39 protein-coding genes and 1 pseudogene (1 of these 40 running past the window's edge) are annotated in these 57,671 nt (G+C 61.3%); 21 read left to right on the forward strand and 19 right to left on the reverse strand.

Annotated elements, in window-relative coordinates; translation table 11 throughout:
- Positions 1-122: pseudogene (locus tag BM004_RS40915) on the reverse strand (IS3 family transposase); the annotation flags it as partial.
- Between the two features lie 137 nt (positions 123-259).
- Between BM004_RS40915 and BM004_RS41600 the strand changes: the two are divergent.
- Both BM004_RS41600 and BM004_RS40920 read left to right on the forward strand, forming a co-directional pair.
- Positions 260-607 (forward strand): hypothetical protein, encoded by a 348-nt coding sequence (locus BM004_RS41600; protein ID WP_177238194.1) that lies wholly within the window; start codon positions 260-262, stop codon positions 605-607.
- A gap of 111 nt (positions 608-718) precedes the next feature.
- Positions 719-943, forward strand: coding sequence for a hypothetical protein (locus tag BM004_RS40920; RefSeq protein ID WP_143072568.1), 225 nt, complete (start codon positions 719-721; stop codon positions 941-943).
- Between the two features lie 568 nt (positions 944-1,511).
- Here BM004_RS40920 and BM004_RS41605 read toward each other — a convergent pair.
- From BM004_RS41605 to BM004_RS40925, 6 genes are all read right to left on the reverse strand, one after another.
- Positions 1,512-1,655 (reverse strand): hypothetical protein, encoded by a 144-nt coding sequence (locus BM004_RS41605; RefSeq protein ID WP_177206655.1) that lies wholly within the window; start codon positions 1,653-1,655, stop codon positions 1,512-1,514.
- Between the two features lie 313 nt (positions 1,656-1,968).
- Entirely contained in the window at positions 1,969-5,469 is a 3,501-nt protein-coding gene (locus tag BM004_RS30665) for a DEAD/DEAH box helicase (protein ID WP_093219011.1), read from the reverse strand.
- Entirely contained in the window at positions 5,469-6,230 is a 762-nt protein-coding gene (locus BM004_RS30670; RefSeq protein ID WP_093219012.1) for a Hachiman antiphage defense system protein HamA, read from the reverse strand. Before BM004_RS30670 ends, BM004_RS30665 begins: the two co-directional genes overlap by 1 nt.
- Before the next feature lie 176 nt (positions 6,231-6,406).
- Positions 6,407-7,762, reverse strand: a complete 1,356-nt coding sequence (locus tag BM004_RS30675) for an AbiJ-related protein (RefSeq protein ID WP_093219014.1) — start codon at positions 7,760-7,762, stop codon at positions 6,407-6,409.
- A gap of 1,842 nt (positions 7,763-9,604) precedes the next feature.
- Positions 9,605-10,480: a hypothetical protein gene (locus BM004_RS30680; RefSeq protein ID WP_093334565.1), complete on the reverse strand. Its 876-nt coding sequence runs from the start codon at positions 10,478-10,480 to the stop codon at positions 9,605-9,607.
- Between the two features lie 84 nt (positions 10,481-10,564).
- Positions 10,565-10,963, reverse strand: coding sequence for a hypothetical protein (locus BM004_RS40925; protein WP_143072569.1), 399 nt, complete (start codon positions 10,961-10,963; stop codon positions 10,565-10,567).
- Positions 10,964-11,417: 454 nt separating this feature from the next.
- On the opposite strand from BM004_RS40925, the gene BM004_RS30685 reads away from it, so the two are divergent.
- The gene (locus BM004_RS30685) at positions 11,418-14,498 is read left to right on the forward strand and encodes a metallophosphoesterase family protein (RefSeq protein WP_093219017.1); all 3,081 of its coding nucleotides are present in this window, start codon (positions 11,418-11,420) and stop codon (positions 14,496-14,498) included.
- 659 nt (positions 14,499-15,157) lie between these two features.
- On the opposite strand, the gene BM004_RS30690 is transcribed toward BM004_RS30685, so the two are convergent.
- Positions 15,158-17,890 carry a UvrD-helicase domain-containing protein gene (locus tag BM004_RS30690; protein WP_093219019.1) on the reverse strand — a complete coding sequence of 911 codons (2,733 nt, stop codon included), beginning with the start codon at positions 17,888-17,890 and terminating at the stop codon, positions 15,158-15,160.
- A gap of 214 nt (positions 17,891-18,104) precedes the next feature.
- Between BM004_RS30690 and BM004_RS30695 the strand changes: the two genes are divergently transcribed.
- The gene (locus BM004_RS30695; RefSeq protein WP_093219020.1) at positions 18,105-18,590 is read left to right on the forward strand and encodes a hypothetical protein; all 486 of its coding nucleotides are present in this window, start codon (positions 18,105-18,107) and stop codon (positions 18,588-18,590) included.
- Between the two features lie 924 nt (positions 18,591-19,514).
- Here BM004_RS30695 and BM004_RS40930 read toward each other — a convergent pair.
- Complete coding sequence (locus BM004_RS40930) at positions 19,515-20,489, reverse strand: replication initiation protein (protein ID WP_177206656.1); 975 nt, start codon at positions 20,487-20,489, stop codon at positions 19,515-19,517.
- A gap of 2,063 nt (positions 20,490-22,552) precedes the next feature.
- On the opposite strand from BM004_RS40930, the gene BM004_RS30715 reads away from it, so the two are divergent.
- From BM004_RS30715 to BM004_RS30725, 3 genes are all read left to right on the forward strand, one after another.
- Complete coding sequence (locus BM004_RS30715; RefSeq protein ID WP_093219026.1) at positions 22,553-23,482, forward strand: TnsA endonuclease N-terminal domain-containing protein; 930 nt, start codon at positions 22,553-22,555, stop codon at positions 23,480-23,482.
- 4 nt (positions 23,483-23,486) lie between these two features.
- Entirely contained in the window at positions 23,487-25,670 is a 2,184-nt protein-coding gene (locus BM004_RS30720) for a transposase family protein (protein ID WP_143072571.1), read from the forward strand.
- A gap of 149 nt (positions 25,671-25,819) precedes the next feature.
- Positions 25,820-27,283 (forward strand): ATP-binding protein, encoded by a 1,464-nt coding sequence (locus BM004_RS30725; protein ID WP_143072572.1) that lies wholly within the window; start codon positions 25,820-25,822, stop codon positions 27,281-27,283.
- A gap of 114 nt (positions 27,284-27,397) precedes the next feature.
- On the opposite strand, the gene BM004_RS30730 is transcribed toward BM004_RS30725, so the two are convergent.
- Entirely contained in the window at positions 27,398-28,396 is a 999-nt protein-coding gene (locus BM004_RS30730) for a hypothetical protein (RefSeq protein WP_093219031.1), read from the reverse strand.
- 209 nt (positions 28,397-28,605) lie between these two features.
- On the opposite strand from BM004_RS30730, the gene BM004_RS30735 reads away from it, so the two are divergent.
- The 3 genes from BM004_RS30735 (at position 28,606) to BM004_RS30745 (ending at position 33,865) form a co-directional block, all read left to right on the forward strand.
- Entirely contained in the window at positions 28,606-29,766 is a 1,161-nt protein-coding gene (locus BM004_RS30735; protein ID WP_093219033.1) for a TniQ family protein, read from the forward strand.
- A gap of 141 nt (positions 29,767-29,907) precedes the next feature.
- The gene (locus tag BM004_RS30740; RefSeq protein ID WP_143072573.1) at positions 29,908-32,292 is read left to right on the forward strand and encodes an McrB family protein; all 2,385 of its coding nucleotides are present in this window, start codon (positions 29,908-29,910) and stop codon (positions 32,290-32,292) included.
- Positions 32,293-32,515: 223 nt separating this feature from the next.
- On the forward strand, positions 32,516-33,865 hold the full coding sequence (locus BM004_RS30745) for a DUF2357 domain-containing protein (RefSeq protein WP_218153060.1): 1,350 nt from the start codon (positions 32,516-32,518) through the stop codon (positions 33,863-33,865).
- Positions 33,866-34,396: 531 nt separating this feature from the next.
- Here BM004_RS30745 and BM004_RS30750 read toward each other — a convergent pair.
- Positions 34,397-35,269: a ComEC/Rec2 family competence protein gene (locus tag BM004_RS30750; RefSeq protein WP_093219037.1), complete on the reverse strand. Its 873-nt coding sequence runs from the start codon at positions 35,267-35,269 to the stop codon at positions 34,397-34,399.
- Between the two features lie 198 nt (positions 35,270-35,467).
- On the opposite strand from BM004_RS30750, the gene BM004_RS30755 reads away from it, so the two are divergent.
- The 7 genes from BM004_RS30755 to BM004_RS30785 all read left to right on the forward strand — a co-directional run bounded on the left by BM004_RS30755 (position 35,468) and on the right by BM004_RS30785 (position 45,594).
- Entirely contained in the window at positions 35,468-39,022 is a 3,555-nt protein-coding gene (locus tag BM004_RS30755) for a transglutaminase family protein (protein ID WP_093135493.1), read from the forward strand.
- A gap of 63 nt (positions 39,023-39,085) precedes the next feature.
- The gene (locus BM004_RS30760) at positions 39,086-41,821 is read left to right on the forward strand and encodes a circularly permuted type 2 ATP-grasp protein (protein ID WP_093219039.1); all 2,736 of its coding nucleotides are present in this window, start codon (positions 39,086-39,088) and stop codon (positions 41,819-41,821) included.
- Between the two features lie 35 nt (positions 41,822-41,856).
- The gene (locus BM004_RS30765; RefSeq protein WP_371271116.1) at positions 41,857-42,693 is read left to right on the forward strand and encodes a basic amino acid ABC transporter substrate-binding protein; all 837 of its coding nucleotides are present in this window, start codon (positions 41,857-41,859) and stop codon (positions 42,691-42,693) included.
- A gap of 50 nt (positions 42,694-42,743) precedes the next feature.
- Complete coding sequence (locus BM004_RS30770) at positions 42,744-43,745, forward strand: transglutaminase family protein (RefSeq protein WP_093135501.1); 1,002 nt, start codon at positions 42,744-42,746, stop codon at positions 43,743-43,745.
- Entirely contained in the window at positions 43,742-44,200 is a 459-nt protein-coding gene (locus BM004_RS30775) for a RidA family protein (RefSeq protein ID WP_093219040.1), read from the forward strand. Before BM004_RS30770 ends, BM004_RS30775 begins: the two co-directional genes overlap by 4 nt.
- 102 nt (positions 44,201-44,302) lie before the next feature.
- Positions 44,303-44,974, forward strand: a complete 672-nt coding sequence (locus tag BM004_RS30780) for a hypothetical protein (RefSeq protein WP_143072574.1) — start codon at positions 44,303-44,305, stop codon at positions 44,972-44,974.
- Entirely contained in the window at positions 44,971-45,594 is a 624-nt protein-coding gene (locus tag BM004_RS30785) for a nucleotidyltransferase family protein (protein ID WP_218152753.1), read from the forward strand. The genes BM004_RS30780 and BM004_RS30785 overlap by 4 nt, the downstream gene beginning before the upstream one ends.
- Here the strand turns inward: BM004_RS30785 and BM004_RS30790 are convergent.
- Together BM004_RS30790 and BM004_RS30795 are read right to left on the reverse strand one after the other, a co-directional pair.
- A complete protein-coding gene (locus tag BM004_RS30790; RefSeq protein ID WP_093219043.1) occupies positions 45,566-46,600 on the reverse strand; it encodes a hypothetical protein in 1,035 nt (344 codons plus the stop codon). The genes BM004_RS30785 and BM004_RS30790 overlap by 29 nt on opposite strands.
- On the reverse strand, positions 46,597-47,505 hold the full coding sequence (locus BM004_RS30795) for a hypothetical protein (protein WP_177206657.1): 909 nt from the start codon (positions 47,503-47,505) through the stop codon (positions 46,597-46,599). Before BM004_RS30795 ends, BM004_RS30790 begins: the two co-directional genes overlap by 4 nt.
- A gap of 153 nt (positions 47,506-47,658) precedes the next feature.
- Here BM004_RS30795 and BM004_RS30800 point away from each other — a divergent pair, with 153 nt between their 5' ends.
- Together BM004_RS30800 and BM004_RS30805 are read left to right on the forward strand one after the other, a co-directional pair.
- A complete protein-coding gene (locus BM004_RS30800; RefSeq protein WP_093219045.1) occupies positions 47,659-48,678 on the forward strand; it encodes a CbrC family protein in 1,020 nt (339 codons plus the stop codon).
- A gap of 3 nt (positions 48,679-48,681) precedes the next feature.
- Complete coding sequence (locus BM004_RS30805; protein ID WP_093219047.1) at positions 48,682-49,038, forward strand: hypothetical protein; 357 nt, start codon at positions 48,682-48,684, stop codon at positions 49,036-49,038.
- Here BM004_RS30805 and BM004_RS30810 read toward each other — a convergent pair.
- The 4 genes from BM004_RS30810 to BM004_RS30825 form a co-directional block, all read right to left on the reverse strand.
- Positions 48,984-50,399: an MFS transporter gene (locus BM004_RS30810; RefSeq protein ID WP_093219193.1), complete on the reverse strand. Its 1,416-nt coding sequence runs from the start codon at positions 50,397-50,399 to the stop codon at positions 48,984-48,986. The two genes, BM004_RS30805 and BM004_RS30810, sit on opposite strands and share 55 nt — an antisense overlap.
- A 16-nt stretch (positions 50,400-50,415) precedes the next feature.
- Complete coding sequence (locus BM004_RS30815; protein ID WP_093219049.1) at positions 50,416-51,081, reverse strand: aspartate/glutamate racemase family protein; 666 nt, start codon at positions 51,079-51,081, stop codon at positions 50,416-50,418.
- Positions 51,082-51,101: 20 nt separating this feature from the next.
- A complete protein-coding gene (locus tag BM004_RS30820) occupies positions 51,102-52,556 on the reverse strand; it encodes an MFS transporter (protein WP_093219050.1) in 1,455 nt (484 codons plus the stop codon).
- 388 nt (positions 52,557-52,944) lie between these two features.
- Complete coding sequence (locus tag BM004_RS30825; protein ID WP_093219052.1) at positions 52,945-53,418, reverse strand: Lrp/AsnC family transcriptional regulator; 474 nt, start codon at positions 53,416-53,418, stop codon at positions 52,945-52,947.
- Between the two features lie 204 nt (positions 53,419-53,622).
- Here BM004_RS30825 and BM004_RS30830 point away from each other — a divergent pair, with 204 nt between their 5' ends.
- Positions 53,623-55,023, forward strand: coding sequence for a tryptophanase (locus tag BM004_RS30830; protein ID WP_093219053.1), 1,401 nt, complete (start codon positions 53,623-53,625; stop codon positions 55,021-55,023).
- 155 nt (positions 55,024-55,178) lie between these two features.
- Here the strand turns inward: BM004_RS30830 and BM004_RS30835 are convergent, their stop codons facing one another.
- A complete protein-coding gene (locus BM004_RS30835; protein ID WP_143072575.1) occupies positions 55,179-55,760 on the reverse strand; it encodes a hypothetical protein in 582 nt (193 codons plus the stop codon).
- Between the two features lie 204 nt (positions 55,761-55,964).
- On the opposite strand from BM004_RS30835, the gene BM004_RS30840 reads away from it, so the two are divergent.
- Positions 55,965-56,564 carry a hypothetical protein gene (locus BM004_RS30840; protein WP_256220121.1) on the forward strand — a complete coding sequence of 200 codons (600 nt, stop codon included), beginning with the start codon at positions 55,965-55,967 and terminating at the stop codon, positions 56,562-56,564.
- Between the two features lie 341 nt (positions 56,565-56,905).
- Here BM004_RS30840 and ggt read toward each other — a convergent pair whose 3' ends face one another.
- On the reverse strand, positions 56,906-57,671 hold the final stretch of the coding sequence (gene ggt, locus BM004_RS30845; protein WP_093219057.1) for a gamma-glutamyltransferase. The gene runs 866 nt beyond the window's last position; 766 of the gene's 1,632 nt are visible here — the last part of the coding sequence; its start codon lies off the right edge, out of view; its stop codon occupies positions 56,906-56,908.

The following is a 57,671-nucleotide window of genomic DNA, read 5'->3' on the forward strand; positions in this document are numbered from 1 at the left end:
CCGATCTTCGGTGCAATCGATTCGATCGCCGCCCACAGCGACGGGTACTCCCCGCGGTGCTCCTGCACCATCCTCACCGCGCGCTCACGCACCTCGGGTGAGAACTTGTTCGACTTCTTCATGGCTCAATCCTCTCAGAGTGTTGAGCCTCCACAAAATCCGGGGCGATTCAGGTAGCGCTCATGCCTACCGAGCGGCGGGCTTTGTCTTGGAGTGTTTGTCTAAGGCGAGGAATCCCAAGGAAGACACGAAGGGACCGATGTCGTCAGCTTTGACTGAACTTACTTTGGCGAGGACTGCATACCAGTCCTTCCTTGACTCCGACCGAGCAAAGTCGCCGGTGCCCAAGATTGAGGACAAGGACCGTCAGGCTGTATTGACGCAGGTCAAAGCACAGCTCTCCCTTGTAGGGTTCGGAGAGCTTAGTTCCGAAGGCGCAGTCGCAAAGGCGAACATTGGTGCCATAGATGGGCTCGGGAGATTCATATCGAAGTGGCCCGACTGCGGTGGACTTGTGAAGAACCCCGTTAGCCTTATCAACCTTTTGGAGGCCAAAATTTTGCTTGAAAGAACGAGTCAACTGGCTGAGGCCGTTTGGGCAGATTGACCATCGGTTGCCTACAGGCATTGATGCGGTCGCCCGACTTATGCGCGAAGTCATCTTTGCGCATTGAGTCTTAGCGCCACGCACACCGACTTGCGCCATAAAGTACCGGCAATGATTGCCGCAGAACTGCTGCCCGAGGTCAGGCACCCATCCGAATGCCGTTCGGGAGCCGCGAGCCAATTTTTTGCATTGCGCGCAGGCGCGCTCTGGCACTCCTCTTCTGACGTCGTCGCTCGCCTTGCACTGCGCCTCTTTTCTGATGACGTGAGCATATTGACTCAGGCTCGGTCGGTGGCCATTGCTGCCGATGTAGACGAGTTCTCGATACTGCGTTGACGCTGTCGTCAAGGTGCCGGCTTCCAGCAAAAGGCATACGGCACGCTACGAACGGCGTGCGGCTGCAAGACCTCTCTGCTACCGTCCGCAATGAGCACCGCTCCCGTCGCTACCTCTCCTAGAAAGCGGTCTCGCCGCCAGACTTGCCCCCAGCAAGGACCATGACGACGTGCCGCCTTCGGCCAACTGAAAGGCGTACAGCGCCAGAGGCAAACGGGGTGACTTGCATGGCCTGAAGCTCGGAAAGTAGCGCCCTGAAGCCCCCTTCCTCCGCGGGAGATTCCGCAGCGTGGGTAACTGGTTCCGAGTCGACGGTTAGGGCTTGGTCCCATACGACCCGGCGAATAAAGAATCTCCTGCCCTCTTGGATGATGGACCAAGAGGCGGACGGCTTGAACGACGGGTACACCCACACACGCAATAGCCTCATGCACTTCCTCTAAGCGAGGGCTGGGTATGCTTCCGGCGCTTCGAGCAGGGCCAACGCACGCTCGTACTGAAGAACACTCATCTGATTTCTTGGGAACGTGGTTCGTGAAGGTCTGGTCCTGACTGCAAGGCGATGATGCTAGCCACTGCGAACACCCATGGTGCTCCGCAGCCTGCCAAGGTCCGGCGCATCGGACTCGACGAAGAAGAGGCCCTCGGTATCACCCGTGACGTTGTCGGCAATGCCGATGACGAACTCGCGGACGAATGTCGAGCTCAGCATCGCTCAGTGCCCGACAACGCACTCAACGTCTCTAAACCATCCTTCAGGCTCGCCGCCTGGGTCTACCAGTGCCAAGTTGATGCCCAGCTCCCAGTCGGGCAAGTCGTCAGGGTGGCTGCCAGACACATCTGTTTTCTGATTTACCGCAGGCGGCCTTGAAGTGACCCAGTCTGGCGCAGCGGCAAGCTCGAAAAGCCTTTCCTCGATAGGCGCGGCGACGTCCTCTAGGCCAGAGCCGTCTACATACGCATACAGGGCGTGGGCTGCATGGTCCTACCGGAAGGTCCGGTTGTGGCGGACTGTGCGCGACCTACTACAGAGCAGCCAAGTCGTTCGGACCTATGTACTCAAAGCTAATCTCATTTGTAGCTCCCGTGGCTGACGCAATGGACAGGCCAACAGCGGCCCGATTAAACGCATAGCCAATCTTGCCGACCTCCTTGAAGTCTGCGGTGTAAATCGCATCTTCCTTGCCGAGTCCGCCGCCCAATTTAAGTGGAGTGCCTGGCGGCATGGGCACACCGTGCCAAGTAACAGGACCCGTGTATATGGTCGCCGACCAAGGCATCGTGTATCCGCTACCGTGGGGCGCGGTGAAGTCGACCCACAACTCATGTGATTCCACCGTAGGCCAACTAGGGTTATCACGTTGCGCCTTTACTTCTGGGGATGCAAGCCAAGCCCTCATCCCAGCCGGTGAATCGAAATCGGCTGCCGTGATGGCGACTGCGTGGATAGCGCCTAGCCGAGACGCAAAACCGGCTTTGATGAGAGTGGATGCAGCTCCCGATAGAGTTCCCGTTTCTATCGCTGCCACCGCACGCGCATTTCCATAGTTGGCGACGGTAACATCGTCTGAGAACAGGTCTTGATGCACCTCTGCCCGCACCCGTACAGCCTCCATGGCCCACGGAAGATTATAGATAAAGGCGCCTTCAATCAAGGAGACCGAATCATCCGGACCATCGCCGCCGATGTATGGCACTGGCACCCCTCGAAGCCATAACTCCAAAATATGTTTCCAGTTCCCAGGGAGCTTTTTCGGGCTGAAGGGCGGGATTTCGAAGACGATATCTGCAAATCCGATGATGGCCTGAATTGCGATTTCGACCTCTCCTTCGTCCGCGGCCAAATTCGCTTGCAATAGTAAATACTCAAGTTCTTCCGCTTTGCTATCGAGTGCTTGGCCGGAAGCCAGGCCTACGCCCGCGAGGAAATAACCGCGACGTTGCAAGGCGGTAGAATTGGACCATATAAATTTCACCCGCGCCTTCAATCCGCCAATCAAGAGACTTTGCATTAGGCCGTCTTGACGCGTAATTCGCCGCATGAAAAGCGAGGATGCCAGCACTTTGTCCAGCGTCGCCTCAATGTCTTCGTCTGCGACTTGGGCGTCACCGAGCAGGCTAAAGATAGTCGTATCTAGACTCGTCAGGTGGCGCGGCCACTCCGCAGCCGACTCGTCTGCTCGCCATCCGGTCTCGGAGCGAAGGAACGGAAAATCCCATCCCCCTTGGCCGGCAACGTAGTCAAGCACGGCGCTCACGTCAGAAGCATCCAGTTTTCTCGCTATTCGCACGAGTAGTGACTGGAGTAGTTGCAGAATGCCGCTTTCCATCTCTCGGCCCTTCTTACTCGCGATAAGACTTGACCATGCGGTGCGACGTTTCTCCTGATTATCGAACATGGGATATAGCACCAACCCCTCAATGTCGATGTATGCACGCCCAGCGCGACCCACGACGTTCCGGAACTCAGAGACGTCAATCGTGGCGCCCTTTCGCGCGTGACCGTGAAACACCAAACTCGTTGCAGCAAGGTTCAATCCTTGTGCAAGGGTCGGAGAAGAAACCGTAAGCTTCAACACTCCGTCTCGTAGCAGACGCTCTATCTCTTTTCTGAATGAGGTCGGTAGTTCTCCGTGATGCACCGCAACTCCCATGCGCAGGCACTTGAGAATCTCGTGGTCCGGTCCGAACCACTCGACACCAACTGCGAGGGCGGAGGTCAGGTCTTCTGCAGGCGGGGCCAGCATTGGCACGATGAGACCTTGTTGAATCATCTCGAGAATGCGTCGAGCGAAGGGTACAACCGACACCCGGAGCGGACAGAAGACCAAGACTGACTGGCCCTCCTCAATCAATCTCCAGGCACTGAGAATACACAAGTCAGTCTGAGATGCTGGGTAGACCTTTGCATTTTTATTGGCGGTCAAGGTCTTACCGACAACAAATTTCGAGACGAAAGGGTGCTCATCCCCGACCACGATTTTGAGCTGGGCGAGGTTACTGACTGGATTCCAGTCAACCTCCCCAAATCGCAGGCGAGTAGGACGCCAGTCGTTCTTAATGAGCCCATCTTTACGGTCGGACGTGAGCCATGCAGTGAAATCTACTAGCTGGTCGCCGTCTGGCAAAATAGCCGAGAGGCAAACAATCCGCCTGCTGGCAGCATCAGCACGCCGCAGAAGACGTTGAATCTGCGCCTCATACCTGACCTCACGTTCACCAAGACCAATCATATGGCCCTCGTCTAAGACAACCAGTCCGATGTCATCCAGCAGCTCGGGGTCGCTTCGAAGTGCGAAGTCCAACTTCTCGGGCGTAGAAACCACAATGTCCTGGGACTTGAGCGCATCCACATCGCTCGAGCTTGCGCCGATACTGCCGTACAGGCTTGACACAGTCTTACCCAGCGGTCCGAAAGTCCGCCGTAGCGACCCTTCGGTCTGCGCCGACAACGCCCGAAGCGGGGTCACAAAGACCACTCTCTTTCCACGTGCAAGACAGGCCAAGATGCACAACTCCGCAATGCGTGTCTTTCCTGCGCTAGTCGGCAATGAAAGCACCAGATTGGCATCAAATTCGAGCACGCGCTTCGCCGCATCTATCTGTGAAGGCCAGAGTTCAATCTCTGCTCGACGACGACGCATGAGCGACGCGATGAGCAGCTTGCGCAGGTGCACCCATTCGCCCACATCTGCGCCGGCTGGCCCCTGAATTGGTAGGAGCACATGGAAGCTACTTGCCCAAAGCCCGTCAACAATATGAACTGCCAGCCGGTGAGTCCACCATTGACTGACTAGGTTCAACTCTCCTGCAACGGACAGGCCTTCTCGCAAACGTGCCTGGGCTTGCAATATCAGAGACTGCTCCCCTCGCTCCAAGGCGAGCAGCGTCTGGGACATTGCAGATAGGAAGTTTCCCTCTAATGCCAGCGTCATGGCCTCGACTACACCGCCCTCTCTGTCGTTTTGCTCGTCGACTTCTGCGTCGATACTTATGCTCAATGCCGCGATGAGGCTGCTGTCCGAGCCTACGCCGGATTCGAACCAGTTCGACACCGCAGCATTTACTCCTTCAAGGTCTCGCAACATGAGTTGGGCCAAGCAGCGCTCGACAACGGACAAGTTCGACTGCCCCAGCCCTTCAAACAGCATCGAGTAGGCGCGTGCCGAGTAGCGGCCAAGGTGATAAGCGCCGCCTGCTATCAGACGGTGAAAGTCGCGATTTTCGTCAACCTCGCCACGTGATACCACTGCCTCAATGGACTCGGCGGCTACCTCAAACGCCACTCTCGCGAGTGAGAAATTGCCTCCTAGGTCTACGTATCTCAGCCCATGCAGCAGCAGCGAATACCCAAAAGACAGTAGGTCCTCGGATAGTTCCGGGCTGAAGTGTGGAGCGTCGATGGGCAGTAGCCCAGCTCGCCAAATCATTCCGCGGGCCTGGCCTCGCGCGAGCAGCTTCTGCCGAAACCCCGGCGTGACGGCGGCCTCAATGTTCGCCTGCAGCTCTTCGAGTGTGGTTGCCATTAGACCTCCACAGCCGCGAACACAGAGGTGATGAAGGCCTGATGGTCTTCGACACGAATGCCAACATAGTGCTGTGCCGACCCGCCCGAATAACCTGCAAGGTTTGTGGTCAGCGTCATAGTTGCATCGTTGCCAGAGAACGTGAAGAGCATGTGAGTGACATGCGCGGCTTTTAGGCCCCGCTTCATCTGAGCATCATCCAACGCATCTCGGAGAGGTTTGTCCACCGCCGCTTCAAGCCTGTCAGCCACAAAACTCATAGCATGGGGCGAAGGAAGCTCGCCAAACGCCGATAGTGCTTCACGAGCCTTGTCGACCACGCCGGCTTGCACTTTGACGCCGCTTTTGGCTTCAGCCTTAAGAACCTTGAGCCCGGTCGCGCCCTCCCCGAGGTCGAACGCCAACACATCGTCCCCGCGCATGGACATATTGCGATGGTCCTTCCAACGAAGGCGCTTGATGCCAAGCTTAAAAGAAGTGTTCTCATGGATGAAAGTCGTGCACAGGATTTCCCCCAGGTCGCCCGACTTAATTTGTTTGGAGGTCGGCAGCTTCTCTGCCACGTATGTTGCGACTTTTTCGCGCCCTAAGCGTGTGAGAAGGTCAGCTAGGCGACCAGGCATCAGATAGTGGTCCGGGACAACCTCAGCGACGATGTCCACAGCTGCTCCCAGCTTCGCTGCGTCAGCCGTCAAAATCTGCAATTTATGGTGCGCAGCAGGTATATCAGCTTGTGTGCACCACTCGGCGAATCGAGTCATACGGGACCTCCTCTTTTCCCCTAGTATCTACTAGCGTCTGATACGGTGCGGGAAATGCAGCAGTTCCGATTTAAGTCGGTCCCTCTCAACGCTCTAAAATCCATGTGCCTACGAGCACCACGTAGGGCCAACTTTCAGTTGACTCACGCCAAGTTGTGCCTTTGTTTTTATGGAAGTCAGGTGAGGGAAATTCCGTGTCGTTGAAACAGCGCACGGAAAAAGTCAGCAGCGAGCAGAGAAGGTTCGGGTCCTTGCAACTCCGCTCCACCGAACCGATACACCTCGTACCCGGCGAGCCTTAGCTCGCGGTCTCCCTTAGCCATTCGCGCATATGTTTTAGGGGCAGCCCGACCTAAGTCGTCAGCGTAATGTTGTGCGCCATCTACTTCGAGCACAACCCTTGCTCCCCCAGGCAAGAGCATGAGAAAGTCCATGCGGTGAGTCAACAGCGCAGCGGCTCCTCGACTAACCACCGTCTTCGGGTCCCAATGGAGCCAAACTTCTGGCAGCAGTGCAGGCAGTCGAGGAACGGACTCGCCAAACGTTTTGAAAAACGTCCTGAAGAGCAGCCGCTGTGGCGGCGACGAGACCGGCAGGCACTGCTGTAGTCGACGAAGCAAGGTTTGCCGAGCCTTCTGGACATTCGTTTCGCCGGTGGTCTCACTCCACCAGCGCTGAAGCTCGCTCCACCGCAGACCGTCTGCTCCTAGAGGACGGTCATAAACCAAGACCGCGTCTGGGTTCGACGCAATCTCGATTTCATTGTCGATTGCGTCACTGAGTCGAATATCAGGTTTTGTCGATGATGCAAAAATAAGGTTCTTCGGCCGCCCCCTCGGCGACCTGAGGGACACAACGGTGAAAATCGGGTACCCACCGTCGGTCGAGGTTTGCCTGAGCTCAGCTCCTGCGGCCTGCAACATAGGATTCACAACCTTAACGAAGCGTTCCTGGGCGTTTGCGTCAACCTGCACGTCCGCTGATGCGAACTTTTCCAGCAGCATGACAAATCTTCTATTCGGCAGGTCGAAGGCCCGCAGCTTCTCGAACAGAAGTTCGACGTCGGCGTCTTCCGGATTTCGCACAAAGTGACGGTGTGCGAACTCCAGCACATCATCACTGTGACCAGAAAACCTGTACTCCTGAAGGATGAAAACGTCTTTTAAGGCTTGCGAAAAGTGCTCCCAGTGCGCGAATAGCTCTATTTGGGTCAGCGAACGCGCAATGTCTCGACGGCTTCGCTTTGGTATATCTATGAGTGGCAGGTGAGCCCAAAGAGCATCTTGCACATGGTTGCGCAACTCACCGCGGACGCTGCGTTGGTCGACTAATCTCTGAGCAAAGGCAGGTATGTCAGAGTCAGGAAGAGCATCGAACGCGGCATGCAGCCGACCACGCTTGTCGCCCCCCTCGGGCGGCACGGGTAAGCCCATCGCAGCGCATAGGTCCGGCATCGTGCTATTGGTGCAAGCATCCTTCATATCTCCCACCACCGGACGTAGAAGCCGCCTCAAGTTCTCCGAGGTATTCATTCGACAGGATGATGCCTTACTTGGACCGCGAGCGAGGGAACCATTATCCGCGGGGTTGGGTTTGCTGATAGGAACCTCTTGGCACATTGGTTGCAGCAGAACGGGCGCCTGCGGCTTTTGCCATTCTTCCTTGATGGGAAATATCTGGGCTCCACCCAAGCGACAGCGGTGTCCTCGAACCAAGGTTTTGGAAATGACGATAAAACACGGAAGTTTTTTCTCCGTCCGTCAACAACATCATGTTCCAAAACACCTCAACCATCTAGCTTGACAGCACGCGGAGCTGCCGGGAAAAATGAACACTCTCGCTCTTATAAGTAAGCGCGAGACCTCTATTTTCTCACTCAGAGGAGCGGGCACGTCTATCTTAGGCATCGGGTCGGTAGCTGGCTTTGAGCGGGAAGTGCGGCCCAAAGAGCAAGAACTAGCACTGGCACTGGCACTGGCACTGCGACTACGTTTGACATCTAAAGCAGAGCGAGGTGCAGGTGGGACTCTGTATTGCGGGCATCGTAGGAAATGTCTGCATCTGGCCAACCGTCAGTGGACATCGAGCGTCGGCGGCGCAGTGTTAGCGAGGTTCTTCCTAGGGATGTCAGCGTTGAACTCGGCAGGGTAAACGAAACGATTTAGCGACTTTGCATGTTCCAGGTAGCTGTGCTAGAAGCGCCGCATCTTGTTCGGTATCTCTTAAGAAAACTTCATTTGCAGCGCGACCATTTTTGCCACGTCCCGCTTGACCCAAAAGTCTTTGCCAACGGAGACTCCATGCCTTCGAGGGATGCCCGCTTCGCATCGTCCCGTTGCCCGATGGCGTCCAGCACGTAGCAATCGAGAAGCCTCAAGAGGGGGTTGTTGACGTAGCGGGCGACCGCTGCTCCTAGAAAATCTGACCGCTTTCTGACTTTAGATGCGGTAGCAAGAAATCAGCTACCCGTCTGCCAGCAGCACCTTCTTTGGTACTCAGATGCGCGCCGCGCGCCTCGCCTGCCGAGAATCGCACGATGTGTTTACAGTCTAGCGGGACTTGCCAAACATCTACCTGCCGCATTGCCACCAGCATAGAGTGGCCGTCCCGAGCTTGTGGCACAAGCGCACCTACGCATTCACGCGCCAGCGCGCAGGACCGCAACCTCGCTAAGTACTTGCCTGGCACGTCTAGGCGGACTGAGTGGTAGGGAAGCATCTCAATGGCGCAGATATTCTTCGCCAGAAACTTTCGGACTTGTGCGTGCGAGTGACCTGAACGCTCGCATAGCTGAAGAAGTAGATGTTTAAGCTTGCGCTCCCAAAACGCGTTTCCAGAGTGCCAAGCGCAGCGCGGGTCCAAGGGAAAGAACGGATATTCCGTCTGTGCGAAGTCCTGCCGAAGGTTGGATAGCAGCCTCTGTCGAAATCCATCCGCCTCGTACTCGGCGTAGTAATCGGTTGCCGACAGCCCAGGGTTTAGTAGCAGAAAGTAGACTTTGGCGCGACGAACGTCACCAACAAACGGCAAAGGCACGAGCCCAGTGTGAATAGGCGCGCGCTTGTCCCAAGGGTCGAACTGCTCCTGGCAGTCTCGCCAACCGCCCCAGCGCACCACGCGTTGAGCTCCGGCAAGCTCGCTTAGGAGCGTTCGGTCCTCTGGCAGGCTCTGGTCCGGGCTGGCCGCACCAACGGTCTCAGCCCAGTCTTTCCAAGTGCGAAGAAATACGTCCATCCGGTCTCCTTGCAGGCGGCAATACGTGCTAAATCAGATTGTGCTTAGTTGAAAGCGCTCAATTCAAACGACCGCCATTGACGAATCCGCAAGTTTCGAAAGAGCGCAATGCTCGCCGCCAACGTTCTTGAGCGGCCGATTCAAGGCATCTCAACTGCCAAGATGCGGTGAGGAGCCTCCGGTCGCGGATGAAGCGCCCCAAGAAGTTGCACAAACTCGCCCCCCAATGCCTTTAACTCGGCTTCGTGGTTCTTGGCGGAAGACAACTGGCTCCAGAACTTTCCCGAGTTCCAGCCCAGGATTCGTTCATCCCCTCCACCAGTCTGCGTGAAGAAGCCCCAAAACCAGAGGTCGTCCCACGTGAGCATCTGCTCGGCCGAGTACTCACGTCGCATTCCACGGTTAACGTTGTCGATGCGGGGGCAGGCATGCCCGAGTTCTCGAAGGATGCACAGGATGACGCGGTCCACGGGCAAGAAGGGCTTGCTTTCAAGGAAAGGGGCAAGCGCTGGCGTGGCGTCAGGCCAGAAGTGCAATGCCATGCGGCCCCGGTGAAGTTTGATGGTCGCCTTCACGAAGAGTGCAGTCGTCTTAATCCCCCAGCCCGGATGCGCATTTAGGGCCCTAAACAACGCTTCCCACTTTCCGCTAACGGGCCGCCGCCGCGCCAGGGCCTCTCCCTTCCTCCTAGCCACCTCCTCTGCTTGTTGAGTTAAGTACTCGGTGAATGAACTCATGGAGGAGGTTTGCTCCGCGGTGGCGCGATGAAGTGCCTCCCAAAATGGTTTGAGTTCGTCCATATCGGGGCCCGATTGCGTGTTGACATTCAAATGCAGGAAGCGGACCAGCCTGTCGTGGCCCGAGACGCAGCCCGCGAGGCAGCGCATGTACTCACGCTCTTGGAACTCCTTGTTCCACTCTTTGTTTCGGTCGAGGAAGGCGAAGAGCGCCTCCACGCGCATGTGCTTCCAGTCGAAACTGTCTTTCTTGCGCTCTATTTTTGGCTTTTTGGTCATGAGGCGGTACAAAAGGCATTGCCGTCGATGACGTGTTCCAACCAACCGCCACCAACTCTTGGCATCACTCCAGTGATTTAATCATTAGACCTTGAATGTAATTTCTCGAACTCCAATCCAAAAAGTCAAACCAACGAGCCAACAACCCAGGCCAAGAATTATATAAGAAAATTGCGCTTGCGCCACGCCTCCGAAGTAATTCATAAGCCACAAACCGAATGCAAGGCCTGCAATCCAATATAACTTTCCGGTAATAAAAATCAATACGGCGTAAAAAAGAAAACGCACTTTTGCTCGATACTTATTACCAGCCCGCAAGCATCGATGGCTTACTGCCAGCACGATTAGAAGAGCGAGCGCAGGCAAAACGAACTTGGTTGAAGCCAAAATTGTTATTGGCTTTGAAAGCCAAAAAGGGACCTCACTCATTTCGCTAATTAGGCCCATTTTGGAAAGACCAATCGCAATGAGCGCCAACAACACCAATGCCGACGCGTGCACAATCAATCTAAGAACATGTTTTTATTTTTGCTAGCCATAGACCCTCTGATGGAAACTGAAATTATGCCAGCAGTTGACGCATCGGCGCCGTCTCTCACTTGAGAGAAGCAATAACTGGCAGGAACGACAAAATGGTTTGAAGACTGGTAGGGCCGGGCTCGTACGATACGCACGCTAAACAATTGAGGTCACAGCGGTGAACTTAGGTGTTGGGTCAGCCCTGAAGAATCAAGGGAAAACCCCAATATTAAGCCTAGACATCTAGCCAAATGTGCCCCCGACGTGATGCGCACACGCAACGAATGTCGCCGCGAGCCAGCACTCCCACATATCTCTTCTAAAATATGCGTAACGCGTGCAGGCGAATAATAATCACCATTGCAGTTACTGCTGCAATGGTGATTAAATAAATTCCATTTGAAGAGGGAGAAATTTAGTGGCCGCAGTGATACTTCATTTAAGCGACATTCACATCCGGTCTGAAAGAGATTGGATTTTAGGAAAGGCTGATGAAATTGGTGCCTGCCTCTTTGCATACCTTCCCTCTGCATCAGCCATCTTCATAGTTGTCTCCGGCGATATCGCTTGGAGCGGCACGAAAACAGAATATGACGCAGCTGAGGTGCTCTTTCGCGCTCTCGAGAACGTCATAAAGATGGAGCGCAACATTCCGATTCACTTCGTCGTTGCCCCAGGCAATCACGACTGTGACTTCTCCATGAATAACAAAACTCGTCAGTTGGTGCTGCAGGGGATTCGCAGCGCCCCGAGCGAAATCGATGACAGCATCATCGATACTGCGTGCGCTATTCAATCTTCGTTTCGTGAATTTTCCGAGCGACTGGAATCGCTTGGCGAAACGCGAGTGGGCGACAAGCTTTGGGTTGCTCATCGCTTTACGGTCGAGAATAAAGAAATCGTTTTCGACGTTCTAAACGTTTCTTGGTGCTCTCAGTTGCGTGAGGAGCCGGGAAGTCTAGTGTTCCCACACGGACGCTATGTCAAGTATCTCGACGAGCACGTTGACCTGCGCGTCAATGTGATTCATCACCCGCTCAACTGGTTCAGCCAAGGCGTTTACCACGAGTTCAAGCAGTTGCTGCGCAGCCTCTCAAACATCGCGTTGTCAGGGCATGAGCATGTCGGAGGCGTCGGGGAAGACACGGGCTCCTCCACCGGACATAGCGCCTATGTTGAAGGTTGCGTACTCCAAGATGAGAAACGGCCGACGACGTCATCCTTCAATGTCGTTGAGCTGAATCTCGACGACGGAACCTACCGGTCGACGCGGTATCTCTGGGACATTCCGAACGATAGCTACACCAGTACCGAAGAAGGCTCATGGGCTGACTTTCGCAGTATCCCGAAGAAGACGCAGAGCCGCTTTCCGCTGACTAACACTTTTCGACAGCTTATTACGGACCCGGGGGCAGCCTTCCAAACGGCGAAGGGCTCGGCAATCAAGCTCGCAGACTTGTACATCTATCCGGACATGCAGGAGCTTCTCGAGAAGACGGAAATCAAGCGCATCTTAAGTACCTCCTTGCTCCAGGATTTCACACGGTCCGAGAACGGGGTTCTGCTATCAGGCGAGGAGAAGGTCGGAGCGACCAGCCTGTTGTACATGCTTCAGGCTCGCTTTCACGACCAAGGGCTCCTACCTGTCTATGTTCGAGGCGCCGACATCAAGGGCACCAGCGATAAAGACTTCGAGAACGCCGTTCGCAGGGCAGTTACCGAGCAATACGGTGAAGGATTGCTTCAAAAGTTCTTGCAGACGCCCAACACCAAGAAAATTCTTCTGCTGGACGACCTTGACGATAGCCCGGTACGCGCTGCAGCCTACCGTGCAAAGCTACTGCTTACGGCGAAAGCCCATTTCAAATATTTTCTCGTCACGGTTAGCGAACTGTTTGACTTCAAGGCATCTGTGGCGCCACATGCCGACGGCGCATTGGCGGACGTTCGCGAGTACCGAATCATGCCTTTCGGTTACACCTTAAGGGCGCATTTGATTCGGCAATGGGTTCACCGAACATCCAATGACGGTTCCTTGGACGAGGCAAAAATGCTTGCCAAATGCGACCAAGCCGAACGCTTACTGGATTCGGTAATGTCGCGAAACATTGTGCCATCTTTGCCTCTGTATCTCTTGACCCTACTGCAAAGCATCGACACCGGTGTCTCAGGGGGGTTCGAAGAAAGTGGCCTCGGTGAGTACTACGACTTCCTCATCAAAGAAGGCTTGAAATCGTCCGGAGTGGCAAAGCGTGACTGGGGCAAGGTCATCGAATACTGTACGCATCTAGCATGGGTGATGCATGCCACGGAGCACAAGGAATTGTCGTTCGAGGAGATGCGCACATTCAACAAGCGCTATTCCGATGAAGAAGTGCGCGTGGAGCTGGAGCCGCGGCTTCGAGCCTTAGTGCAAGCCCGAATTCTCTCCGAGAGTGGAGGATACTATCGCTTCCGATATCACTATATTTACTACTTCCTCAAGGGCAAGTACTTATCCGGCCGTCTCGACGACCTGGCCATTCTTGCGCACATCAAAGAGTGCTGCGCGCATCTGTATGTCCGTGAGAATGCGAACACTGTGCTCTTCCTCGCGCATCATGCCTTTGATGACCCAGTCTTCCTCGGCTGCGTCCTAGAGGCGGTGAACAGTCCGTTCAGGGCAGTCTCTCCAATTGAGTTTCGCAACGGCGACACCGCAGCAATTGGAGAGTTCGTACGTGACCTACCGGCACTGAAGTACACCGGCGAGCAACCTGAAGAGGTGCGTAAGCGAGTGAATCAGCAGCGCGATGAAATGGATGACAGCTCTGACGGACTCGCCGACTGCAAGCAAGACGACGCGGACCGCGATTTCATCCCCCAGATGGTTGCACTTCTAAAAACGGTTGAAATTTTGGGACAGATTCTCAAAAACCAGATTGCTAGCGTCGGCAGGGCAAAGCGCGTTGAGCTTCTCCAGATGCTATTGAAAGGGCCGCTGCGGGCCGTTCGAGCGTACTTCGCGACCTTCATGGCGGACCGTGAGCAAGCGCAACGTGAGCTTATGGAGCTCATCCGCCAAAGAAAGGGAGACCAAGACCCTGAGAAAATGAAAAAGGATGCCGCTCAACTACTAGCTCAACTCATGCAGATGTCTTCCTTCGGTTTTATTGCTAAGGCCGTAACATCAATCAGCTCCGATGACCTACTCGAAGACATCGATGCAGCGGCAAAGGCAATCAACACCCCCGCTGCCAAGCTGATAGCAGTAGGCGTGCGCCTGGATTCGCCTCGAGACCTTCCCCGCAATGAGATGCGAACATTGCTAGTAGATGTAGAGAAAGACTTCATCGCGATGCGCGTGCTTCAGATGCTTACCCTTAGACGTCTCTACATGTTCCGGACTACAGAGCAGGACAAGCAGTGGTTAGACAGTCAGAAAGTACTGGGCTTAAAGATGCAGCATGCGGTCGATTTGAGATATCGTGAGAAAAAGAAGTTGCCTTCCACTAGGTAGGATGGCTTCCACTCCGCGGCCAAACAACCAACCAATCAACCAAGAAAATCTACGCACCCAATGTCGTCCCTTACGCGCCTTCTAAGCATCGCAACTCTCGCCTCTAGCTCTCGTACGTCGACACTTGGTGAGCTCGCTGACAAGGTAGAACAGGACCAGCTCGATTCTGTTGCCCCTCCGGAGTTTCTCGCCGCCGATGGAGAGAAGAACGACAGTGAAGTTGAGGGCGTCAACGACCATCCGACTTGACCTAGCCGCCCCGCGAGGCGAACAACTTGAGGCCGTATTGCCCTCGGCGTCAAGGCGACTCCGCGTGAGGTACTTGCGTCTCCTGGAGTGCAGACAGAGCGGTGCCGCTGCATTTGATTTCCGCCCTCATCGTGCCTCTCAACGGATATGAGTTTGGGCTGAACTCGAGCATACATTCACCTACATCCGAAGCGATTTTCTTCCCTGGCGGATGTGTGAAGGTCGGGCGATGGACTGCCATTGGCGCGCGAATCCACCGATTCGGCGAGAAGCGCTTGGGTCAAGTGTTGGCAGCAGTTTGCGAGCCTTATTCCGTGCATATTCGAATGGCTAGTCTCTTGGTGAGGCGAGGATTGACTTCAGGACTAGAAACCCGACCGGGGCAAAGCTCCAACGCTTGTCTGCGACCGCTACGCGCGCTGGCTGCCGAAGCGCTTTCGAGTGAAACTGCATCGCGGAAAGGTGCTGCATCCCAGAAACTGTCCGTAAGGGCCCCTGCGGGCGACGAGGAATCCGCTGCCACACGTCGGACAAACCTCGGCGTCGTCCGCCGAGCCATCTGCATTGGCAATTTCGAGCTTTTGGTCCCTCACAAGCTCAGTGATGAAGGCTGACTCCTTGTGAGCAATGGTGATTAGCGTCGCAGTCGAACGTGCCCGCGTCAGGGCAACGTAGAAAAGCCGGCGCTCTTCGGCGTACTCGTAGGAATCCTCGCCGGGCATCGCCAGTTGTAGCACTGGGTCGTCAGCAACTCGACTCGGAAAGCCGAGCGTCTCGGACGTCATGCGTGGAATGATGATGTGGTCCGCCTCTAGCCCCTTCGATGAGTGGACCGTGATGAACTCCACATCCACCCACTGTCGACTACGAATCGCCAGCACGTGCTCCGAGTCTTTGCGGTAACGACCAAGAACGTAGACCTTTTCCCGGCTTCCGTTTTGCTCAGCCCCGTGCGAGATTTCGCCGATGCGTTTCTCGATAGCGGAGCGGATGTGGTGCTCGCTCTTGACCCGGATGATGCGGACCGGCTTATCGATGTCCGGTTTCGGCGAGCGAACGGCTTTCGAAATTTGGCGGGGGTTTTTACGCACGAAGGTGCTGCTGATTTCGCAAAGCGAAGGTGGGCAGCGGAACGTTGTCTCCAGCCGCAAAGTGGTCGCCTTGCCGAATCGCTGCTCAAAGTCCGTCATGACGCCGAGGTCCGCACCTGCGAATCGATTGATGCTCTGCCAGTCGTCCCCAACGGCGAACAGGTACTTGTCTTGGCCGCGCATGAGACCTGCCATCAAGCGAGCTCGCGCTTGGCTTGCATCCTGAAACTCGTCGACCATCACCAGTTCGAATGGGCTGGTCCAGCGACCGCTCTCAATGCAGTCGGTTGCGAGATTGAGCATGTCCTCAAAGTCGATGCTCTGCGTAGCCTGGAGCTTTTCCTCCCAAGCGGCCGATAGCTTCTCAAACAGGCGAAGAAACATCTCGTGCCGGAAGCGAAAGCTACCAGCCGTTCCGGCTTGCAAGCGACCTCTCAAATCCGACGCGGATAGGCGATTGCTCTTCGCATGGGTTAGGAACGACCGGAACGTACGGACCAGTCTGGGATTCTCGATGGGCTTGCGACCGGCGACTTCTCTGTCTGGATTCGGGTCGAGACTGATACCGCGCTTTGTGAGCTCCGAACAGAGATACGCGAATGCCTTGCCTGACCACAGGTCTGCCATCGTGGTCTCGAGAAGCGTCGTGCCACAGTCGGCATGCAGCTTGCGCTTCCAATCCATTCCCGCCTTGTACCCAGCAAACTCCGCGGGGGGCTCCCCCTTCTCGTCCAACGCCCAATGTTCGAGATAGGCGTTGGCATCAGGCAGGAAGAAGTCCGGCTTGTACTGCCTATGGGTCGCCGTGGCCGTGTCGTGCACGTAGGAGCCCTCATAAACATAGCGCACACCGTTGTAGAACAGCCAATTTGCGATGACTAGTTCGCCCCGGCTTTTGACCACCTCGTTGTTGAGTGTCCAGAAACCTCCGCGCTTCTGTTCGCCGTCCCATGAGTCTGGACTTTCCTGCTCCTTGCCGAACTTCGGTAGGTCCTGCCCGAAGACAACGCGAAACATATCCCAGGAAGTTCGGAACTCGGCGTCGCTGTCCTTCAAAGTGTCGGCCATCTGCAGGAGCGACTCCAAATCTTGGCCGTTGTCCAGCCAAGCGGCGAGGGACGGCCGCTTGCCGGTGGCCGTGCCAATGATGTCTAGGCCGAACGCATGGAAGGTCTTGGCAACGACCTTGTCCACGGGCAGTCCAAGCGGCGCCAGTCTGTCCTGAATGCGCTGGCGTAGTTCGACCGCCGCATCTGCATTGAACGCAAGGAGCAAGAGCCGGTCTGCAGAAAAGTAGCCATGCTTGAGGGCATAGCCGGCTTTCGCGACCATGGTCGATGTCTTCCCGGAGCCGGCGGAAGCGACGAGCAGCACCCTGCTATCAAAGCAGACGACTGCGTCACGCTGTTCTGTCGTCAAAGGGGACCTTTCGACGGAGTCGAAATAGACGTGGTCGCCCTCCGCCGCCTGAGTTGCCTGCCACTTGTTGATGTCGGAAACCACATCAAAAAACGGTCGCCGCCACAGCGCTACAGCTTCCTTGACGGAATCAGACTGCCGGGCAAGGTGCTCCCTGACAGCGTCGTGTTCGAGGACCTTGGCTAGTTCCAGCGGCTTGAGGGCGTCGACGCGCAACATGAACTCACGGCTGAGCCAGCCACGGCGGCGAATCTGAGCTTTGCAGGCGTCGACGGCCTGGTGCGCCCATTCCCCGACCGGCCGCACGAGTTGTGCAAAACGCTCGACAAGCCGTGCAGCCTCAGCGCGCCGACGCTTTTCCAAGAGGGCTGCATCGATGGCAGCCTTCAGCCCAAGCCCCCGAGAATTGGGAATTCCGTCAAGTTTCAGGACGTCGCCATTGGCGCCAGTCACCCGGAAAGCTGCCCAGAACGCCCCGGTCTTCACACTGCAGTTCTCGAGTTGAGCAAGGCCGCCGGTCAATTTTCTGTCTTGGACCGTGAGTTCAAACTGGTCTCCATGCAGTACAAGGGTCCAGGGTGGTGACGCGGTGAAAAGGCTTCCCGCCTTCGTGGAGCTCCAACGCTGCTTCACTGATTGCGCTTCTCGAATCGGGTAGCGAACATCACAGCCCGACGTAGTAGCGAGCCTGCCTGAACGGCGCTTTCGCTTAAGGGAGCGCTGAATAACAGGAACAGCATTGGGAGTTTCTGAGGCGGAGACAAAGCAATCCTGGGGATTGTATAAAGGCGCTGCAACACGATGCCATATGCCTCAACCCTCATTTCCGCACCCCGATATCAGCGCCATGACCTCCGGAGAGCTCTGGGCTCACCGCGAAGCGTTGGAAGCAGCGGCGGCATCGTTGCTTGGGCGCATGCTGTTCGAGTTCTCGCGCATTGATGTCAACCTTGGACTTTGCCTCGTTTGGGTCGACGGCGGTGCAAATCTGGAGAGCCTGACGCCGAAAGTCGATGCCTTGTCGTTTCACAGCAAGCTGGGTGAGCTCGCCAAACATGCGGCGCGGAAGCTACCGGCCGGCTCGAAACGCCGGGCAGCATACGACAGCTGGATTGAGCGCATGCACGTCGCCAGAATCCAGAGAAATCAGCTCGTCCACGGGCGATGGGGCATTGAGCCGCGCCGCAGCAAAGTCGTAAACGTCATCGGCCTGCCTACCGGCGACGGACAGCAGGTGGTGGAGTATTCAATCGATGAGCTGTCTTCGGTCAATGAAGAGCTGCAGTCGTTGTTACGCGAGCTCGGGAGGCTAAGAACCCATTGGCCGTTGTAAGGGGCTCAATGAAAAATTTGGCTTGGTGTAGGCGCCCATGAGCCATGGCTCAATGGAGCATCCATGTTTTGGGCACGAATGCACTTGGCTTCGTGTCACCATGGCCGAAGGCTTAACCTGTTAGCCAAGTCTCCGCTTCAGCAGCCCATTTCTTCGTCGCCATCGCGGTTCCAAGAACCCGGAGGGCCGTACCGCCGACTCCGCCCAGGCCGCCGATGGGACTGGAACTCGACGCCCCAACAACCTCGGCATGCTCCATGTCCATTGAGTAATCGAACAGAACGTGAGTTTCCGGGCTGCTTGGAACCCGCCAGAGTCTGCGCAGAAGGCTTCCTCGCATATCAAGCTGCGCGGCAAATCACTTCGACCTGCAATTGACTTGCGACGAGTGATAGCAGCACCTCGGCTTATTGATGCGCCATTGCCGAAAATCCGCCACCAAAAAGTAGCGATAACAGCATTCAGCAGTTCAACTAAAGAAGAACCTCCTTGGCCACTCGCGCCAGGGGCGCACGATGCATGAATTCTAGAAGTACGCGCCGCGCGCAGTTGCGATTCGGAAGAGAGGACATGATGAAACATTCCACGCTTCTTCGCACCACCGGCGTTTCGGAGTCCTACCGCCCCAAGGAGGTCGACGCATCTCAGACTCCTTTTCGCCTTTGACTAAGCCTTTCAACTCTTGAAGCCTACCTGCGTCGTTTCTCGGGAGCTGAGCAGACGCCTGCCGAGCGCAGCGCGCCTTAAGAGTAATGATAGGAAAACTCCGCATGGCCACTCGCTTAGCGTAGCTCGAACGTGGAAGTTTTCCCTTTCTTACTTTCCCGAGGCCGAAAACTAGGGCCATTTTGGTGAAAGTTTCCACGTAGCTTTCGCCTTACGTGGAAACTTTCACTCTTTTATTCGACTACCGAGTCTCGGCAGCTACGCTTCACGCGAGCCTTTGGTGAACGTGAAAAATCCTCGCCTACGCCGGTACGACTGCAGAACCTTGGCATGCACGAGCTTAGCAAGCGCAACGGTGATGTCGCGTCCGAGCTGCTCGGGGTCACGCCCCCACATCGTCGCCAAGTCGCGAATCTGAATCAAGTCGACCTTGGTTGAATAGATTAAATCGGCGAGCGCAGTCTGGATGCCGTCTGCCAAACGCCGTCGTTGTCGCATCGGGATGTAGGTGCGGCCCAGAGTATTCAACGCTTGGGCGAGCCGCCAGTCCATTCGAACCGAAAACTTACGACCTCGCCACGAGGCGTCCGAGATAAGGCCGAAAACGTATCCCGAATCCCTTTCATAGAGCGCGACGGTGATGGTGGCAGCCCTCAGATTTGTGAGCGAGGTTCGCAGGCGGTTGACGTTGGCCGAACACAGGTCTCTGCCCATCGCCTCGAGAATCTCAGCGGCGGTGAAGTGGCACTCACAGTCACCTTGACGCCCGGAAGCTTGCTCCAGTAGCGCGAGCAATACTCGCTTATCAAACTGGTCAAGCCGCGGCCCCATGTACTTCACCGTCTCCCCGGTAGCTTGTACGTCCAAGCTGTCATGACAATAAATGGGAAATCGGAGACTACCTTCACCGCTTGCTGTGCCAACAGCGAATACGTCAGAGCGCAGTAAATGAGAAATCATTTGGCTAAACCCCGGCTTCAGCACCTGAAACGCCCTTGCGGCATCTTCTTCTTTCTGCGCACGAACTGCCTCTCGCTCGCGCCAGGACAGCCGTCTACTGGCGTCCAGGTCTAGTCGCAGCTTGGTCGCGTCGCTGGCCGATAGAGGGTCGCGACCGGACAGCACAGCCGCGAGTACCGATGCTGCGTCTACCTGACCTTCAATTTCGCTCTCCGGCGCACGAGCATCAGTCGCCTTAGTCACACTGCGCCCCGTATGCGCCCGCAAGACCATGAACCTTCAAGGGTGGTTTCTCGCGCAACGACTTTGCAGCATCAGGTATGCACATCGCTGCAGACGGTCGCCCCACTGCCAGCCATCGGCCCACCTCCGCTTGTCTCCAGCGCAGCAGTCGCGTACCCGGCAACTCGAGGCGGGGCGGCAAGGAGTCCGGATTCCGGCGAAGTCGCCGCTTGATTGTGGCCGGACTCCGTTTGAGCAACGTTGCCAGCTCATATAGGTCGAGAAGGAAATTCATTGAATGTTAGATGCGCACGTGGGCTGCGGCCTTCAAACAATGCGTCCTCGACCGTCTCCCGAGCTGAGAGAGATGTCTAGAAGGTACGTTTATGCACAGCGCGGAAGACGCCCGGTGGCCCCCATCCTCCTCAAACACCCGACCTCATTTCGTTTCCCAAGAGATGCGACTCAGGCGCACATCGGCCCGAGAACGAGACGTCTACTCCTCAGGAATTCACCTGATGCGGTTGAACGGAGCGACGCCAAGAATCTCTACCCCCAACTGGCCCGCTTCACTCATAGGAGGTGCCTCTGAACCCAACAATTCGAGCACGCGGCTAGGCGGAGGGCCGTCGCCAACGACGCGCCGGCCCGCTGGACCGGCCTTGCGTAGCCCGCATGTCGGACGAGCGACTACCGTAGATGCTTCGGTTTAGACGGCCGCGGCAGGCCTTCTCTAAAACGTTGCCAGCTACCGCCGCGGCCGTGCTATGGCGCTCCCGAGGCGTTCTCGCCTTTGCCTCCGTATCGATACTGCGGGTACAAACTGCAGTTCAAGCAGTAGACGCATAGGTCTTTGCGTCGGTTCAAGAACGCTCCCTTCCCTCCTCGCACATGCATTCGCGAATAACTCATACCACTGCGCAAACATCTCATGGAAACTCCTGATGCTGTTTCCAACAGCGAGTTGAAGAATCGCGTCCCCAATCAGGGCGGTCCCGATTGGCAGGAGCGTCCAGGTGGATTCGACAGGCAGGTTTGGACAAGCGAAGTCCCTACGCCTCGGCTTCATCGCTGATGACATCCTGCACAGAGGCGCCGCGGATTGGCTTTCTCGTTCTGCTCACTTGCTGAAGGAGGTGCCTCTCTGAATCCGCGAATTCCAACCTTCTAGCCCGCGCCGGTCGTTCGACGGCGCCCGCCCCCAAAAGCATGTCGCTTCAGAGCAGCTATCAACCGCTGCGGGCGGAGCTATGGCCATCGTTTTATACGGAGCCTCTATGTCAATCTGGAAAGTGGAATCGATAGAAAACGAACCGTCCCTTCGCCTTCGTGACTGGCGGGTGTACGAGGTGCTCGGGGTCTACGGCGACGAGCCGTCGAGGCACTTTGTCGCGACGCAGTTCGGCAGCCAATCTGGGCGCGTGTCCTCGGGCATCGCGACGTACGACAGCGCTGCTCGCAAGGGGGTCACCCAAAGCGGCCGCGTCTATGAACTCGTTGGCCGGTCGGGGTGGAGTTCGGACGGCGAGTACGTTTGGAACGCCTACTGCCGCCTCAACAGTGCGCGGGGCGTGAGGGACGTCACCGCTTCCCTGGTCGCGTCCCCGTAGACCTCCCGCCCGCGCAAAGGCTCTCCTACAACCGTAAGCGAGGCCGACCTTGCTACCAAACGGCCTATAGAGCCCGCCCACCTGATGCGCTTTAGACGAGCGACGCTGTCCCTACACGGAAGAGTCCGCACGAGCGGCGGCATAGCCAACCCAAGGAAATCAAATGAAACACAGGCCAAATTTCAGTTCCGGCACCTTCAGCCCGCAAGACCGTTCCCTCCAACAACCGCTCGATGCGTTCCGCCTCCGAACCGTGGGTTTGCCAGCCGAGTCCCTTCCACCCGACGGCATCCCGCCCGGTGGGACATCCTCGGGAACGAACGATTCACGCGCCTTGCACATCGTCATTGTCCGTTGCCCGTACTCGTTGCTCATCTTGGGTCACCTCTTGTGCGACGACAACGACATCCTGGCCACTGTCCAAGCGCTGCGCCGCCTGCCAGGTAGACCCCTTATTGAAGTCGACCGGACGTCGCTTGACCTCTTTGTGAAGCGAGGTGCGTGATGGGACGCAAGGCAACCGTTTGGACCCAAGAAAAGGTCTTCGCGCGCAAGCGCGATGGTCACGGGCAAGGCACGCACTCGAGCTACAAGCCGTGGCTCACCGTCCGAGACTTCTCCTCCATCGGCACGACGACTCGGCTTTTCAGCCCGAAGCTCGGGCGAACGGTGACCTTGTTCTCAAACATCGAAAGGAACGCGTTCCTGTGGTTCGAATCGTTAAGGACCTTCTTCGACTACTTTGACCAGAAGCCCGTCCCCCTCGAGGTGAGCATGCAGATTGCCGACGAACTCGGCATTAACCACCCGTACATGCTCAAAACGCGAGAGCCTGCCATCGTGACCCTTGACGGGGTACTGATGCAGTCTGATGGTCGAGAGCGCCATATTGACTGTAAGCCGCTTGCGGAGCTCAAGAACAAGCGCACCATGGAGAAGCTGGCCCTCCGGCGTGAATATGCCCGTCGTGTCGGCGCGGAATATATCCTGGTCACAGAGGAGACCATCCCTCGCGTGGTCGTGCACAACCTCCAGTGGATTCGGATGGCTGCGGTGCGAGGCTCCTGGAGCGAAAACCTTGGCGGCAGCGTCGATGAGGACATGACCTCAGAGTTTCATCGCGCACTCAGTCATGCGTCAGAGCACGAACCAGCGGAGAGGCTCCTGCAATTTCTCGAACGGTTTGATAGGCAATTCGGTTGCGCCTGCGGCGCGGCCAACTGGGCGCTGCGTCGGCTCCTTTGGTCTCACCAGGCAAGGTTTGACCTCACCACGTCGTTCCGTTCTCTCCTCGTCGGACCGCTTGGGACCCTTTCTCTCGCGACCCCCGACGCTTGCCTATCGGCCGCCGCTGAAAGGCCGCCCGGACCCGCATCCGGGGTGCTCTCGCAACGGCCGGCTAGCGCGAGTGCAGCACCCCAAATCCACGGGTGATTCCATGTACCACATCTCCAAGAACGACGTCCTTGTAGGCGACGGCAAGCGGTACCGATTGCTCAAGGTGGAGCCTGCTCAAGACCGGGCATACGTCATCGATATCAACGCCCCCCTCGCCGTCCCTGTGCGATGGCTTCATAGCAAGCTGCGGGTAAAGCTAGAACGCAAAGAACTAACCCTGCTTCAGAAGAGCACTGCTCCTGAGGCATCGCCACGGGCAGAACCGGTAGGCGCCTCGCTAAAACTGTGCGAGCGACGCTGGACGCTGATTCAACCGCTGCTTGAAAAAACCGCGGTGCTCAACCGCGAGGGTCGAAAGAAGCTGTTAGCCGCGCGCGCCGCTGAAATGAGCTGCTCGACGACAACATTGATGAGGTCCCTTCGCCTTTACTGGCAGGGAGGCATGACCAAAGACTCGCTCGCGCCAAGCTTCGATAAGTGCGGTATAGCGCGGCACCACACGCAAGCTGACCCGCGCAAGGCAGCACTGCGAAAGGTTGCGGGAAGAACGCGCGAGGATTTGAAACCCAAGTTCGACTATACCGAGGAGCTCAAGAATAAGGCCTGGGAGATTGCCAAGCCTCTTCTTGCCGAGAAGAAAAGCTCTAGAAGAAACATTTTCAACAAGGTCTGCAAGGTCCTGTGGTCGTACATCGACAACGACGGCAAGGTCGCCCTCTTGCCCAAACCCAGCCCTCGCCAGTTCTATTACGAGTTGGACAAGCGCCACGGAAGAGTGGCTGAGCTCAAGCGCCAAAGCGGACCCGGAGAATTCAGGAACGACTTTCGGGGCAAGCTCGGTAACGTTCTTATGGAGGCAATCGGCGTTGGCCATCAGTATGAGATGGACTCCACGCAGGTTGACCTCTGGATTGTTTCCAAGGACGACCGAAGCAAGATTATCGGCAAGCCAACTCTGTACCTTATCGTTGACCGGTACAGCCGCTTGATTGTGGGCTACCACCTCACCTTGGACAAACCTTCATGGGATGGTGCGAAGCGCGCCATTCTATCGCTGGTTGAAGACCGTGAGGCCAAGGCCAATCGACTTGAGGTGCCATGGAAACCAGAGCTCCATCCCGCACATGGCCATCTCCCTGGCCAAATTATCCTGGACCGAGGCAGCGAAAACATCGGATATGACAGCGACCGCATTGCCGACGATGTCGAGGTAGACGTCATCAACCTCCCCGCCCATTTTTCCTCAGGAAAGGGGACGATTGAATGCAGCTTTCGAATCACGCATGTCCCTCTTAGGGACAACACCGCGGGCTACCAATTTCCGGCCGAGGCAATGCGTCGTCACGGAGACTCATACATGCACGACGCTGAGTTCGACCTCGATGACCTCGACGCCGAGCTGTATCAAATCTTCGAGATGCATAACCAGAAGATGTATCCGGGCATGCCTCTAGCCGAGGAAGCCAAGCTCGCCGGTGTGCGGCCTATCCCACTACAAGTTTGGAAGCATGACCAGTCTAAGGCGATGGGCCTCACTACGAAATATGACGCCAAGAGCCTCGAAGCCAAGCTCCTGAGCAAGAAGCTCGGCGTCATAAGTCAAAACGGCATTCGGCTGAACGACGTCTTCTACACCTGCGACCACGCGGAGAAGAACAACTGGTTTGTTAAGAAAGCTGGCGGTCGATACCCGGAGGTGAACATCTCGTATGACAGGCGGCATGTGGACACCATCTTCGTTCAGGACCTTGTTGACCCTCGTCGCTGGCATGAAGCGCATTTGACGCCCGCGTGCGTTGTGTACGCCGGAAAGTCCTTTGCTGAGGTCTCCGTGTCAGTGAGTTCCACGAGGCAGGCGGAAAAGGAAGCCGACGACCACAACCTCGTACAGCAACTCCAACATGAGCACGACCGTGCACCTCGCGCTGCTAAGGCGCACCAGAAGACCCAAGCCGACATTGCCGCTTCAAACGGAGCATCACGCACGTCGGGAGCAAAGGACGTGCGGGCCAAGGAGGCGACTGGGCGCCGGGCGGCGCAGGCTGCGGTAGCAGCGCGCGTGAAGCCAAGTTCGATGGCACAAAGTGAAATGCCCCCCTCGGACGTTGCAGCTCCCGTGCTCAAGGTTGACGCCGCACGCGCTCCGTCGCGTCCGCTCAAGGTCGCAATTCCGACCAGGGCCTTCGACCCAATGGCTGCCCTGATGGAAATGGACGATGACTAATCAGCATGTCGGCCGGCATCGCATACGGGGGCCGCCAGTGCCCCTGCACGGGTGTCCTCTAGCTAGACCGCTTGAGCAGCGAAGCGTTTTAGGCGGCTCAGAGATTCGCTACATGAAGAACCGGAGCTTCTTCCGGATTAAGGACATCTATGAACGACCAAACCAACCCCTCCCCAGCTACCAGCAAGAATTTTGACTACTCGGTAGCCAACTATCAGTCTCATCCGCTGTCGCGCCTTGCAGGGCATCGCCTCATATCCGCGCTCCGTCCCTTCCCCAAGACCCGAAAGGAACTGAAAGCTCTCCTCAACAATTTGCCCGACTACTCCCCGGAGGAACGCAACCTCCCGCGGGCACTGCGAAAGATGCAGCTGCCGCAACTACTCCGCGCGTTCGTGGCCCTGCGCAGAAACTGCGAGCTGGCTGAGTACATGTACGCAACAATATGCGAAGGCTACGTGGCACGCGAGCCGCATTCAGCCAAAAGCAACGCAATCTTGCAAGGCCTACACGAATGCATCAGCCTCCAGCAATTCGGCGCCAGAAAGCGTGTGGCAAACACCGCGCAGTTCTGCTCGTCTCTCACCGGCATGCCCGGCTCCGGAAAGAGTTCGACGTTTTCACATATCGTGGCAAGCCTCTACGAACCGATTATTTATCACGCCGACATCAATGTCTGGCAAATTCCGGTATTGACCATTGAGATGGCGTACAACGGCACGAGCCAAGCTACGCTGGCGCACGCCATCATTTCAGCCATCGCCAAGCTCTACCCTGATGGAGACTACGAACGCCTCTATCTCCGGCCCAGAATGAACGCCGAGGAACGTTTGCTTGCCGCATTCACCCTGATTCACATCCACTGTGTCGGGATGGTTGTGGTCGACGAAGCGCAGAACCGGGACTACGCCGCTGACAGGTCCACAGGCGCTCGCAAGCTGGGAGTCGGCCAGGCGCCCCTTGCAACGCTGCTCATTACTGCATCGAATCGCCTCGAGGTGCCCCTGCTTCTCGTTGGCACCATCGAGCTCGAAGAATCGATTGGCACCCGGCTCAGCAAGACGCGTCGCTTGCCTGGCCTGCCTCATTGGGGACCGCTCACGCTTGAAGGCACGGAGAAAAAACCGTCCGAATATCACATCTTTTTGAGCCTCCTTTGGCAGTACCAATGGCTGCAAGAACCGCCTGAGCTCACGGACCGAATGTACAACCTCTTCCACTACTACACGGCAGGAGTTCCCGATTTCATGGTCAAGCTCTTCTACTACGTGCAGTGGGACTGCTTGCAAGAAGAAGAGGAGACCTTCGATGAAGAGACTATTCACCGCGTCGCTCACAAACGCATGGCCTCCATCGTGAAGGTGACCAAGGCAATCCATACGCGGGACAAGACTTCGTTGACGATGCTCGCCCAAATTCCCGACCTCGCGCCCGACCTCGGATTGTCTCCAACGAAGATTCCATCTGAGCTCTTGGCCCCAGCGAGCCACGCGGATGTCGACCCTGCAGAGGCGGTGTCGCCATTCCCTTACAGAGCCCGCCCCGCTCACCGGCGCAAGGCGAGCCCCATCGACGCGGCTCAACCCGCGGATTTCGAATCTCTCAGCGAGTAACAACTCACGGCGAGCACAAAGGCCCAAACGCACCGGCGTTCGGGCCTTTTACTATTTCCTAGTCGTTACGCCAAAGCTATGGCGCTCTGCAGCGATGTAGTGCGCCAAAGGTGTCTACGACCGCAAGGCGTGGCGATGGAGCATGAGGCGCTCCTTGACTTGCTCCCACTTCCCATTTTTCTTGAGCTTGAGAAGCCAACTGCCCAAGCCCCCGGCCACGATAGAGCCTTTGAACTGACCGCCTGTCCCGAGCTTCTCGAGAATGTGGTCGAAGCGCTGGCGGCCGCCGAACAGAACCTGCCGGCCTAGCAAGGGCGCGACGATTTCCTCCCACTCGTAATCCGACAGCGCCCATCCCTTTGCGCCCGTGAGCAGCGTTCCGTCGGCTTCTCGGAACATCGGTCTGATGACGTTGGGGTCGGCGACGGCGAAGGTCTGGCCCAGCAGCGATTTCGCGAACGGCAGCGGCTCCTCCAGCGGCACGATTGAAGCCAAGTGCAATCTGGTCGCAAGGAAGCATTCGCCTCTGGTGATGCCTCTGAACCAGCCACTCACCTGCACCTTGGGCACGTGAACGCCCAATACGCCCTGCTCTGCGAAGTCTCTGATGCTTGCCCAGAATCGCCGGCCACCGGCGTGCGCCGTCATCCATCGCATTCGTTCCTGAAAGAAGGGGCTCAGTTCCTTGGCACCGAAGTTCGTCTCAGGGCCAAACCGAATCTTCGATGCGCCATCCTCGACGGTGTGGGAGACCATGAGGTCGAGACTCGATGCCCGAAAAGGCAGGTCTTCAAGGCGCGCGACAGTGCCCAGAAAACCAAGAATGATGGCGGCAGCGGGGATAAGAACCCGAACCTTGCCGACCCGCAACTGATACACAAGGTGATTCTGCTGCGATGGTTTCGGCAGACCGGCCAACGACAAGAACTCATCGCTGCCTACAAGCGTCATCTCCGTGAGGTCCGCTCCATCCAAATGAAGAATGTTGTCGCCGATGGTCGTTGCGGCTGACCGCAGCTTTTTGAATTTGCCAAGCCTGACGGCTCCGTCCTTGCCTCTAAATGCAAGGCTGTAACCGCTGCCTTCTCTCTCGATGCCTTCAATCCATTCCATAGGTACTCCTTGTGGAACAGTGAAGCGAACGAGCAATATGTTTTAAGCCCCCTGCGGTTTAGATGGTTCCTTCCCTGCCCTTGTCGTGAAATCAAAGGACCTTACGCACAAGGTGCTCCGCTCCGTAGCGCAACCGATTGACGTTGCTCGCCAAATCGTTGAATCTGCTGGTCTGAGGTGGTGTCGACGTAGGTGTTGCAGGAGATGCTGTGATTCCCGCCAAAGGGCCTTATGAGGACGAGTTGCTATCAAGCGCGTTGACGCGCTGTTGCCGGGCGTTTCGCCTTCCCTTCAAGCGGCTCGCGAGCGTCGTTCTTCAGCGGCCTGGGGCTCGGGATGGATTCCTGACTATTCCCCCTCTTGATGCGATGCAGGCACTCTTCGCGCAGCCTGCTGAGCGACTGCTTTGGGAGCACACGGCTTTTCCGTACGCAACATCGGTCGCGAGCCAAGCTGTTTTTGAGTCCGCATTGCAGGGGGCACTGGGCCGCGGCGGCGGCCTGGGCGCCCTGCTCGGCGTGATGCACAACGCCTTCGAGGGGCAGACCAACCGCCTGTTCTGCCGAGATTGCGTCAAATCGGAGCTATCGCTCTACGGAGAATCCTTCTGGCATTGCTCCCATAACCTGCCAGGGGTGACAGCTTGCCGCCTCCATCGCTGCCGGCTGACGACCACGGCTTGGCCTTCAATCCGCTTTCACACAACGATTTATGCAATGCCCCACGACTTCAAGGGTCGATACCGCATGTCGTCAGCGCCGAGCAAAGCCGAGGTCTTGCTGGCAGAGCGGTCCCGCGACCTCCAATGCAGGGAATGGGGACCGGGTCGTCCGCAGACGGCGGCCGAGTACAGAGACTTTGCTGTCAACAATGGTTGGCTCTCCGCAGGACGCGACGTCAGCGGTGCAGCCCTGCTTGAGGTTGTTCGCAGCACATTTGCACCGCATGCTCTCAGGCGATGGGGCCTTTTTGCAAAGGATTGGCCCGCCCCTGCGTTCCGTCTAGGCAACCCTTTTTCGCTCAGCCCGTTCCGGCACCTCCTGCTTCAAGTCGCGTTGTCGACCTCCAAGCCAGAACGACCAGGCGTTCTGGACCACATTCCCGCCGGCTATCAAGGAACCGCGGCCAGAAAGTTAGACGCCTTTTATGCACCGCGCGTGCATGCGGAAGTGCTGCGTGCTCTCAAGGCTGGTGAGAGGCTGACCACCAGAGAATTCCTCTGCAGAATCGGCGCGTACGCCGTCTACAGGCACCGCAAGGACGAATTACCTGCCCTGCGTGCAGCGGTCCGTGAGTTCAGGTCGTCTGCAGCGTCTGTGAAGCCGCTGGCTGTCAACAAGTCGCTCTTTCGGAAGTTAGCAGCAGCGTAGGCAGCACAGCATCTCTTAACAAAAAACTCAAAAGCACCACGTCGTCTGGCGCATGGATTCGGACGCCCATAGTAGATAGTCGCTGTGGTTGAGCATAGCTCCGATAGATTGCCGTTTTCAACATTGTTGTGAGCACATCTTTTGGGCGCCGATGTCTTTCTCTTGCCCTCTGCGGTTCTGTCTCAAGAAAAATTCTCTGAATGGCAGAATGCCATATCGACATCGAAACCAGCCCAAGCGCGTGGCGGAAACAAAGGGGGAGACATGGCAGGAGAGCTGAAGAACGAATCTACGTTGAAGGGACAACTAGATGCAGTTCAAGCCGGAGCTGCAGCATCCAAGGGGTCGCAGAACTGGTACACGGACCTAGCCGCCTTCATCGCAGAGGTAAAAGCAGGCATCCCGGACAAACTTAAAGACCCAGAATTCTTGAGACGGCTTTGGGACGAGAACCCAGTTGCTGCCACCGGTATGGGCTCCGTCAAGATGGCGCCAGCGTTGTCCGATGCGGGCTTCCGCGACTGGTTTTCCGCCGAGCTGGTGAAACCACTACCGACCGAACCAGCAGCCATAGAAGCTCACCTCACGGAGCTCTACAACGGTCTACGGGACCGACTGAAAGTCTTGTGCGGCCGCACGCCTCGCCTGAAGCTCAATCGCGTGCTCTGCTCAGTCTACCCCGAGCACTTCACGACCGTTGCCGACCCGGGCAAGCTTCTGTTTCTTCACAAGGAGATGGGCGGCGGGGCTAAGGACCACCCGGTACGTGCACACAAGACCATACGAACGCGCATCGACGCGCTTCTCGGCCCCGTCAGCGCGGAGGACCCTGTTGGGTTGGCGCGTCGGATTTGTTTGCCGTGGATGCTTTACGACCGTGTCTCGGATGAAGAACCGAGCGACGCGACAGAAAACCCCAGCGAGACAGCAGCTGCGCTGAAGCCACTACCTGCAGCTTTGCGCCGAAAGGGGCTGACTTCCATGAAGGGAGGTTTGCAGACCCTGCTCGGCTTTCTTCCTGAGCTCAACGAGGGTGTGTCAAAGGAGGAGTTCGCCGACATCATCAAGCAAGCCAACCCCGAACTGGCCCCAAGTAGCCTCATCACCAACATCAACGTCGTCTCTCGCGAGTTCGACCTATGCAAGCGCGACGGCGACACATATCGGCTGAGCGCGCGTGGAATCAACCTTCTTGAGACGCAGGACCCAGACGAGTTTGCAGACCACCTGTTGACAAAAGTTCTTGGGGTGGACCATGTCCTCAAGGCCCTGGAGAAGGTGCCTCAGTCAAAAGCAGGCCTTATGGCGATGCTGCAGGGCGTGCATCCCGGATGGACCACTGACTTCGCACCGTCAGCAATGCTGGTGTGGTTAAACAGCCTCGGGCTTATTGAACCCGACATCAATGACAAGAAGTTGTTTCAGCTAACCGAGCGGGGGAAGCGGTGGGCTGAATTGGTGACGTGGGAACCCCAGGGCTTGCCCAAGCCTATGGAAACCGTTGCCGAAATCCAGGCAGAGGTGGTCGAGAAGGTCCAACTGCCCTCGTTCGAGGACCTGTCCAAGCGCCTCTCAGAACTGGTAGCAGGAAAGCTTGTCCTCGACCAGTCGCTTGTCGAACAGCTGCACGCGGGCCTCTGGTTCCATCCCGTACGCCATTTCGCCGTCCTAACCGGCATATCCGGGTCGGGCAAGACGCAGATGGCGCAAAACTACGCTTCGGCGCTTTGTGCGGCTCAGGCGGACAACCACGAGCACGTCCGCATAATCCCCGTTCAGCCAGGTTGGTACGACCCCAGTCCGCTCCTGGGGTACGTCAACCCCATCCAGGATTCGTCGTATCGCAGTGCGCCCTTCCTCGATTTACTACTCCGTGCCGCCGCGGATTCCGAGAACCCGTACGTCGCAATTCTGGACGAGATGAATTTGTCGCATCCGGAGCAGTATCTCGCACCGGTCTTGTCGGCCATGGAGACACACGGTTGGCTGGACCTCCATCAACTGGGCGACGACGCCGTGCTAACTCCAAAGCGCGTCCGATACCCCGCAAACCTGGCAATCATCGGCACTCTGAACATGGATGAAACCACCCACGGACTCTCCGATAAGGTTCTTGACCGCGCGTTCACCCTGGAGTTCTGGAACATCAGCGTTCAAGCCTTCCCAGGTTGGACTACATCCGCACTTGCGCCCGCGCTTAGAGAAAAAACCCAGGCTGTCTTGGTCGCACTGGGCGAGGCACTCTCCCCTGTGCGACTTCACTTCGGTTGGCGGACGATTGACGACGTGGTTAGCTATCTTGCCTTCCACGCCAAGCTGGCGCCAAACAACGAGGCAGCGCTCGACCACGTCATTTATGCCAAGGTTCTTCCCAAGCTTCGTGGAGAGACCTCCGCCAAGTTCCAGAAGGCCTTACAGGACACACATAAAGCCCTCGCGGACCACGGGCTCACGAGATGCTGCGCCAAGGTGAAAAGCATGCAAGAGGACCTCGTAGTCAGCGGCGCTGCGCGCTTCTGGCGTTAGCCGAGGTGTTGCAATGCTTCGTTTCCGAAGGGCTACAGCACCCGATGGCGAGACCTGGACAGAATTGGAGCCGGGGCAAGTAGGGGCGGGCCTCACTGAGGACACCAACTACCTGCTGACCACTGGCTCACGCCCCGACACGCGAATTTTCGTTGACGACGTAGAACTGCAGCGCGAATCAGCGTCGCTCTTGAAATGGAGGCCAAGCTTCTATTCCGGACGCGTGGCTGTCGACATAGTCGCGCCAGGCGAACAGAAAACGAGGTACTTTCTCGACGTAAGCCCCAGCCCAGCCAAATCTGGGCAGGCTGCGTTTGATGATATGGTCGCGGACATTAGAGCCTTCGACCAAGCTCTGCTGGTCGGTGCGTCTCCTGCCTCAATGGAGTTCGGGCACGCTGGAAAGCCCGGCAAGCTTGCCAGCGACATCCTCCTTGCGCGGCTCCGGGAACACGGTTCCGCGTTCCTATCTGCAGTGGAGACAATCGCGAGTTCCCCGCACCGTTCCCTTGCAGCAGAAGCGAAGGTGCTGCCGCTATCAAGGATTCGACGTCTTCACCACTCGTCGCTCCAAGACCGGCGACTCGCGGCGATGGCAACGGGGCACTCACCAAGCCCGGACGCGATGGACTCCTTACAAGTCAGTAGTCTGACTTCGGCGCCGACGTTTGACACGCCGGCGAACCGCGCGCTGCTCGCCCTCCTCCGTCGGTTTAGAGCTGCCGTGACGGCAACGTGCGACAAGGTCAGGGAGTTAGGGCTGGGAACTCCGAAGGAAGAGCAGGCTCTTCGAGTTGAGTGCCGCCTAGAGGACCTTGACAGACTTGGCTCACGGACGCACAAGTTACTAGTCGGACCGCTCTTCGGCGAGGTCGCTGGTGGCGTGACGTCCTCGGCTGGACTGACGCAGATTGCAGCTCAACCGACCTACAGCCGGGCTTACCGTCTGGGCTGCAGGTCTCTGTCTACCGAAGTCGACGGCTCCGACTCGAACGACCAACTTCATGTGGCACCGTCATGGGGCATCTACGAGACTTGGTGCTATCTGCGAGTATTGACGGTGGTCGGTCAACTAACTGGAGTGGCAGGCGTTCCGTCTGAACCAGATACCGTTTCCGCTGAGCGCTCTACCTCGTTCGCGCTTGCCGGCGGCGCAAAGCTCGAGGTGCTATTTCAGGCAACATTCCCCGCACTCAAGGCCTACAGCAAAAGGTCAGGTTGGAGCATTTCAAGGGAGCGCCGCCCGGACATCGTGCTTGTCCATAGCGAAGCTGGCTATAGGAGGTCTCTGGTCCTCGACGCGAAGTGGCGGAGCGGCCACGAGAACGTATTGGACGCAATGGCGTCCGCCCACATTTACCACGACGCCCTGCGCGTCGGGTGCGCCCCGCCCAACCCATGTCTTCTGCTACTTCCGGGTAGAGACACGGTGCCAGAACTTGAGGAGGACGCGTTCATCCAGGCAAATAACGTAGGTGCCATCAGTTGCGTAAAGGTGAACGGGGGTGGTGAAGCGCGCCTTAGCGCACTCCTCAAACAGTGGCTGACGAGTGCGCTAGGCGACATCGAATGAGAGCATTCCCCCAATCGCCCGAGAGGTGCCTCACCCACCTATTCAAGGAAATGACTCGGCAAAGGCCGTAGGAGCCTGCTGGGACGGTGGCACGCGGCAACTGTGGCGGGAAGCTAGGGCTTGTCGCTCTTTGCCGTGTAGCTGCCAAGCTCGCCCGACCGCTCACCGAGTCGCGAAGTCGGGGCCATTCAATCAAACGCCCTCCAGCCGCGGAATGCTCGCGCAACTACCTTGGCTGCTTTAGGCAGCCCCAAAAATAATCGTTTGCGGACGCGTTTCGGGCAAGGCAATACCGCCATCTGGGCGATGGCCGCTGAACGCCTGTGCCAGAGGCGGTCCGACTGGTGAACCACTGTCCGCGCGCTGCATGCACGGCCTTCAAGTCCAAGGCGCGAAGCCGCCAACGCCGCCGGACGACCGGCAGGTCTTTATACGACGTAGCTACAGGCCACAAGGTCCTTCATCGACTACGGCGGTGACCCGCCTAACTGCGACGACTGCAAACGCTCCCGAGAGGGCGGTGGCAGAGGCTCAAAAGGTTAGGAACAAGACATCCTTTGTCGCGACTCGAATTCGCTTGTGACGAGGGAACAAGACACCCTTTGGCGCTTCACCGGCCGAAGCTTGCGTTTTCCCTCTGAAGGCCGAAATTTGAGGGGTCACGACACCTTTGTTGCTAAGCAGGTCGATGGCACCCTGGTCGCCGGTGACCAGCGCGGCGATCACGCCGGCCTGGTTGCGGTCGGGCACGCGCTGGAACACGGCGTCGCGCACGGCTTCCCGCGCGCGCTCGACGGGGTGCAGCCACGTCGTGGCGAGCAAGGCGGGAGGCGCGTCGCGGGCGCCGGTGCGCACGTAGCCGCTGGCATGCAGGCCCTGCTCCCACATCCACAGTTCGCTGTCGAAGCCATACGGGTTGCGGTTGCCATGCGGCGCCTTGAGCCGCACGGTGAAGCGCCAGCGCTCGCCGGCGTGCGCCATGGTGACCAGGTCTTCGGCATACCAGCCGAGCGCGATGCGGTCGGGCACGACCGGCGGTGCGCCGTCGGTACCGTTTTCCTGTTCCGCGGGGTCGGTCCATCGGGCCGATTCGACATCCAGGCGGAACCGCGCGCCGGATTCGTTGTGCTGCGGCATCTCGGCCACCACGCCGGTGACCTGCACGCTGCGCCCTTCGAGCGCGGGCTGCAGCGCGCCCTGCACATAGGCCGTGGCGCGCCACCCCGCGAGCCCCGCGCCGGCCAGGGCGCCGCACACGAAGGCCATGGCCATCCACCGCCGTGACGGTCGCCGCGGCCATGCCAGCCCCACGGCAGCCACGAGCAACAACAAGGCACAGGTCCAGGCCGGCCACAACACCGGTTGCTGCAATTGCAAGGCCGCTCCCAACAGCGAACCACCCATTGCTGCGAAGGCCCCCGCGCCCCCCACTGCACCGCCGGACGCGCGCAACGGCGTCAACAAAGGACCTCGAGACCCATGATGCAAACCCTCCCCCAAGTCACGCTCAGTGGCGCGTTAATTGCTTGGCATCTGGGCTAGTATGCGTCTCATCAGAGACATCTTTTCGATGCAATCTCGCAGTACTGCACACAAAAACGCATGTCCATTCACGCCGCTCTCCACCACGTCACCCATTACAAGTACGACCGCCTGGTGCAGCTGGGCCCACAGGTCGTGCGCTTGCGGCCCGCGCCGCATTGCCGCAGCAACGTCATCTCGTACTCGCTGCGGGTCGAGCCGGCCGAGCACTTCGTCAACTGGATGCAGGACCCGTTCGCCAACTACCAGGCGCGGCTGGTGTTCCCCGAGAAGACGCGCGAGTTCAAGGTCACGGTCGACCTGGTGGTCGAGATGGCGGTCTACAACCCCTTCGACTTCTTCCTCGAGCCGCAGGCCGAGAACTTTCCGTTCAAGTACACCGCCTCGCAGGCCGAAGAGCTCGCGCCCTACCTCGTGGCCGACCCGGTCACGCCGCTGGTGGAGGCCTACCTCGACAAGGTCGACCGCAAGGAGCAGCGCACCATCGACTTCCTGGTCGGCCTCAACCAGCAGGTCCAGAAGGACGTCAACTACCTGATCCGCATGGAGCCCGGCGTGCAGACGCCGGAAGAAACGCTCACCAACGGCAGCGGCTCCTGCCGCGACTCGGGCTGGCTGCTGGTGCAGCTGCTGCGCCACATGGGGCTGGCCGCGCGCTTCGTCTCGGGCTACCTGATCCAGCTCACGCCCGACGTGAAATCGCTCGACGGCCCCAGCGGCACCACGGTCGACTTCACCGACCTGCACGCCTGGTGCGAGGTGTTCCTGCCGGGCGCCGGCTGGATCGGCCTGGATGCCACCTCGGGCCTGATGGCCGGCGAAGGCCACATTCCGCTCGCCTGCACGCCCACGCCCTCGAGCGCGGCGCCCATCGAAGGCGTGATGGACGAAGCCGAGGTCGAGTTCGGCCACGAGATGAAGGTCACGCGCATCTACGAATCGCCGCGCGTCACCAAGCCCTACACCGAAGAGCAATGGGCCGAAGTGCTGGCCCTGGGCGACGCGGTCGACGCGCGCCTGAAGGCCGGCGACGTGCGCCTCACCATGGGCGGCGAACCGACCTACGTGGCCACCAGCGACCGCGACGCGGCCGAATGGAACACCGACGCGCTCGGCCCCACCAAGCGCGGCTACGCCACCGAGCTGGTCCAGAAGCTGCGCGCCGAATACGGCAACGGCGGCTTCCTGCACTTCGGCCAGGGCAAGTGGTACCCGGGCGAGCAGCTGCCGCGCTGGGCGCTGTCGATCTTCTGGCGCGCCGACGGCCAGACGCTGTGGCACGACCCCGCGCTGTTTGCCGACGAGCGTTTCCCCACGCACTACACGAGCGAGGACGCGCGCCGCTTCACCACGCTGCTGGCGCACAAGCTCGGCCTGACCGAGCGCTACATGCAGCCTGGCTACGAGGACATCTACTACTACCTCTGGCGCGAACGCCGCCTGCCGGTGAACGTCGACCCCTTCGAATCGAAGCTCGACGACGAACTCGAACGCGTGCGCCTGCGCCGCGTGTTCACGCAGAAGCTCGACGCGGTGATCGGCTACATGCTGCCCATCGAGCCCGGCAATGCGAACCGCGACGCGCCGCCGCTCGAAGGCCCGGCCTGGAAGACCGGCCCCTGGTTCCTGCGCGACGACCGCCTGTACCTGATTCCGGGCGACTCGCCCATGGGCTACCGCCTGCCGCTCGACTCCCAGCCGTGGGCCAGCAAGGGCGACTACCCCTACCTGATCGAACGCGACCCGACCGCGCCGCGCGGCGCGCTGCCGACCTCGGCGGACTACCGCGCGCGCTATGCCGTGGGTGCGGGCGCGGGCGGCGCGAACGGTGCGGGCGCCGGCGGCCTGGGCGACGTGCCCTACGCCTTCGGCACGCCGCCGGTGGTGCCTGCGTCGCTGCGCATGCAGGTGCCGGGCAGCGCCGCGAATGCGGCCGACCCGTCGGCGTCGGATGCGTCCGATGCGTCTCGTGCATCGGATGCTTCCGATGCCGCCTCCCCGGCCACGCGCCAGCCGTTGCGCGGCGAATCGGCCCACTGGGTCACGCGCACCGCGCTGTGCGTCGAAGTGCGCGACCCGCGCCGCGCCAACGGCCCGGCCGCCGAGAAGGTCGGCAGCGCCTCGGGCGTGCTCTACATCTTCATGCCGCCGCTCGCGCGCCTGGAGGACTACCTCGACCTGGTCGCCGCCATCGAAGCCACCGCGCGCGACCTGGGCGTGCGCATCGTGATGGAAGGCTACCCGCCGCCGCGCGACCCGCGCCTGAAGATGCTGGCCGTCACGCCCGACCCGGGCGTGATCGAAGTCAACATCCATCCGGCCCACAACTGGAAGGAACTGGTCGCGCACACCGAGTTCCTCTACAACGCCGCGTTCGAAACCCGCCTGTCGGCCGAGAAGTTCATGACCGACGGGCGCCACACCGGCACCGGCGGCGGCAACCACTTCGTGATGGGCGGCGCCACGCCCGCCGACAGCCCGTTCCTGCGCCGGCCCGAGCTGCTGGCCAGCCTGCTGCTGTACTGGCACAACCATCCGTCGCTGAGCTATCTGTTCTCGGGGATGTTCATCGGCCCGACGAGCCAGGCGCCACGCGTGGACGAGGCGCGCAACGACCAGGTCTACGAACTGGAAATCGCGCTGCAGGAAATCGCGAAGAACCGCGAGATCTACGGCCAGAACATGCCCGCATGGCTGGTCGACCGCACGCTGCGCAACATCCTGATCGACGTGTCGGGCAACACGCACCGCAGCGAGTTCTGCATCGACAAGCTGTACTCGCCCGACTCCAGCACCGGCCGCCTCGGCCTGCTGGAGCTGCGCGCCTTCGAGATGCCGCCGCATGCGCGCATGAGCATCGCGCAGCAGTTGCTGATTCGCGCGCTGGTGGCGCGCTTCTGGGACGAGCCCTACAAGGCGCCCGTGACCCGCTGGGGCACCGAGCTGCACGACCGCTTCCTGCTGCCGACCTTCGTCAAGATGGACTTCGACGACGTCATCAGCGAGATGCGCCAGGCCGGCTTCGCGTTCGATGCCGACTGGTTCGCGCCGCATTTCGAGTTCCGCTTTCCGCTGGTGGGCCAGGTGCAGGCCATGGGCGTGGAGCTGTCGCTGCGCAACGCGCTGGAGCCGTGGCATGTCATGGGCGAGGAAGGCTCGGCTGGCGGCACGGTGCGCTATGTCGACTCGTCGCTCGAACGCATCGAGGTGCGCGTGACCGGCCTGAACGAAAGCCGCCACGTCGTCACCGTCAACGGCAAGGTGCTGCCGCTGCAGCCCACCGGCGTCACGGGCGAGTTCGTGGCCGGCGTGCGCTACAAGGCCTGGAACCCGCCTTCGGCGCTGCACCCGAGCATCAAGGCGCATGCACCGCTGACCTTCGACCTGGTCGACACCTGGATGAAGCGTTCGCTGGGCGGCTGCCAGTACTTCGTGGCCCACCCGGGCGGGCGCAACTACGACACCTTGCCGGTGAACGCCTACGAGGCCGAAAGCCGCCGCCATTCGCGCTTTGCACGCACCGGCCACACCCCCGGCCTGATGCGCACACCGCCGGCCACCATCGAGTTGCCGGGCAGCCGCGAGTTCCCGTTCACGCTCGATCTGCGCCGATAAGGGGCCATTTAGCACACTTGCGTCGCGGACACCCCGTGACGAGGGTGTGACAATCCACCCCCTGTGGAACCCTTGAACGAATCCCTGTTCGACGCCCAGGCCCTGGACTTTCCAGCGGCCCTGGCGTCGGCGCTCGCCCCGGCCGCGTTGCCCGGCCACTTCGACGAACTGCGTGGACAGGCCACCGCGGCGGTGCCTGCGCGGCCCTTGCCGGGGGCGGCATCCGCCCCTGCCGCCCCGCTGCTGTACGACGCGGCGGCGGAACGGCCGGCCGCGGCCAGCCAGTCCCAGTCCTCGCAAGGCCAGACTCAATCCCAGCAGCAGGGCCCGTCCGGCGAACAACCGCCGCTCACGCCCGCCTGGAACGCCTTCTTCGAACAGCTCGGCCCGGGCGGCTTCAACGACCTGCCGCGGCGCGCGGTCAGCCTGGAGCGGCAGATCCGCGACAACGGCGTCACCTACAACGTCTACGCCGACGCCAACGGCCCGCAGCGGCCCTGGTCGCTCGACCTGTTCCCCCTGATCGTCTCGCCCGAGAGCTGGAGCCAGATCGAGGCCGGCGTGCTGCAGCGCGTGCGCGTGCTCGACCGCGTGATGGCCGACGTCTACGGCCCGCAGCAGTTGCTGGCCGAAGGCCTGATTCCCCCGGCGCTGGTGCGCGGCCACCCCGGCTACCTGCGCGCCCTGCACGGCGTGAAGCCGCCCGGCGACACCTGGCTGCACATCGCCGCCTTCGACCTGGCGCGCGGCCCCGACGGCAACTGGTGGGTGGTGTCGCAGCGCACCCAGGCGCCTTCGGGCCTGGGCTACCTGCTCGAGAACCGCCTCGCGATCACGCGCCAGTTCCCGCAGGCCTTCGAGGCGTTGCACGTGCAGCGCCTGGCCGCCACCTACAGCGCCATGATGGAAGGCCTGCAGCGCATGTGCCCGGCCGGCGTGCCGCCGCACATCGCCCTGCTCACGCCCGGCCCGTACAACGAAACCTATTTCGAGCACGCGTACCTCGCGCGCTACCTGGGCATCACGCTGGTCGAGGGCAACGACCTCACCGTGCGCGACCAGCGCCTGTACCTGAAGACGCTGCAGGGCCTGCGCCCGGTGCACGGCCTCATCAAGCGGCTGGACGACCAGTTCCTCGACCCGCTGGAGCTGCGCCCCGACTCCACGCTCGGCGTGCCCGGCCTGCTGCAGGCCATTCGCGCCGGCAACGTGCTGGTGGCCAACATGCCGGGCTCGGCCTTCCTCGAGTCGCCCGCGCTGCTGGGCTTCCTGCCCGGACTGGCGCGCCGCCTGATCGGCGAGAAGCTCAAGCTGCCCGCGCTGCCCACCTGGTGGTGCGGCGAGCGCGCCGCGCTCGAGACCGTGCTGCCGCAGCTTGGCGACTGCGCCATCAAGCCCACCTACCCGGGCTTCGACGGCCGTGCCAGCTTCGACGCCGTGCTCGGCAGCCAGCTCGGCCGGCGCGAACTCGACGAATGGGCCGGCCGCATCGTGCGCGAGGGCGACGTCCACACCGTGCAGGGTTCCCTGCCGCTGTCGCAGATGCCCACCTGGGCCAACGACATGGGCCCCGGCCACATCGCGCCGCGCGCCGTGCTGCTGCGCGTGTTCGCGGTGAGCGACGGCGCACAGTCGTGGCGCGTGCTGCCCGGCGGCCTGGCCCGGCTCGCGGGCCCCGATGCGCAGATCGCCTCCATGCAGCGCGGCGGCAGCAGCGCCGACGTGTGGGTGCAGACCCACGGCGAAGTCGACCGCACCACGCTGCTGCAGCCGCACGCCACGCCGGCCTCGCTGGCGCGGCACCGCGCGCCCGTCACCAGCCGCGCGGCGGAAAACATGTTCTGGCTCGGCCGCTACACCGAGCGCGCCGAGAACGCGGTGCGCCTGGCGCGCCTCACGCTCAACCTGCTGGGCGGCGAAGACCAGTCGTCGCGCCCGCTGCTCGAGTGGCTGCACCGCATGGCGCTGCGCAATGCGCTGGTGCCGGCCGAGGTGCCGAGCGCGCCGCAATCGCGCCGCGTGTTCGAACGCGCGCTGATCGCCGAGCTGGGCGACGTGGAACGCGGCGGCAGCGTGGGCTACAGCCTCATGTGCATCCGCCAGGCCGCGGCCGCCGTGCGCGAGCGCCTGTCGCAGGACAACTGGAACCAGATCGTGCGCGCCGAGACCGAATTCCTGCGCCGCGCCGCCGAACAGGCCGGCGAAGGCAGCTTTGCCGCCAGCGCCTCGCTGCGCGCGCTCGAATCCGCCAGCACCGCGCTGGCCGCCATGACCGGCGCGCAGACCGACCGCATGACGCGCGACGACGCCTGGCGGCTGCTGTCCATCGGCCGCCACATCGAACGGCTGGGCTTTTTGTCGAACGCGCTCGAGGCCGGCTTCGAGAACGGTGCCGTGCACGAGGTCAGCGGCTTCGAGGCCATGGTGGCGCTGTTCGACAGCACCATCACCTTCCACGCGCGCTACCAGCAGCGCCGCGACGTCGCCACCATGGTCGACCTGCTGGTGCTCGACGCCGAGAACCCGCGCTCGCTCGCCTGGGTCACCCAGACGCTGCGCGGGCGCATCGCGCGGCTGGCCGGCAGCGCGCCGGGCAAGCTCACGGCGCTGTCGTACGAACTGCCCGATCCGGCCACCTGGACGCTCGAGCACCTCTGCGCCGCGGGGCCTGACGCCAACTATCCGGCGCTCCTGGAGCTGCTCGCGAGCTGCGAAACAGCTGCTTACCACGTGTCCGATGCCATTGGCACACGCTACTTCACACTGACCTCGGAATCGCTGCGCTCCGTCGGCGCGTGATTCGCAGGCAACGACAGCTCCAAGGAGGCATACCCATGTCAGGCATCGCCATCAACCGCCGCTTCGCCATGGCCGCCTCGGCCTTGTGCGCGGCCGCCGCCCTCACGGCCGTCACCGCGCTCACCGGATGCGGCAAGCAGGAGCCCGCCGCGCCCGGCGCCGCCAGCGCACCGCCGCCGGTTCCCGCCCGCGTGCTCGTGGTCGGCACCGACGCCGCCTACACGCCCTTCGAATCGCAGAACGACAAGGGCGAGATCGTGGGCTTCGACATCGACGTGGTCAACGCGGTCGCGAAGAAGGCCGGGCTCGAGGTCAAGTTCGTCAACACGCCGTGGGAGGGCATCTTCAACGCGCTCGACCAGGGCGACCGCGACCTGCTGGTGTCGGCCATCACCGTCACAGACGAGCGCCGCCAGACGATGGACTTCTCGCAGCCCTACTTCGACGCCAGGCAGCTGATTGCCGTGCGCAGCGACTCGCCGGTGGCCAAGTTCAACGACATCAAGACGATGAAGGTCGGCGTGCAGAACGGCACCACCGGCGACGAGGTCGTGGGCAAGCTGCTCGGCAAGTCGAGCACCAGCATCAAGCGCTTCGAGTCGACGCCGCTCGCGCTCAAGGAACTCGAAGCCGGCGGCGTGGAAGCCGTGGTGGCCGACAACGGCGTGGTGGTGCACTACCTGGCCAACAACACCGCGGGCGGCTTCAAGACCGTGAGCGACGCCGGCTTCCCGGTCGAAAAATACGGCATCGCGGTCAAGCGCGGCAACAGCGAGCTGCTGGCCAAGATCAACCAGGGCCTCGAAGGCATCCGCGCCGACGGCACCTACGCGAAGATCTACGCCTCGCACTTCGGCAGCGAGTCGAAGTAGCCCGAGGCCGGCAACGCAGGCAACGCAGGCAACGCACAACCTCACACACCATGCTGCTCCACGTCACCCACGAAACGCGCTACGAGTACGCGCCGCCGGTCGAGACGGCGCAGCACCTCGCCCACCTGAAGCCGCTGGCCACCGATTCGCAGCGGCTCGTGAGCCACAAGCTCGCCATCGAGCCGCCGCCGGCGCAGCGCAGCGAGCAGGCCGACCTGTACGGCAACACGCGCGCCTTCTTCGCGCTCGAGGCCACGCACGACCGGCTGGTGGTCACGGCCGAAAGCGTGGTCGAGACCTCGGTGCCCGTGCTCTCGCCCGCCGTGGCGCGCGAGCTGCCCTGGGAGAGCGTGCGCGAGCGTTTCCGCTTCCGCAAGGACGCCACCTTCGACGCCGCCTCCGAGTTCGTCTTTCCGTCGCCCTACGTGCCGCGCCACGACGACTTCGCGGCCTATGCGCGCGCCAGCTTCGCGCCGGGCCGCCCGGCCTTCGACGTGGCGATGGACCTCACCGAGCGCATGTACGCCGACTTCGCCTACGACGCCGACAGCACCGAGATCAACACCCCCGCCGTCGAGGCGCTCGCGCAGCGCAAGGGCGTGTGCCAGGACTTCGCCCACATCATGATCGCGTGCTTTCGCACCATGGGCCTGCCGGCGCGCTACGTGAGCGGCTACCTGCTCACGCAGCCGCCGCCCGGCCAGCCCCGGCTGGTGGGCGCCGACGCCTCGCACGCATGGGTGTCGGTGTACCTGCCCGGAAAGAGCGAGAGCGGCAACGAGAACGACGGCGAACGCGAGGGCGACCGCCTCACCGGCGCGGGTGGCTGGGCCGACTTCGACCCCACCAACGGCCGCCAGCCCGGCGAAGACTACGTCACCCTGGCCATCGGGCGCGACTACTCCGACGTGTCGCCGATGCGCGGTGTACTCCATGGCGGCGCAAGGCACACGCTGCGCGTCGGCGTGACCGTGCAGCCAGTGGGGGAAGTGGTCGAGGGCCTTGCGCAAACCCGGACACAATCGCCTTCCCAAGACAAGGAGTCTCCATGAGCGTTTACGACAAACTTTCCAGCCTCGGCATCACCCTGCCCCCCGCCTCGGCCCCCGCTGCCGCCTACGTGCCCTTCGTGCAGACCGGCAACCTCGTGTTCCTGTCGGGCCACATCGCCAAGAAGGACGGCAAGGTCTGGGCCGGCCAGCTCGGCGCCAACCTGAGCACCGAGGAAGGCAAGCAGGCCGCACGCGCCATCGCCATCGACCTGCTCGGCACGCTGCACGCGGCCGTGGGCGACCTCAACAAGGTCAAGCGCATCGTCAAGGTGATGAGCCTGGTGAATTCGGTCGGCACCTTCACCGAACAGCACCTCGTGACCAACGGCGCGAGCGAGTTCTTCGCCGAGATCTTCGGCCCCGAAAAGGGCGCGCACGCCCGCAGCGCCTTCGGCGTGGCGCAGATCCCGATGGGTGCCTGCGTGGAAATCGAGCTGATCGCCGAAGTCGGCTGATCTGTTCTCGTCGAGGCCCGGCGTCAGTGCCGGGCCACATCAGACATCAAGAACCGCCATCGGCCTGTCCGGCCGGCAGAGCGGGAAAGAGGAGGCGTCGTCATGGGAGTGGCGCAAGCGGGCATTGCATTCCGGCCCGGCCGGCCCATCGGCAACCTGAAAGCCTTCGTGTCCCGGGTCATGGGGCAGCCCGTCGAAGAAATCCCGCACCCGGACTCCCGCCAGTTCGACGTCCGCAGAGCGACCGACATCATGGTCCAGGACTTCGACGGCGCACTCTTCATCTGCAACGACACGCTTGCGTGGCCTCACCTCGAGAACACGCACAGCGACATTGCAGCGCTTCATGGGCGCCTCGGCGCTCCCGCGTCCTTCATGCTGTTCTGCCACTACAGCTCGGGCGGCAGCTTCGGCTATGCCTTCGTCGACGGCGGCATGCGAACCCGCTCGAGGCTGCAGACCATGCTCGAGCCGCGTCTTCCGCCCTTGATCGAATACGGAATGCCCACGGCCATCGAGAAACGCTGGCTGTCCGCGCCGTCCTACCTGGAAGAAGACGACTGCCCACCCGAGGAGCGCCAACGCATCTTCTATCTCGACAGTCCGCGCGTCGAGGTCTACGAGGATGGCCTGACGCAACAGATCCTCCTCGAAGCACTGGAGGAGCGATTCGGTGTCTGTCCCTGGACGACGAACGTCGAGCCGATCTACCGCTTCTACAAGGTACGGGAAAAGCGTCCTTGGTGGCAACGGCTGGGATTAGGAAGGCCATGAGCCCTGAAGCGCTTGTCGGCGAGGCGATGCGGGATCCTGTCAACGCCGCGCTGATGGCGCGCTTGCCGCGCCTTGCACTGCGCCAAGGCCACCTCACGGCCGGCTGCCTGTTCCAGTCCGTCTGGAACCGCACCGCCGGCCGGCCGCCGGGCTGGGGCGTGAAGGACTACGACGTCTTCTACTTCGACGACAGCGACCTGTCATGGGAGGCCGAAGACGCCGTCATCCGGCGCGTGCATGAAGCCGTGGCCGATCTGGGCGTGACCGTCGAGGTCAAGAACCAGGCACGCGTTCACCTCTGGTACGAACAACGCTTCCAGGCGACCTACCCGCGCCTGACGTCGGCGCGCGACGGCATCGACCGCTACCTGATCGCCTGCACCCGCGTGGGCATCGACCTGGCCGACGGTTCGCTCTACGCGCCCGACGGTCTGCAAGACCTGGGCGCCGGCATCCTGCGGATGAACCCGCTGCTGCCGATGCCCGCCATGTTCCTGAAGAAGGCGGCGGACTACCGGGCGCGCTGGCCATGGCTCAGCATCGAGCCGTCGGCGGCCGTCGCGGCGGCCGCTACTGCTGCTGCCGCATCTGCTACTTGCGCTTCCAGCTCGACACCGTGATGAACACGCCGGTTTCCTTCGCATCGCGAAGGCGAACGGTGTAGCGACCCGCGCCATCGGTGCCGCGGATCACGGCGCTGGTGTCGCCGGCCTCCACGCTTGCGTCGTTCGCGAGCGCGCGGTACGTCTCGAGCACCGCGTCGAATGCGGCGTAGCTGCGCAGCGTCACCTCGGCATCGGGCCAGCGCGGCTCCTTGAGCTGGGCCTGCTGGTAGTCGGTGTACATCGGCTTGCCGGCCAGGCCCTGGGGCAGCACGATCTTGCCGGCGCTCGCGGTGCTGTTGACTTCGCCCGCCTGGATCAGCAACGGCTTGAGCGAGGCCGGAAAACCCGCGGGCAGTTGCGCGTCGTGCCAACCCGGTGCCGTGGGCTGGCCGGTGATGTATTCGACGGCCGCGATCTTCTGCACCTGCGCCGCTTCCGCGGGATCGTCGCTTTCGGCCATGACCGCGAAGTACCTCGGCAGCATGTTCGCCCATTCGATCAACGCCGCAGCCTCCGCCTGCGGCGCGCCGGCCGGCTGGAAGATGGACAGCACCGACGCCGGCGCCGGCTTGCACACCTTGGGCGCATCGCGTTGTGTCGCCTTTCGGCAATGGCCGTTGACCAGCCCGAACGCGACCAGCCGCCCTTGCGCGTCGAGCAGGAACGCCGAGCGCTCAGCGCCATGCCCTTCGCCGCTCACCGACGCGATCACGCGGCGGCCGTCGGGCCATGCGGTGCGCGTGATGTCGTGGCGCGAGCGCATGCCGTTCAGCAGCTGCTCGGCAATCAGGCTGTCGCCTTCGATGTAGTTGCCGCGCGCGTAGCCGACCATGTCGATCACCGCACTGCGGATCTTCGGTTGCTCGCTGAGCCGCAGCGGCGGCGCGGGCAGCTCCGTGGTCACAGGCGCGCTGGCTGCGTTGTGTGCATGGGGCGCGTCGGGCGGCGCGGCGCAAGCCGGTGCAGCGAGCGCGCAAGTGAGCATCAACGACGCGAACGTGGAACGGTTGGTTGCCTTCATTCGGAAATCTCGATCTCGATGTTGGTCACCACGGGCATGTTGCGCGGCTGCCTGGCATTGACGGAAAAGCGCACGCCGTCGCGGCTGCCCAGCACGTAGCCCGTGCGGTCTTCCGCACCGGATTCCATGCCCGCCAGCGGCGGCGTCAGTTGCTTGTAGAAGGCCAGCACCTGCGCGATGCTGTCGGTGGTCTGCAGGCGCAGCACGCGCCTGGCCTTTTCGTCGCTCAGTGCGTCCTGCCCGGTGCGGTAGATCACCGCGCGCGGGTACAGCGGCACCTTGGCGGAGAAGCCCTTCGGCCGCTTCACCGGCGCCGCTGAAGTGTGGGCGGCGTCCAGCGTGATGTAGTCGGTTCTCACGATTTTTTCGGGCTCGCCGGAGTCCAGGTCTTCCTTGGGCACCTGCGTGCTCCAGGCCAGCAGCGGCTGTGCCCTGGCGCGGTCGAAGCCGGGGCGCAGGAACACGACGAGCTCCGCGTGCTGGTCGTCGCCGCGGCAGGCCGCCTTGCCGTCGGCGCCGCATCCGCGATGCGCCAACGCCGCGGCCAGCACCTCGCCACGGCCATCGACCATCACGGCCGCGCGCTCGCCGCCGCCACCGACTTTGCGGTACGACGACAGCAGGCGCACGTCACCGGGCAACGCCAGCTGCTGCCGATGCAGGGAGGCCGAGAGCCCCGCGATCAGCTGTTCGGCCACGAGGCCTTCGGACCAGAAGTAAGAGCCCGACGCCACGCCCGCGAAGCGCGCCAGTGCGCGGTCCAGCGCGGGGCTCTGTGCGTCTTGCGCTTCGCTGTCGGTGTTCAGGACCAGAACAGGGGTGGCGGCGAAGGCGGTGCCGAAAGTGGGAAGCGACAGCGCAAGGCAAGCCGACAAAGAGAAAGCGAAGGGAAATCTGGAAGGCATCGAGAAAGCAAAAAAAGAGAAGGAGCGTTGCGCTCCAGGCGAGCGGCGTGCAGCCGCAAGGCGCCGGATTCTAGAAGGCGGGTACAAACACGTTTGTTTCCCGTGGTTGTCGCTCGACGCATTCCATCGACTCGCCTTTTTCGCTCCACCGTCATGTCCCGATACGTTCCACCACCTCCCGCCCCCGAGAGCGCATTGCGTGCGCTCGAAGACAAGCTCGGCACCGCGTTGCCGCCGCTGCTCAAGAGCCGCTATGCGAGTTCCAACGGCGGCACGTTCGACGACCCGCGCAACCGCGATCGCGAATGGCAGCTGCACCCGGTCTTCGATGCGAGCGACCGCAAGCAGATGAAGCGCACCGCCGAAGACATCGCGCACTACACCCGGCTCGCGCTGCAAGACAAGCGTTTTCCGCGCAACGGCATCAGCATCGCCCACAACTTCTCGCTGTACGAGCAGTTGTTCGTCAAGCGCGACGAGGCGAGCGGTGTCATCGGCGAAGAGATCTTTCTGTTCGACGTGCACACCGGCCAATGGTGCGCGCGGTACGCGGCCGATCTGCCCGCCGCCATCGCCCAGGCGCGCGTGCCCGAAGCCGTGCAACCCGACCCGGCACGCGCGCTGCCACAATTTCGCTACTACGCCGACCCCTTCGAGGCGGGCGTGCTGCGCACCTCGGGTGAAACCTGCGAGTGCTGCGGCAAGGCCACGGGCTACATCTACGGCGGCAGCTTCTACGCGGTGGGCGACGAATCGCATTTCTGCCCGTGGTGCATCGCCAACGGGGCGGCCGCGAAGAAGTTCGACGGCGAATTCAATGACGCCGCCGGCATCGGCTGCGCCGGAACGGAAGAGGTCGCGCTGCCGCCGAGCGTCATCGCCGAGGTGTCGCAACGCACGCCCAGCTTCTTCAGCTACCAGCAGGAACGGTGGTGGGCGCACTGCAACGACGCGGGCCGCTTCCTGGGAGAGATCGAGCATGTGGATCGCGCACTGATCGCCTCCGAAGCAGGCAACGATTTCACGAGCGACACGCGCGAGGCCGCGCACGTCGGCAGCGATGCCGATTGGCAATGGCTGCTCGCCACGCCCTCGCGCCAGCGCGGCATCGCCGTGTTCGTCTTCGGCTGCCTGCATTGCGGCAAGCTGGGCGGCTATGTCGACCACAGCTGAACGATGAACCCGCGCAAGATCGTCATCGGCAGCACCCGCTATGCCTGGGTGGTGCGGCGCGTGGATGCGCAGCACCTGGTCTTGCGCGTCTGGCCCGGTGACCGGCAGCGCAAGGACTTTCCGCTGGAGGTGCGCTTGCGGTTCGACGATCCATGGCTGAACTTCGGCGAGATCCTTGCAGCGCCGTCGGCGAGCCGGGCGGATGTGTTCCAGCTCGCGCCCGTCACGCCGCGAATGGTGCGTGAAGCCATCGAGGGGGCGATGGCGGCGGGCTGGAGTTCAGGACAACCGCGAGATCAGCGAGATCACCGTCTGTTCGAGCGCGGCGCCGACGGTGCGCTGACGCCGGCTGCCAGCTGACCGCTCGGTGCCGCGCTGCGTGCCTTCTCGCGCGAGACGAACAGCAAGATCAGCACCGTCGCCATGCACTCGACCAGCGCGATGATCGTCAGGCCCTGCGCGTACTGCCCGGTACTGCTCTTCAGGTAGCCCAGCAGCTGCGGCGAGAAATACCCCGCCAGGTTGGCCACCGAGTTGATGAACGCCAGCCCCACCACCAGCGCCGTGGCAGACAGGTAGCGGCTGGGGATCTGCCAGTAGATCGGGATCGAGCCCATCGTGCCGGCCGACGACAGCCCCAGCGACACGATCACGCCGGCCATGTTCTTCTGCCCCAGGAAGTAGGCCGTGAGCAGCAGGCCCAGCGCGCCCAGTGCGGCCGCAATGGCCGTGTGCCATTTCACCTCCTTGCGCCGGTCCGACAGGTAGCCGTTGCCGATCATCCCGATCCAGCCGCAGGCGTAGATGCCCGCCATCACCCAGCCCAGCGTCTTGATGTCGGTCACGCCGACCTCGCGCACGATGCTCGGCCCGTAGTACACCAGCGTGGCGTTGCCCGCCACGATGCAGAAGAAGATCAGCGTGAGCACCCAGAGCTGCGGGTTGCGCATCGACGCCAGGAAGCTGTGCTCGCGAGGGCCCAGGCCCTTGGCCTCGGCCGACAGCTCGCTTTCGACATGCGACTTCTGCCGCGCGCTCAGCCAGCGTGCCTTGGCCGGCGAATCGCTGAGAACGAAGTACGCGACCGCCCCCGCAATGATCGACGGAATGCCCTCGACCACGAACAGCCACTGCCAGCCGCGAAAGCCGCCCACGCCGCTGAGCGCTTCCATCAGGTAGGCGGCCATCGGGCTGCCGAACATCAGCGACAGCGCCGAGGCCGACACGAAGAACGCGAGCGCCTTGCCGCGCCGGTGCGCGGGCAGCCAGTAGGTCAGGTACAGGATCACACCGGGCTGCAGGCCCGCCTCGAAGGCGCCCATGAGGAAGCGCAGCACGTAGAACTGCAGCGGCGTCTTCACCCACGCCATGAGCACGCACACCACGCCCCAGCCGATGGTGATGCGCATGATGGTCTTCTTGGCGCCGAACTTCTGCAGCAGCATGTTGCTGGGCACCTCGAAGAAGAAGTAGCCGATGAAGAACACGCCCGCGCCGGCGCCGTAGATGGCGTCGGACCACTGCAGGTCGCTCATCATCGTGAGCTTGGCGAAGCCCACGTTCACGCGGTCGATCCACGCCAGGAACCACACCAGCGTGAGGAAGGGAATCAGGCGCCAGACGATGCGCTTGAAGGTGAGGTCGCGTTCCGCGAGCGAATCCGCCCCGCTCTCGGGCGCTGCCGTCGACGCGCCTGCAATTGCCGTTGTGCCCGTGTTCATGCCTTGCTCCTCGTGTTCAGGACGCGACTTCGAGCCGCGCACACAGCTGCCGCATCGCGGCGGAAATCGGTGCGATCACCGGCACGCCGAAGCGCGGCGCCAGCGCCAGCGCGGCCTGGCCCAGCGGGCCGCCGCCGATGATCACGGCCTGCGCGCCGTCTTCGTCGATGCAGCGTTGCACGGCGCGTGCCAGCGCTTCTTCCAGCGCCTGCGGCTCGGCCGCGAGCTCGCGCGGGTCGCCTTGCGTCAGGCGGATGCCGGTGTACAGGCCGAGCAGCCCGAGCGCGCGCGCACGCTGCTCGATGGGCGCCACCAGGTCGGGTGTGACGGTGGCGATGCCGAAGCGCCGCTGCCCCTGGCTCGCCTCGCGCATCGACGCCTCCGCGATGCCGACCACCGGCACCCGCGCGTTCGCGCGCACCAGGTCGATGCCCGGGTCGCCGAAGGCGCTGACGATCACGCCGTCCCATTGCGATTGCGTGGTGCCGGCGTCGCGCCACACCTTCAGCACCTCGACGGCGGCGGCCTCCAGCTCGCGCTCGTTGACGATCATCGACGGCCCGCCCATCGCGGTGCGGCCGGTCACGCGGCAGCCCGCGGGCGCTTCGGCGTTGGCGATCTTCGCCATCATCTCGGTGGTGGCACTCGACGCGTTGGGGTTGATGAGCAGGATGTCCGTCATGCGAGGTGCTTTCAGAAGGTTCAACCCGGCTGCGCCATCTTGGCGGCCGGTGGGGTGCCGGCCACGGGGCCTTCACCGGGCAGGGGCAGCGCGTCAGGCGACTGGCCGTAGGTTTCCGGCACGCTCTGCACGCTGATCACGAACACGGCGTACATGCCCGCCGCCAGGCCGAACACGCCCACGAGGCCGAAGGCATCGAACAGCCGCCCAGCCACGAGCGGCATCAGCGCGCCCGCCGCGGTGCCCGTGGCCAGGATGAACGCGGTGCCGAAGGCGCGCACGCGCGTCGGGTAGAGCTCGGGCGCGAAGATCCAGATCGTCGTGTTCAGCAGCAGCACGAAGAACTGGAACACGGCGCCCGCGATGAGGATCACCACGATGCTCTTGGCCACGAAGCCGATCGTCAGCGCCGCCAGGCAGGCGCACACCGCACCGGCCGTCAGCACGCGCTTGCGCGGAAAGTGAAAGCCCAGCAGCGACGCCGCAATGGCACCCAGCAGGCTGCCGCCCTGCATCACCATGGTGAACAGCAGGCTCTTCGACATGCTGTAGCCCAGCGTGACGAGGATGGTCGGCATCAGCGTGAGCACCGAGATCTGCGCGCCGTAGGTCATCCAGATCGTGATGCACAGCGGCACGGTGCGCCGCGCCAGCGCACCGCGAAAGATCTCGGTGACGCGCACCTTCGTCTTCGCGGGCTGTGCGTCGGCGCCGCTCTCGTCGATGTACTGCTGCTGCGGCACCTTCTTCGCCGAGAGCCGGCCCGATGCGAGCCGCGACAGCACCGCGTTCGTTTCCTTCACGCGGCCTTGCGACAGCAGGAAGCGCGGCGTTTCCGGAATGTAGCGGCGGTAGAACGCGCCGAGCAGCGCCGGCACCATCAGGCACGCGAAGAGCCAGCGCCAGGCGTTGTCGCCCGGGAACATCCAGAACACCAGCAGCCCGAAGCCCGGCGCGAGGAAGTTGCCCAGGCCGCCCGCGCCCACGTTCACCAGGCCCACCGCCGTGCCGCGGAACCTGGTCGAGCAGAACTCGGCCAGCATGGTCACCGCAATGGCGATCTCACCGCCCAGCCCGAAGCCGACGATCGCGCGCCCCAGGGCCATCACCGCGAAGTTGGGCGCCATCGCGCACACGCCCGCGCCCAGCGTGAACAGCAGCAGGTCGATCGACAGCATCACGCGGCGGCCGTAGCGGTCGGCAATGAAGCCCGAAATGATCCGCCCGATGGCCGCGCAGGTGAAGGTGACGGTGTTCAGCAGGCCGATGTCCGATGCGCTCAGGCCCCACTGCGCGCGCAGCATCGGCCCCACGATGCCGACCGCGTTCTGCTCGAAGCTGTCGAACAGGCAACCGATGAGGATCAGAAAGATGATCGTGTGGTGCGAGCGCGTGACACCGATCTTGTCGAGCGCGCGATCGAGCTCGGCAACCCGGGGCGAATCGGGCCCGGAGGAAAGTGCAGGTCCAGCCATAGGAAACCCCTTGAGAAAGGAAGAAGCATTTGCTCGGTGCTGTCCGGAATCGCGTGTCGGATGCTATCGGCGAGTCCGTTGCAATGACATATCGATTTCACCTAGAACAATTTTGTGAAATTCAAATTTCAGTCACGGACAACAACACGCAAGCGCCATGCCCGGATTTCGGAGGCGCCACAGGGGCAATTTCAGGCTGGATGCACCGTGAAGGTACGGCTGCGCACCGCGGATGTGCAGATGTGCAGATGTGCGGATGTCGGCTTCGGGCCGACGAGTCACGGCTCGCCTGTGGCGGCTCGGTCAGCCTTGACTTGCAACGCCGCGCGCACCGCGGTCGAAGCGGCTCGCCTGCGGCGTGAGCGCGGCGCACGCTGCTTCCGGATCGCTACTCCGGCAGCGGCAGCGCCGATCGCGGCTTGATTTCTTCCAGGCAAACGCTGGACCTGACGAGGTTGACGCCCGGCAACGCCACCAGCCGTTCCGTGAGGAAGACGTTGAGCCCCTCCAGATCACGCGCGATGACCTTGAGAACGTAGTCGAAGTCTCCTGTCACCGAATGGCACTCGAGCACCTCGGGCATTCGCGCAAGGGTTTGCCGGAACAGCTTGAGGTCCCGCATGTGGCCCCGCTCCATGCCGATATGGACGAAGGCCGTCACATGCAACCCCACCGCGGCGGGTCGAAGCCGCGCCTCGTAGCGGGCGATCACCCCGCCCTCCTCCAGGCGATGGTGGCGCCGACTGCACTGCGCCGGAGAAAGCCCGATCGCCTCGGCCAGTTCGAGGTTCGACATTCGGCCGTTCTCCTGGAGAAGGCCAAGAATGCGCACGTCAGTTCGATCGAGTTTGAGCATGCGCAATATGTTCTCTCAAAAGAACCGAATCGTACAAGTTTTCCTCTTTTTTCGATCGGCCATGGACAGGAATGAAAACTCATTTCCAGCCCCAATCCGAATAATTCGATTGTCCTTCGCAATGAAAAAACGTTGCATGGCCAACCGACGCAATTTCCTTCCTTTTCAATCTTCCTCCTGCTTGGCCGAACCAGAGACCATGGAATCCTCATGAAACGAATACCAGAGCCCTTCCGCATCAAGACCGTCGAGCGAATCGCGATGACGACGCGCGAGCACCGCGAGAAAGCGCTGCGCCAGGCAGGACTCAACCCTTTCCTGCTGCGCAGCGACGACGTTTACATCGACCTGCTCACCGACAGCGGAAGCGGCGCCATGAGCGATCGACAGTGGAGCGCCATGATGGCCGCCGACGAGGCATATGCCGGCAGCCGGAGTTACTACCGACTTGTCGAAACCATCAACAACGTGTTCGGTTATCCGTACCTCGTTCCCGCCCACCAAGGACGCGGCGCGGAGCAAATCCTCTACCCCGAGCTCGTCAAGCGGCGTGGCTCCAGGCAGCCGGTGTTCCTGTCGAACTTCCATTTCGATACCACCAAGGTGCATATCGAACTGGCCGGCGCGCGCGCCCTCAACGCACTCAACAAGGAAGCTCTCGACACCAGCGAATACCACGACTGGAAGGGCAACTTCGATCTGGCCGAGCTCGCCCGGCTCATCGAAACCGAAGGCGCCTCCAATGTCGCGGCCATCGTGGCCACCGTGACCTGCAACACCACCGGCGGCCAGCCGGTCGCACTGGAAAACCTGCGGGCCGCCTCTCGAATGGCGCGTCAGGCCGGCATTCCGATGGTGATCGACGCGACCCGTTTCGCCGAGAACGCCTGGTTCATCCGGGAACGCGAACCGGCGTACGCGCAGCACAGCATCCCGGAGATCGTGCGCGAGATGATGTCCTGCGCCGACATCGCCGTGATGTCGTCCAAGAAGGACGGACTGGTCAACATCGGAGGATTCTGTGCATTCCGCGATGACCAAGATCTTTTCCGCGCGGTTCAGGAGCGCTGCGTCGTGCGCGAAGGCTTCATCACCTACGGAGGCCTGGCGGGCCGCGACCTGGAGGCGCTGGCCGTCGGCCTCGAAGAGGCGATGGATCCCGACTACCTGAACTACCGCATCGGGCAAGTCGCCTATCTTGGCGAGCGTCTTCGCGCCGCGGACATCCCCATTCAATACCCCACCGGGGGGCATGCCGTGTTCGTGGATGCCGCAGCCCTGCTGCCGCACATCCCCTCCGAGGAGTTTCCCGCGCATGCACTGGCATGCGAGCTCTACATCGAGTCCGGCGTGCGGGCCGTCGAAATCGGATCCCTGCTCCTGGGGCGCAACCCGCTCACCGGCAAGCAGGAGAAAGCGCCACTCGAGTCGATGCGGCTGACGATCCCGCGAAGGGTCTACACGAACGACCACATGGACTACGTCGCCGACGCGCTCGCCGCAGTGGCCAGGCGCGCGCATGCGATCCGGGGGCTCGATTTCACATACGAGCCCGAACTCCTGCGGAACTTCACGGCACGGTTTCGCTGGACTTCCGAGAGCGCAGGGTGATGCTCGCTTGAACGTACGCCGCCCCGGGCGCGACCAAGTGCCGGGCCTGCGGCGTACGCAGAACGATGCTCGCGTGTGCTTGACCGAGCGTTCTCACGCAAGCGAACTTGCGGGAGAGCCGCAACGAGTTCAAGCCACAGGCTGACGGCAACAGGTCATCTTGGATCGATGACGTCGAACTCGAACTGCACAGGGGCGGAGTCTTCGACGTAGGCGCTGATCAGGTAATGGCCGGGAGGATCACCATCGGCCACGTCCCAAGACTTCGAGACGGTGCCGTCGTGGATCGTCAAGGTCACGTCCAGCGAAAGCGTCTTGCGATCCGCTGACATGCCGTAAGGCTGGCCACCGGCGCCCCACGTCTTGGGGGTTACCGGCAAGGTCATGCGTTCGAGCACGCGGACCTTGCCCGTCTTCTTGTTGAGTTTCAGGATCCAACCGTAGTTCTGGTTGATCACCCGAGGCACGGTGTTCGAAACCTTGAAGTCCAGCACGTCGTTGTTCGGCGCGAGCTTGAAGAGGCCGAAGACCGCATCGAGCGGACACGCGCCATTCGCTGTCGAAGCGCCGGCGCAAGCCTTGAACACGGCGGCATTCGATTCGGAAATGGATCCACGCGACGCGGCGGGAACCGGGGAGTCGTTGGCACTGCGCGGCGCGGCGCTTGTCGTTTGGGCGCCAACATGGGTGCACGCGACCGCGGCGAAAAGAACAAGAAGGTGGCGAATGTATTTCATGGTGAAGGAGGCTCAGCAGGCTGACTCTCGAGCGATCATGCCTTGCATCCTGCTTCGGCCGGCAGCCGACGGCATTCGGCGTGCATGTGCGACCATCGCGGCAGCCCGGCCCGGCCACAAGCAGCCTCTCGTCGGCGTCCTCCAGTTCAACGCTCTTGCCGCCTGCCGGGTCGGACCGACGGGACATCCGGCGACTCGAAGCGCGTGCGCACCGACCTCTGGTCCAGCACAATCGGTCAGGAGCGGGCGAACGTCCCACCCTTCAAACTTCATTGCATCGATAACATGGATCTTGAGCTTCCCAGCAAACTCCACAACGCACTTGAGCGTGAAGCGTCCGATGCGGGACGAAGCTTGCACGCACACGTCGTTAAAAAGCTCGAATCGATCACGCCACCTGTCGAGGCAGTCGATCGAGGGGTGGTGACCACCGGGCTACCCAAACTGGTCGCCTTCCTGTCACGGGTGCCAGGCGTGAAAGTTCTCTCATCGGGTTCGACCCCGGACGTTTTTTGGTGGGTGAAATTGAACATCGATCTCGACCACTCAATGGCTTGGCAGGTAGTTCAGGAACTTGGCTTCGTTCTCAACTACATCTCTCTTGAGGAGAAGTTGCCCACCGTTTTCAAGCCGGTTTCCCCTGCGCCTTATATGAACGGTGGTCCCAAGGAATTTCTTTCATGGGTCATCGAGTCAACTTATAACTACATAGACCCGGCCTGGATTGCAGAAACGCTCGAAGGTCGCCTGCCCCGGCCGGTGGATGATCTGGCCCAATGGAATCCTGATCACGAGGCGCTCTGATGGCAACAGGTGGCCGAGGCTGTGTGGAAACGCGCTCGGCACACCGGTATGCCGAGCGCGTTTCCACACAGCCTCGGCCAGAAGCGTTCATTCTGCTCTGCGCCAATCAGTCTGAGACAAGGTCATCTGTGAGGGCACGAGCGTGAGGGTGCTCGTCAGCATCATGAAGTCTGAGGCAATTTGCGGGACGCAGCTTGGCGCGGACGCAAGTCGTAAGAACTGAGACGCCGTCGCTTACGCTCGTTCGGCTTGCGCGAACATCTTCGAGAGATTCGAGCAAAGCATCTGCAGCACCTCAGTGCACCCGGGGCGCACAGGCCTGCCCGGGGACCCGCAGCCGATCAGTGCGCCAAGTCCATGCGCAGCCGGTACGCCACGCCATCGCGGCCGGGGTCGGCGCCGCCGTGCAGGCCATCGGCCTGTACCTGCACGCCGTGCACCCAGCCGATGGTGTAGTTGTACGGGTTGCGGCCAATGGCGTAGCCCAATGCTTCCAGCGCGTGCGTGGTGGAACGCGGAATGCGGTTGCACACGTCGATGGCGTTGCTGGTGGACGAAAAGCGAGGCGCCGACACGGCTGCCTGCATCTCCATGCCGTGGTCGATCACGTTGAGCAGCACCTGCAGCACGCCCATGGCGATCTGCGTGCCACCGGGGGCGCCGAGCACCACGTCGAGCTCGCCGTCCTTGAAGGTCATGGTGGGGCACGACGAAGTGAAGCGGCTCTTGCCCGGCCGGATGCTGCCGGCGCGGCCCGGGCGCGGGTCGAACACGCCCATGCAGCCGTTGTACAGGAAGCCCATGCCCGGCGTGATGATGCCCGAGGGCATGGCCAGCGAGTGAGTCAGGGAGACGGCGTTGCCGTCGGCGTCCACCACGCTCAGGTGGGTGGTGTCGCGCGGCACCGGCGCACCGGGGTTCACGCGCTCCACGTTGAAACGGTGGCCCGTGCGGATCTGCTCGGCGACTTCCCGGGCCATGTCCTTGGACAGCAAGCGATCCAACGGCACGTCGAAGAACTTCGGGTCGCCGATGCATCGGTCCTTGTCGATCGTCGCCTTCTTCATGGCCTCGCACACCCTCTGCAGGTAGGCGGGGCTGTTGTGC

The organism is Variovorax sp. OK212 (assembly GCF_900112425.1).
GTDB lineage: Bacteria > Pseudomonadota > Gammaproteobacteria > Burkholderiales > Burkholderiaceae_C > Variovorax.

What these genes read in the sequence shown, in the direction of transcription:
- BM004_RS41600 (WP_177238194.1), top strand. Translation starts at nt 260, where the DNA reads ATGTCGTCAGCTTTGACTGAACTTACTTTGGCGAGGACTGCATACCAG.
- BM004_RS40920 (WP_143072568.1), top strand. Translation starts at nt 719, where the DNA reads ATGATTGCCGCAGAACTGCTGCCCGAGGTCAGGCACCCATCCGAATGC.
- BM004_RS41605 (WP_177206655.1), bottom strand. Translation starts at nt 1,655, where the DNA reads ATGCTGAGCTCGACATTCGTCCGCGAGTTCGTCATCGGCATTGCCGAC.
- BM004_RS30665 (WP_093219011.1), bottom strand. Translation starts at nt 5,469, where the DNA reads ATGGCAACCACACTCGAAGAGCTGCAGGCGAACATTGAGGCCGCCGTC.
- BM004_RS30670 (WP_093219012.1), bottom strand. Translation starts at nt 6,230, where the DNA reads ATGACTCGATTCGCCGAGTGGTGCACACAAGCTGATATACCTGCTGCG.
- BM004_RS30675 (WP_093219014.1), bottom strand. Translation starts at nt 7,762, where the DNA reads ATGAATACCTCGGAGAACTTGAGGCGGCTTCTACGTCCGGTGGTGGGA.
- BM004_RS30680 (WP_093334565.1), bottom strand. Translation starts at nt 10,480, where the DNA reads ATGACCAAAAAGCCAAAAATAGAGCGCAAGAAAGACAGTTTCGACTGG.
- BM004_RS30695 (WP_093219020.1), top strand. Translation starts at nt 18,105, where the DNA reads ATGACCTCCGGAGAGCTCTGGGCTCACCGCGAAGCGTTGGAAGCAGCG.
- BM004_RS40930 (WP_177206656.1), bottom strand. Translation starts at nt 20,489, where the DNA reads ATGGTCTTGCGGGCGCATACGGGGCGCAGTGTGACTAAGGCGACTGAT.
- BM004_RS30715 (WP_093219026.1), top strand. Translation starts at nt 22,553, where the DNA reads ATGGGACGCAAGGCAACCGTTTGGACCCAAGAAAAGGTCTTCGCGCGC.
- BM004_RS30720 (WP_143072571.1), top strand. Translation starts at nt 23,487, where the DNA reads ATGTACCACATCTCCAAGAACGACGTCCTTGTAGGCGACGGCAAGCGG.
- BM004_RS30725 (WP_143072572.1), top strand. Translation starts at nt 25,820, where the DNA reads ATGAACGACCAAACCAACCCCTCCCCAGCTACCAGCAAGAATTTTGAC.
- BM004_RS30730 (WP_093219031.1), bottom strand. Translation starts at nt 28,396, where the DNA reads ATGGAATGGATTGAAGGCATCGAGAGAGAAGGCAGCGGTTACAGCCTT.
- BM004_RS30750 (WP_093219037.1), bottom strand. Translation starts at nt 35,269, where the DNA reads ATGGGTGGTTCGCTGTTGGGAGCGGCCTTGCAATTGCAGCAACCGGTG.
- BM004_RS30755 (WP_093135493.1), top strand. Translation starts at nt 35,468, where the DNA reads ATGTCCATTCACGCCGCTCTCCACCACGTCACCCATTACAAGTACGAC.
- BM004_RS30765 (WP_371271116.1), top strand. Translation starts at nt 41,857, where the DNA reads ATGTCAGGCATCGCCATCAACCGCCGCTTCGCCATGGCCGCCTCGGCC.
- BM004_RS30770 (WP_093135501.1), top strand. Translation starts at nt 42,744, where the DNA reads ATGCTGCTCCACGTCACCCACGAAACGCGCTACGAGTACGCGCCGCCG.
- BM004_RS30775 (WP_093219040.1), top strand. Translation starts at nt 43,742, where the DNA reads ATGAGCGTTTACGACAAACTTTCCAGCCTCGGCATCACCCTGCCCCCC.
- BM004_RS30780 (WP_143072574.1), top strand. Translation starts at nt 44,303, where the DNA reads ATGGGAGTGGCGCAAGCGGGCATTGCATTCCGGCCCGGCCGGCCCATC.
- BM004_RS30785 (WP_218152753.1), top strand. Translation starts at nt 44,971, where the DNA reads ATGAGCCCTGAAGCGCTTGTCGGCGAGGCGATGCGGGATCCTGTCAAC.
- BM004_RS30790 (WP_093219043.1), bottom strand. Translation starts at nt 46,600, where the DNA reads ATGAAGGCAACCAACCGTTCCACGTTCGCGTCGTTGATGCTCACTTGC.
- BM004_RS30795 (WP_177206657.1), bottom strand. Translation starts at nt 47,505, where the DNA reads ATGCCTTCCAGATTTCCCTTCGCTTTCTCTTTGTCGGCTTGCCTTGCG.
- BM004_RS30800 (WP_093219045.1), top strand. Translation starts at nt 47,659, where the DNA reads ATGTCCCGATACGTTCCACCACCTCCCGCCCCCGAGAGCGCATTGCGT.
- BM004_RS30805 (WP_093219047.1), top strand. Translation starts at nt 48,682, where the DNA reads ATGAACCCGCGCAAGATCGTCATCGGCAGCACCCGCTATGCCTGGGTG.
- BM004_RS30810 (WP_093219193.1), bottom strand. Translation starts at nt 50,399, where the DNA reads ATGAACACGGGCACAACGGCAATTGCAGGCGCGTCGACGGCAGCGCCC.
- BM004_RS30815 (WP_093219049.1), bottom strand. Translation starts at nt 51,081, where the DNA reads ATGACGGACATCCTGCTCATCAACCCCAACGCGTCGAGTGCCACCACC.
- BM004_RS30820 (WP_093219050.1), bottom strand. Translation starts at nt 52,556, where the DNA reads ATGGCTGGACCTGCACTTTCCTCCGGGCCCGATTCGCCCCGGGTTGCC.
- BM004_RS30830 (WP_093219053.1), top strand. Translation starts at nt 53,623, where the DNA reads ATGAAACGAATACCAGAGCCCTTCCGCATCAAGACCGTCGAGCGAATC.
- BM004_RS30835 (WP_143072575.1), bottom strand. Translation starts at nt 55,760, where the DNA reads ATGAAATACATTCGCCACCTTCTTGTTCTTTTCGCCGCGGTCGCGTGC.